At 59.5% G+C, this 57,671-nt stretch carries 57 protein-coding genes and 1 pseudogene (1 of these 58 running past the window's edge); 41 read left to right on the top strand and 17 right to left on the bottom strand.

The window, feature by feature from the left end:
* Nucleotides 1–319 (top strand): annotated as a pseudogene (locus LZ538_RS08570) (hypothetical protein); the annotation flags it as partial.
* A 270-nt stretch (nt 320–589) separates the two neighbouring features.
* Here LZ538_RS08570 and LZ538_RS08575 read toward each other — a convergent pair.
* The gene (locus LZ538_RS08575) at nt 590–877 is read right to left on the bottom strand and encodes a hypothetical protein (RefSeq protein WP_249831608.1); all 288 of its coding nucleotides are present in this window, start codon (nt 875–877) and stop codon (nt 590–592) included.
* 206 nt (nt 878–1,083) lie between these two features.
* Between LZ538_RS08575 and LZ538_RS08580 the strand changes: the two genes are divergently transcribed.
* Entirely contained in the window at nt 1,084–1,269 is a 186-nt protein-coding gene (locus tag LZ538_RS08580) for a hypothetical protein (protein ID WP_249831609.1), read from the top strand.
* A 1,478-nt stretch (nt 1,270–2,747) separates the two neighbouring features.
* Here LZ538_RS08580 and LZ538_RS08585 read toward each other — a convergent pair.
* Nucleotides 2,748–3,368, bottom strand: coding sequence for a PEPxxWA-CTERM sorting domain-containing protein (locus tag LZ538_RS08585; RefSeq protein WP_249831610.1), 621 nt, complete (start codon nt 3,366–3,368; stop codon nt 2,748–2,750).
* A 322-nt stretch (nt 3,369–3,690) separates the two neighbouring features.
* Complete coding sequence (locus tag LZ538_RS13425) at nt 3,691–3,969, bottom strand: PilZ domain-containing protein (protein WP_430741964.1); 279 nt, start codon at nt 3,967–3,969, stop codon at nt 3,691–3,693.
* Nucleotides 3,970–4,321: 352 nt separating this feature from the next.
* Here LZ538_RS13425 and LZ538_RS08590 point away from each other — a divergent pair, with 352 nt between their 5' ends.
* The 7 genes from LZ538_RS08590 to LZ538_RS08620 all read left to right on the top strand — a co-directional run bounded on the left by LZ538_RS08590 (nt 4,322) and on the right by LZ538_RS08620 (nt 11,423).
* Entirely contained in the window at nt 4,322–4,972 is a 651-nt protein-coding gene (locus LZ538_RS08590; RefSeq protein ID WP_249831611.1) for a polysaccharide biosynthesis/export family protein, read from the top strand.
* 187 nt (nt 4,973–5,159) lie between these two features.
* On the top strand, nt 5,160–6,116 hold the full coding sequence (locus LZ538_RS08595) for a hypothetical protein (RefSeq protein ID WP_249831612.1): 957 nt from the start codon (nt 5,160–5,162) through the stop codon (nt 6,114–6,116).
* A gap of 2 nt (nt 6,117–6,118) precedes the next feature.
* Complete coding sequence (locus tag LZ538_RS08600) at nt 6,119–7,573, top strand: GumC family protein (protein WP_249831613.1); 1,455 nt, start codon at nt 6,119–6,121, stop codon at nt 7,571–7,573.
* Complete coding sequence (locus LZ538_RS08605) at nt 7,546–8,325, top strand: CpsD/CapB family tyrosine-protein kinase (protein ID WP_249831614.1); 780 nt, start codon at nt 7,546–7,548, stop codon at nt 8,323–8,325. Before LZ538_RS08600 ends, LZ538_RS08605 begins: the two co-directional genes overlap by 28 nt.
* Before the next feature lie 923 nt (nt 8,326–9,248).
* Nucleotides 9,249–10,019 carry a PEPxxWA-CTERM sorting domain-containing protein gene (locus LZ538_RS08610; RefSeq protein ID WP_249831615.1) on the top strand — a complete coding sequence of 257 codons (771 nt, stop codon included), beginning with the start codon at nt 9,249–9,251 and terminating at the stop codon, nt 10,017–10,019.
* 75 nt (nt 10,020–10,094) lie between these two features.
* Complete coding sequence (locus LZ538_RS08615) at nt 10,095–10,736, top strand: choice-of-anchor C family protein (protein WP_430741965.1); 642 nt, start codon at nt 10,095–10,097, stop codon at nt 10,734–10,736.
* A gap of 75 nt (nt 10,737–10,811) precedes the next feature.
* On the top strand, nt 10,812–11,423 hold the full coding sequence (locus LZ538_RS08620; protein WP_249831617.1) for a PEPxxWA-CTERM sorting domain-containing protein: 612 nt from the start codon (nt 10,812–10,814) through the stop codon (nt 11,421–11,423).
* Nucleotides 11,424–11,569: 146 nt separating this feature from the next.
* Here LZ538_RS08620 and LZ538_RS08625 read toward each other — a convergent pair whose 3' ends face one another.
* On the bottom strand, nt 11,570–12,403 hold the full coding sequence (locus LZ538_RS08625; RefSeq protein ID WP_347402757.1) for a SurA N-terminal domain-containing protein: 834 nt from the start codon (nt 12,401–12,403) through the stop codon (nt 11,570–11,572).
* Between the two features lie 111 nt (nt 12,404–12,514).
* On the opposite strand from LZ538_RS08625, the gene LZ538_RS08630 reads away from it, so the two are divergent.
* Complete coding sequence (locus LZ538_RS08630) at nt 12,515–12,760, top strand: XrtV sorting system accessory protein (RefSeq protein ID WP_249831618.1); 246 nt, start codon at nt 12,515–12,517, stop codon at nt 12,758–12,760.
* Between the two features lies 1 nt (nt 12,761).
* Here LZ538_RS08630 and LZ538_RS08635 read toward each other — a convergent pair whose 3' ends face one another.
* Both LZ538_RS08635 and xrtV read right to left on the bottom strand, forming a co-directional pair.
* On the bottom strand, nt 12,762–13,391 hold the full coding sequence (locus LZ538_RS08635; protein WP_249831619.1) for an exosortase C-terminal domain/associated protein EpsI: 630 nt from the start codon (nt 13,389–13,391) through the stop codon (nt 12,762–12,764).
* A 53-nt stretch (nt 13,392–13,444) separates the two neighbouring features.
* Entirely contained in the window at nt 13,445–14,368 is a 924-nt protein-coding gene (gene xrtV, locus LZ538_RS08640; RefSeq protein WP_347402758.1) for an exosortase V, read from the bottom strand.
* A gap of 197 nt (nt 14,369–14,565) precedes the next feature.
* Here xrtV and LZ538_RS08645 point away from each other — a divergent pair, with 197 nt between their 5' ends.
* The 5 genes from LZ538_RS08645 (at nt 14,566) to LZ538_RS08665 (ending at nt 19,659) form a co-directional block, all read left to right on the top strand.
* Nucleotides 14,566–16,038 (top strand): undecaprenyl-phosphate glucose phosphotransferase, encoded by a 1,473-nt coding sequence (locus LZ538_RS08645; protein WP_249831620.1) that lies wholly within the window; start codon nt 14,566–14,568, stop codon nt 16,036–16,038.
* Nucleotides 16,039–16,103: 65 nt separating this feature from the next.
* Nucleotides 16,104–16,820, top strand: a complete 717-nt coding sequence (locus LZ538_RS08650) for an FkbM family methyltransferase (RefSeq protein ID WP_249831621.1) — start codon at nt 16,104–16,106, stop codon at nt 16,818–16,820.
* A gap of 70 nt (nt 16,821–16,890) precedes the next feature.
* Complete coding sequence (locus LZ538_RS08655) at nt 16,891–17,541, top strand: hypothetical protein (RefSeq protein ID WP_249831622.1); 651 nt, start codon at nt 16,891–16,893, stop codon at nt 17,539–17,541.
* Nucleotides 17,542–17,590: 49 nt separating this feature from the next.
* Nucleotides 17,591–18,523, top strand: coding sequence for a sulfotransferase family protein (locus LZ538_RS08660; protein WP_249831623.1), 933 nt, complete (start codon nt 17,591–17,593; stop codon nt 18,521–18,523).
* A 62-nt stretch (nt 18,524–18,585) separates the two neighbouring features.
* Entirely contained in the window at nt 18,586–19,659 is a 1,074-nt protein-coding gene (locus tag LZ538_RS08665) for a glycosyltransferase 61 family protein (protein ID WP_249831624.1), read from the top strand.
* A 12-nt stretch (nt 19,660–19,671) separates the two neighbouring features.
* Here the strand turns inward: LZ538_RS08665 and LZ538_RS08670 are convergent, their stop codons facing one another.
* Both LZ538_RS08670 and LZ538_RS08675 read right to left on the bottom strand, forming a co-directional pair.
* The gene (locus LZ538_RS08670; protein WP_249831625.1) at nt 19,672–21,180 is read right to left on the bottom strand and encodes an O-antigen ligase family protein; all 1,509 of its coding nucleotides are present in this window, start codon (nt 21,178–21,180) and stop codon (nt 19,672–19,674) included.
* Nucleotides 21,177–22,277, bottom strand: coding sequence for a glycosyltransferase family 4 protein (locus LZ538_RS08675; protein ID WP_249831626.1), 1,101 nt, complete (start codon nt 22,275–22,277; stop codon nt 21,177–21,179). Before LZ538_RS08675 ends, LZ538_RS08670 begins: the two co-directional genes overlap by 4 nt.
* Before the next feature lie 107 nt (nt 22,278–22,384).
* Between LZ538_RS08675 and LZ538_RS08680 the strand changes: the two genes are divergently transcribed.
* From LZ538_RS08680 to LZ538_RS13285, 4 genes are all read left to right on the top strand, one after another.
* On the top strand, nt 22,385–23,833 hold the full coding sequence (locus LZ538_RS08680; RefSeq protein ID WP_249831627.1) for an oligosaccharide flippase family protein: 1,449 nt from the start codon (nt 22,385–22,387) through the stop codon (nt 23,831–23,833).
* 4 nt (nt 23,834–23,837) lie between these two features.
* On the top strand, nt 23,838–25,043 hold the full coding sequence (locus LZ538_RS08685) for a glycosyltransferase (RefSeq protein WP_249831628.1): 1,206 nt from the start codon (nt 23,838–23,840) through the stop codon (nt 25,041–25,043).
* Nucleotides 25,040–26,197, top strand: a complete 1,158-nt coding sequence (locus LZ538_RS08690; protein WP_249831629.1) for a glycosyltransferase family 2 protein — start codon at nt 25,040–25,042, stop codon at nt 26,195–26,197. Before LZ538_RS08685 ends, LZ538_RS08690 begins: the two co-directional genes overlap by 4 nt.
* 152 nt (nt 26,198–26,349) lie before the next feature.
* Complete coding sequence (locus LZ538_RS13285) at nt 26,350–26,730, top strand: serine O-acetyltransferase (protein WP_283937743.1); 381 nt, start codon at nt 26,350–26,352, stop codon at nt 26,728–26,730.
* Here LZ538_RS13285 and LZ538_RS08700 read toward each other — a convergent pair.
* From LZ538_RS08700 to LZ538_RS08720, 5 genes are all read right to left on the bottom strand, one after another.
* On the bottom strand, nt 26,717–27,292 hold the full coding sequence (locus LZ538_RS08700) for a serine O-acetyltransferase (RefSeq protein WP_249831630.1): 576 nt from the start codon (nt 27,290–27,292) through the stop codon (nt 26,717–26,719). The genes LZ538_RS13285 and LZ538_RS08700 overlap by 14 nt on opposite strands.
* Nucleotides 27,289–28,203: a glycosyltransferase family 2 protein gene (locus LZ538_RS08705; protein WP_249831631.1), complete on the bottom strand. Its 915-nt coding sequence runs from the start codon at nt 28,201–28,203 to the stop codon at nt 27,289–27,291. The genes LZ538_RS08700 and LZ538_RS08705 overlap by 4 nt, the downstream gene beginning before the upstream one ends.
* Nucleotides 28,196–29,233 carry a glycosyltransferase family 2 protein gene (locus tag LZ538_RS08710; RefSeq protein WP_249831632.1) on the bottom strand — a complete coding sequence of 346 codons (1,038 nt, stop codon included), beginning with the start codon at nt 29,231–29,233 and terminating at the stop codon, nt 28,196–28,198. The genes LZ538_RS08705 and LZ538_RS08710 overlap by 8 nt, the downstream gene beginning before the upstream one ends.
* Nucleotides 29,234–29,306: 73 nt before the next feature.
* On the bottom strand, nt 29,307–30,047 hold the full coding sequence (locus LZ538_RS08715) for a WecB/TagA/CpsF family glycosyltransferase (protein WP_488349802.1): 741 nt from the start codon (nt 30,045–30,047) through the stop codon (nt 29,307–29,309).
* A 15-nt stretch (nt 30,048–30,062) separates the two neighbouring features.
* A complete protein-coding gene (locus LZ538_RS08720; RefSeq protein ID WP_249831634.1) occupies nt 30,063–31,853 on the bottom strand; it encodes a hypothetical protein in 1,791 nt (596 codons plus the stop codon).
* Nucleotides 31,854–32,268: 415 nt separating this feature from the next.
* On the opposite strand from LZ538_RS08720, the gene LZ538_RS08725 reads away from it, so the two are divergent.
* The 21 genes from LZ538_RS08725 (at nt 32,269) to LZ538_RS08815 (ending at nt 51,689) form a co-directional block, all read left to right on the top strand.
* The gene (locus LZ538_RS08725; protein ID WP_249831635.1) at nt 32,269–33,162 is read left to right on the top strand and encodes a YqaJ viral recombinase family protein; all 894 of its coding nucleotides are present in this window, start codon (nt 32,269–32,271) and stop codon (nt 33,160–33,162) included.
* Nucleotides 33,162–33,890, top strand: coding sequence for an ERF family protein (locus LZ538_RS08730; protein WP_249831636.1), 729 nt, complete (start codon nt 33,162–33,164; stop codon nt 33,888–33,890). Before LZ538_RS08725 ends, LZ538_RS08730 begins: the two co-directional genes overlap by 1 nt.
* Nucleotides 33,883–34,218: a DUF968 domain-containing protein gene (locus tag LZ538_RS13450; protein ID WP_488349803.1), complete on the top strand. Its 336-nt coding sequence runs from the start codon at nt 33,883–33,885 to the stop codon at nt 34,216–34,218. Before LZ538_RS08730 ends, LZ538_RS13450 begins: the two co-directional genes overlap by 8 nt.
* Before the next feature lie 58 nt (nt 34,219–34,276).
* Nucleotides 34,277–35,422 carry a nucleotidyltransferase family protein gene (locus LZ538_RS08735; protein ID WP_249831637.1) on the top strand — a complete coding sequence of 382 codons (1,146 nt, stop codon included), beginning with the start codon at nt 34,277–34,279 and terminating at the stop codon, nt 35,420–35,422.
* Entirely contained in the window at nt 35,419–37,098 is a 1,680-nt protein-coding gene (locus LZ538_RS08740) for an ABC transporter ATP-binding protein (protein WP_249831638.1), read from the top strand. The genes LZ538_RS08735 and LZ538_RS08740 overlap by 4 nt, the downstream gene beginning before the upstream one ends.
* Nucleotides 37,095–38,993 (top strand): asparagine synthase-related protein, encoded by a 1,899-nt coding sequence (locus tag LZ538_RS08745; protein ID WP_249831639.1) that lies wholly within the window; start codon nt 37,095–37,097, stop codon nt 38,991–38,993. Before LZ538_RS08740 ends, LZ538_RS08745 begins: the two co-directional genes overlap by 4 nt.
* A 25-nt stretch (nt 38,994–39,018) precedes the next feature.
* Nucleotides 39,019–39,159: a hypothetical protein gene (locus tag LZ538_RS08750; protein WP_249831640.1), complete on the top strand. Its 141-nt coding sequence runs from the start codon at nt 39,019–39,021 to the stop codon at nt 39,157–39,159.
* 393 nt (nt 39,160–39,552) lie between these two features.
* Entirely contained in the window at nt 39,553–40,080 is a 528-nt protein-coding gene (locus LZ538_RS08755) for a phosphoenolpyruvate carboxykinase (ATP) (RefSeq protein ID WP_249831641.1), read from the top strand.
* 46 nt (nt 40,081–40,126) lie between these two features.
* Nucleotides 40,127–40,405, top strand: a complete 279-nt coding sequence (locus tag LZ538_RS08760) for a PqqD family protein (protein WP_249831642.1) — start codon at nt 40,127–40,129, stop codon at nt 40,403–40,405.
* A complete protein-coding gene (locus LZ538_RS13430) occupies nt 40,383–40,838 on the top strand; it encodes a lasso peptide biosynthesis B2 protein (RefSeq protein WP_430741966.1) in 456 nt (151 codons plus the stop codon). The genes LZ538_RS08760 and LZ538_RS13430 overlap by 23 nt, the downstream gene beginning before the upstream one ends.
* A gap of 12 nt (nt 40,839–40,850) precedes the next feature.
* Nucleotides 40,851–41,981, top strand: a complete 1,131-nt coding sequence (locus LZ538_RS08765) for a glycosyltransferase family 4 protein (RefSeq protein ID WP_249831643.1) — start codon at nt 40,851–40,853, stop codon at nt 41,979–41,981.
* Between the two features lie 56 nt (nt 41,982–42,037).
* Nucleotides 42,038–43,081 (top strand): EpsG family protein, encoded by a 1,044-nt coding sequence (locus LZ538_RS08770; protein ID WP_249831644.1) that lies wholly within the window; start codon nt 42,038–42,040, stop codon nt 43,079–43,081.
* Between the two features lie 24 nt (nt 43,082–43,105).
* A complete protein-coding gene (rfbA, locus tag LZ538_RS08775; RefSeq protein WP_249831645.1) occupies nt 43,106–43,987 on the top strand; it encodes a glucose-1-phosphate thymidylyltransferase RfbA in 882 nt (293 codons plus the stop codon).
* On the top strand, nt 43,974–44,531 hold the full coding sequence (gene rfbC, locus LZ538_RS08780) for a dTDP-4-dehydrorhamnose 3,5-epimerase (protein ID WP_249831646.1): 558 nt from the start codon (nt 43,974–43,976) through the stop codon (nt 44,529–44,531). Before rfbA ends, rfbC begins: the two co-directional genes overlap by 14 nt.
* A 2-nt stretch (nt 44,532–44,533) precedes the next feature.
* Nucleotides 44,534–45,601 carry a dTDP-glucose 4,6-dehydratase gene (gene rfbB, locus LZ538_RS08785; protein ID WP_249831647.1) on the top strand — a complete coding sequence of 356 codons (1,068 nt, stop codon included), beginning with the start codon at nt 44,534–44,536 and terminating at the stop codon, nt 45,599–45,601.
* A complete protein-coding gene (rfbD, locus tag LZ538_RS08790) occupies nt 45,598–46,467 on the top strand; it encodes a dTDP-4-dehydrorhamnose reductase (protein WP_249831648.1) in 870 nt (289 codons plus the stop codon). The genes rfbB and rfbD overlap by 4 nt, the downstream gene beginning before the upstream one ends.
* Nucleotides 46,464–47,675, top strand: coding sequence for a glycosyltransferase (locus tag LZ538_RS08795; RefSeq protein ID WP_249831649.1), 1,212 nt, complete (start codon nt 46,464–46,466; stop codon nt 47,673–47,675). Before rfbD ends, LZ538_RS08795 begins: the two co-directional genes overlap by 4 nt.
* Nucleotides 47,672–48,520, top strand: coding sequence for a class I SAM-dependent methyltransferase (locus tag LZ538_RS08800; protein WP_249831650.1), 849 nt, complete (start codon nt 47,672–47,674; stop codon nt 48,518–48,520). Before LZ538_RS08795 ends, LZ538_RS08800 begins: the two co-directional genes overlap by 4 nt.
* Nucleotides 48,490–49,605 (top strand): glycosyltransferase family 4 protein, encoded by a 1,116-nt coding sequence (locus LZ538_RS08805; RefSeq protein WP_249831651.1) that lies wholly within the window; start codon nt 48,490–48,492, stop codon nt 49,603–49,605. Before LZ538_RS08800 ends, LZ538_RS08805 begins: the two co-directional genes overlap by 31 nt.
* Entirely contained in the window at nt 49,606–50,577 is a 972-nt protein-coding gene (locus tag LZ538_RS08810; RefSeq protein WP_249831652.1) for a class I SAM-dependent methyltransferase, read from the top strand.
* Entirely contained in the window at nt 50,577–51,689 is a 1,113-nt protein-coding gene (locus LZ538_RS08815; protein WP_249831653.1) for a glycosyltransferase, read from the top strand. The genes LZ538_RS08810 and LZ538_RS08815 overlap by 1 nt, the downstream gene beginning before the upstream one ends.
* Here LZ538_RS08815 and LZ538_RS08820 read toward each other — a convergent pair.
* The 4 genes from LZ538_RS08820 to LZ538_RS08835 are packed head-to-tail and all read right to left on the bottom strand — an operon-like array spanning nt 51,646 to nt 55,756.
* A complete protein-coding gene (locus LZ538_RS08820; protein ID WP_249831654.1) occupies nt 51,646–52,584 on the bottom strand; it encodes a glycosyltransferase in 939 nt (312 codons plus the stop codon). The two genes, LZ538_RS08815 and LZ538_RS08820, sit on opposite strands and share 44 nt — an antisense overlap.
* A gap of 17 nt (nt 52,585–52,601) precedes the next feature.
* Nucleotides 52,602–53,750: a class I SAM-dependent methyltransferase gene (locus LZ538_RS08825; protein ID WP_347402759.1), complete on the bottom strand. Its 1,149-nt coding sequence runs from the start codon at nt 53,748–53,750 to the stop codon at nt 52,602–52,604.
* Complete coding sequence (locus tag LZ538_RS08830) at nt 53,648–54,247, bottom strand: CatB-related O-acetyltransferase (protein ID WP_249831656.1); 600 nt, start codon at nt 54,245–54,247, stop codon at nt 53,648–53,650. Before LZ538_RS08830 ends, LZ538_RS08825 begins: the two co-directional genes overlap by 103 nt.
* Before the next feature lie 21 nt (nt 54,248–54,268).
* Nucleotides 54,269–55,756: a flippase gene (locus LZ538_RS08835; protein ID WP_249831657.1), complete on the bottom strand. Its 1,488-nt coding sequence runs from the start codon at nt 55,754–55,756 to the stop codon at nt 54,269–54,271.
* Between LZ538_RS08835 and asnB the strand changes: the two genes are divergently transcribed.
* Nucleotides 55,739–57,671: the 5' portion of an asparagine synthase (glutamine-hydrolyzing) gene (asnB, locus tag LZ538_RS08840; RefSeq protein WP_249831658.1), read on the top strand. The gene runs 161 nt beyond the window's last position; only the first 1,933 of its 2,094 coding nucleotides appear in the window; its start codon is at nt 55,739–55,741; the stop codon falls past the right edge of the window. The genes LZ538_RS08835 and asnB overlap by 18 nt on opposite strands.

Here is a 57,671-nt window from a genome sequence, read left to right on the forward strand (position 1 = left end):
TATCGTGTCGTCGAGCGAGAAGCGCGGAACCCTCCTCGCCGGCCTGAGCGTCGGCGGAAAGGTCGGACCGGTCGATCTGCGGCTTGGTTACGAGGGCGAATTCGCCAGCGATGTCCACAGCCATGCGGGCAACTTCCGCATCGTGGTGCCGCTGGGTGGCCACGCGGCTCCGCCGCCGCCGCCGCCTCCTCCGCCGCCACCGCCGCCGCCGGCTACGCAGACCTGCGCTGACGGCTCGGTGATCCTGGCGACGGACACCTGCCCGGCACCGCCGCCTCCGCCTCCGCCGCCGCCACCGGCGCCAGAGCGCGGCAAGTAAGCCACGATGGAATGGTGGGCGCCGCAAGGTGCCCACCAAATCCTCCTAACAGAACAAGGTTTTCGACCGACTTGCACCCCTGTGAGGCGGTCGAAGCGGGAGATCCCTTTCTCCCACATTAGAAGGCTCGTCCTCGGCCGGGGGCGGGCCTTCACTCCACCAGATACAAGCTCGTGAAACGTCGTTGGGGATGACGATGATTGCGGCCAACAGGCATTCGTGACGTCCGTTTTCGACCCATTGCAGACGTTCGGCAGTCTCCAGGTTTGTTCAGTGCCTTATCCGCTGATCGAGCCACGCGGCAGCGATCAGCCGCAGCTCCTCGCGGGCATGGGACGCACGAGCCGGGTCACACAGGGAGGCCGCACATTCGAGATGATGCAACTGGAGGGAGATACATTCGGCGTGCGCGATCATATGACCCGGCGCGGAGGCCGCACGAAGATCGTCGATGATCGAGTGAATGGTCGCCTTGGCCCCCGGGGGCGCGACCTTCGCGCTAATCACCGCGTCGAGCACCTGATAGACTGCAACGTGAATGTCTGGTGCGTAAGCCACTGAGCACCTCCGATCTCACGTAGAATTGAACGAAAGTGGTTAACAACTCTCTTCGACTATCCGCTCAAAAAAAGGCGGCCCGTCCAGTAGGAAAACCGGGGCCGCCAGTACGCAACTAAGCTTATGATTATCCGAGCATTGTCCCGCCTTGGCGTGAACAAAACATAAAACTTGGAGCGGACCTCGTTCGTTGTAAGGCGGTGAATATGCGCGAACACGCTGCCGCGATCCGCACCAGAGCGGAACTGGCCCGTCGCCTTGCCGGCGAAATCAAGGAGCCTCGTGCGTCAGCAGCGCTACGCGAAATCGCGGATGGGCTGGATGCCGATGCTGACATGCTGGAGCGTAACGTCATTCAAATAAAGGACGCGGCCCGTCGCAACGAGGAGTGAGAGACGCCAGCGCTGTAGGAACCCTGTTAGCCAGCCCTCGTTTGATTGGCATCGCGTGTTGCCTTCTGCCTCGACCTGGGCAGCTAACACGCACGAAGCGGTCCGGCTAAGGTCTCCGGGCCGCTTCGTTTATGTCTGCTTTCCATTCGCTGCGGAAATTCGTGCCCGGATTAGACCGCGGCGTCGAGTTCGGTGCAGAGCGGGAGTTCATCGTAGGGCGGCTTGTAGCCGTGGCGATCGATAAGTGGCATTCCGTCAGGCATAGACCGAAGAAGTTCGGCGGATAGGCGTCCGATCGCAAACCAATCGGCGTCGTAGCCGCGCTCCTCGCGATAGCTGAAGCTGTAGCCAAGAAGGCGGTCCAGGACGGAAGGGCGACCCGCGTTGAAATCAGGACCCAGACCGGCGAGCTAGTCTTTCATCGCCCGGCCTAGAGTACGCGCTCCCACATTGAACGAAGCGGCCCAGCCCTCGGTAAGCTGGACCGCTTCTATGGACTAGCCTGGAGCGCTTCAAGATGGCCGGGGGGCCGGAATACGCCACAGGTGAGACCCGCCAGTACTTGAGACTAGGCTGAGCGCCTGGAAATCTGGCGAGTCTCGGGCGCACCTTATCTAAAGTTAGTATGCAGAAGCAATCCTAAAGATTTGCGCTAGTGTCGCCAAAAGAGACGCATAGTATCTGGAAAGTGTCGGGTAGTCGACATAACCAGTGATCGTCCGTGTTAGCGCTTATCAAGGTCTAAAAAATAGCAGGAATATTACAGCAGCGCCGAGCAATCCCACGAACGCAGCGGCGAAGCTCCACTTACGGAGTAAGTGCCGAAGTCGGCGGTTCACCCGCTCTGTTTCGCCTAAACGGGGCCAAAAAAGAAGGCTCGGCTGCTTACGGGAGACAAAGGATGTGACCTACCGTCAGCTTTCCACCCAAATCGGACATTGGCTCAGCCAACTTTGATTGCGAGGCGCTCGCCGGTACGCACCAACGGCGCTAGCCCCATATCGGGACAAGCGCCAAATGCCTCGCTTCCCTGCACCCTATAGTAGCTAAGGTGACGCGGGGTCCGCTCGCGGCACGACGGACCCCGAGTAGGGCGGCTCGGTCTGCGTATCCCCTAGCCGAGCCGCTTTTACGCGCGGCCCAGTATGCGGGCATAGTTACCTTAGGATAACGCCGTCCGTTCATGTCTTGGAAAAGCTTAGCCAAGCATCCCTGCCGGACGCCCAATCGACCAGGGCCTCGACCGACTCTCGACCCGGAAGGGTAAGCCGAGGACGGCTGCCCACACGCAAGGACATCCGACCAGACTTGGCAGCCGTCTGAACCCACGGCTTTCACCAGAACGATTCGCTCACCGAACTCAGCGCATCGGATCAAAGCGGTCCAGTGTACGCGTCGGCGTGAGTGATGAGGCGGCCCGTGAATCGTCACGTTCGGCTCAAATTGTGGGATTATAAGTCACGTTAGAAATTGGGCGACTAAGCGAGTGCTTGAGCGAGTCTCCGCCGCTTGCGGCGCATCGCAAATCCGATCGCCCCGAAACCAACCAGCATCATCGCCCACGTCGAAGGTTCCGGCACCGACCCGATAAGTAGATTGTCGATTCCGGTACCGTTCGCGTTCGGCGATATCGTCACAGACAGCGCGTTCGCAAATGACATCGAGTAGCTAATAGGTGCGCAAAGCGGCGTGCAGTTTTGGCCAAACGTTTGGGTCGCAAGCAGCGTCCCGGTGCCATTCGCACCCGACCAGACATTTATGACGTTGCCGGTACCAAAGAAGAATGCATCGAACGCAATGCTTGTGAACGCGGTGTCCGCCGTGAACACCAGTGGCGAGTTGAGCATATAGGCGATCGAAGAAGTGATGCCGTACTGCGGCTGCGTGAATTGCGACGTGCTGTCGAAATTTGCGTTCGTGAAACTGATACCGAAGTCCGTACCCGACGTGCCGCCGGAGTCAGTTCCACCGTTATAGAATTCGTTGATTGCAACGGCCGTGCTGCCTGGGGGAGCGCTGTCGCTGCTGCCCTCAAAATCCAGAACGATAGCGGCGTTAGCAGCGCCAGAAATGGAGGCAGCGCAAACTGCCGCCAGCAACTTCGAACACCTTACCATAAACGCACCCCTGACTCGCTCGAACCCGTTTCACACAGCTCGAATCGGGCTCAAACGTACGGTAAACAATAGGTAAATCAAGTGCCTGTCCCGAACGAGCGTCAGACTCTTTGGATCACGGTCCGCTGGTGACCGCAGATTGCGCATTTGCCTCTACTTCGAACGAAATCACCGGTTGTTCCCAACGCGGTTGTAATTGGCGTGGCTCGGGCCTGACGGGAGAGGAAAAGTGCTTGTGCGATGCAAGGATCGCAAACCTGGTCGGGGCGCTTCTCACTTATGAATTTGTGGACGCGCTCAGCCACTAACATGTGAAGCCCTCCTCCGGCGTGTCGAGAAATATTCCGCCCGCCTCATCAGTCGTAATCCAGCGGATCTGAGCTCGAGTTCGAGTTCCCCGGTGCGAAACGAGCGTCACCACCTCCCAGGGATCAAGGTATTCGCCACGATGCTGGATACGGAAACCGTCAAGAGAAATGTCTTTGAGCACCACGGCGAACGAATGGCCATCGGACGTTAGAAGCGTAACCGGCTGTTCCAAATCGATCCTTTTGGACCGCTCATCTCGCCGTTCTCCTTGCACTTCCGATCATTCCTCACAAAGCTCGGAAGAGCGGCCCAGCGCTCGGGGTGCTGGGCCGCTCGATTACACCTGCGGCGGACCAGCTGAGGGTCGGATCACGCAACAGGTGAAGTTCGCCTCAATGGCTCGGGGGAGCCCGCAAACTTAGCGATGACGTAAAGCAAAAATAAAAAGTCACCGAGTCCGCCAGCCGACACTTCGATTTTTTTTCTGGGACAGGGCCGTCGGATCCATAAAGTACGCTCGGGCCGTGGTATAGTTGGTCCAGGGGATTGATTGGACGAGATTTTTACTCGAATATAATGCGTTGTGTTCGCGGAACGTATCGCCGCGGCGTTGTCGGGGGCAGTACATGAGTCGTGTTGAGTCGGGCTTCACCTCAGCCTGGCGTTTTGGGATCGGTAGTCGCGGCCTGTTGCCGCTGATCACCTTCATTTTGACCTTTGGTTTGTCGCCTGCAGCTTTTGCTCAGGCGCAACCACAGCAGGCTCGCGCCGAATATCGGTTGAACGCCGGTGACACGCTTGACGTCTTCGTCTGGGGCGAGGAGCGGATGCAGCGCGAGGTCCGCGTGCTTCCGGACGGTACGTTCGCATTCCCGTTGGCTGGTACCATCCAGGCCGAAGGCCGCACGGCGCGCGAAGTTGGAACGGAGATCCAGAGCCGCATCCAGAGTTACTTTCGGGCGGGCACACCCGAGGTGACAGTGTCGGTCAAGGACACGTCGGGCCTTCGTTTCTATGTCGTTGGCAAAGTGCGCGCGCCCGGCAGTTACTCAGTCGGCCGAACGATAAACGCCCTGCAGGCTCTGAGCCTCGCTGGTGGTCCGTCGGAGTTTGCCAACGTCGACCAGGCGGTGATTTTGCGTGAGACGCGCAATGGTCAGACGGCCGAACGCGTAAGCCTCTCGGACGTCCTGCGAGGAGCGCGCGGTATCGAGCCAGGTGAGCAGGCGCGACCGATTCCAACGCTGCGCAGCGGCGACGTGCTCGTCATCCCCTAGAATGGATTCCCGTTATCGGCTTGGCGTCTTAGCCCTGATCGCGTCATCGGCGCTGGTTCCCGACGCGCATGCGGCGGAACGTCGCGCGAGTATCACGGCGACGGGGGGCGTTAGCGCGTCTGACAATCCTTTCCTGTCAACGACTGGCAACGCAGAGGCGCTGCTTTCTGAACTTACGATTCATCCAGTGCTGACAAGCCGTACCGAAACATCCTCGGTTGAGCTGTCCGGAACAGCCAGTCACCGACGCTATAGCCGTCAATATGGCTCTTATGTCTACGGCACCGGCGTCCTATCGGGGTCGATACAAGAGAGCGAAGAACTCGAGCTGAGTGCATCCGCTCACTACCGTCACGAGATTAATGCGGACGTCGTCGATGATGTTGCGGCCGCAATCGATCCGAAAAGCGTCAGGCAATCGTTCGGAGCCGACGCGGCGGCGACCTGGCGCGCGTCGGAGCGCAGTGTTTTTACGCCAAGTATGAGCGTGGAGCGTGTCTCGTTCGAGGATAGCAACCGTTTGCAGTCGTATGACAGGGTCGGCGGATCGCTGGGCTACAATCGGCAATTGAACGAATACACGAGTGCCGGAGCAAACTTTGGCACGGAACTGTATCGGCATCAGAACGCAGCCGATGCCAACGTGCTTTCGGCGACCGCGACCATCCAACACAAGCTATCGCCCACGATGGAAATTGAAGGTGCGCTTGGAGTTGAGAGCGTCGGCGGGAACCATGAGGGTCAACTGAGCGATAGCTCGGACAGGCAGGTGTTTCTTACGGGTAATGGCAGTCTCTGCCGTCGCGGCGAGTGGACCAATCTGTGCCTGACGAGCGCAATCTCATCTCAACCGAGCGGAGTAGGATCGCTGGAGCGACGGCTGTCAGGTGGAGTGAGCTATTCTCTCCGCATGGGGGAATCCTCCAATCTGGGCCTCTCGGCGAACTACCAGCGGTCATCGAGCGTCAACGACCTGATCGATGAGCCGCTGACCTACATGCATGCGCGCGCAGCGTTCGACAGGAAGCTGTCCGACGCTCTGACCGTAGACACGTTTCTTGATTATCGCAGACGCGCAGGCATCGCTTCTGCCGGGGCAGCGTCTGCCGGCATAAACCTGCGCTGGAAGACGGGGCGGAACTGACAATGGAAGAAAACGAAAGCGGGTTATCGCTCGCCGAAATGGCATCAGCGCTGATGCGGCGTAAGTATTGGCTCATTGCGCCCGCGGTGATCGGTACGTGCGTCGCCGGGGTCGTCGCGATGGTGATGGATCCTGTCTATCAATCTTCCGCAACGATCCTGATCGAGTCCCAGCAAATTCCAACGAGCCTGGTCGCATCGCCTGTGACAAGTTACGCGGACGAGCGCATCGCCAAGATTCGCCAGCAAATCCTAAGCCGGGAAAATCTGGTTGAGCTGATCAACAAGAACAAGCTCTATCCCGATGAGCGCGGAACCAAGCAGCTCGTCGACATCATCGAGATGATGAAGAACGCCATTAAGGTCGATCTCGTCAGTGCCAATGTCGGATCGAACAACTCTCAGGGGAAGGCGACCATCGCGTTCACTTTGGCCTTCGATTACTCCGACGCAAACCTCACGCAGAGCGTAACACAGCAGCTGACGAGCATGTTCATCGACGCTGACGTTCGACGGCGGACAGAGCAGGCATCCGGAACTGCAGCGTTTCTCTCCAGGCGAGCTGATGAACTGCGCGATCGCCTTCAAAAATTAGAAGGCCAAATCACCGCGGTCCGTGCCCGTTACAGCGGGGCGCTTCCTGATCAGGTCCTTGCCAGTTCACAGAATAGCGCCTCGTTGAGAAGCGAAATCGCGCGCATCGATATCGAGGCCCAGGGCGTGATGGCGAGCAATGCGCAGCTCGCTACTCGCATGCAGGACAACAGCTCAGACCCAGCCCGCAACGAGCTGGCTCAAGCCGAGGCCAATCTCAGCAAGCTCGAAGCAACTTACGCCGATAACCACCCCGACGTCATGGCGGCGCGCGAGTTGGTGAGGCGTTTGCGGGAGGGCGACCAGTACGTGAGCCCGCAAGCCATTCGTCCAGCTCTGGTACAGGAGCTTAATTCAGGTCGGTCGCGTCTTGCGTTGTTGGATCGTCGTCGTGCGGAACTTGAGTCCGAAGTTGCGAAGGCTGACCGGCTCGTGGGCTTGTCTCCACAGGCGGCTTACGAGGTCAACAATCTCCAACGCGAGTACGACAACCTGGATGAGCAATACCAGAAAATCAGAGACCGGCAGATGGAAGCGCAGGTGGCTGCCAACCTGGAGGCCGAAGAGAAAGGCGAGCGCTTCACGCTCGTCGACGCTCCTCAACTTCCGGAAGACCCGATCAAGCCAAACCGCCCGATGATTGTCTTTCTTGGGCTCCTGGGCGGCCTTGGGTTTGGCTTCGCCCTTCTGGTTTTACTGGAGCTGGTAACGAAACCAATTCACGGGCGGGCCGGAATCGCCAGACTAACGGGCCACACCCCGCTGGGGGCCGTGCCTCTTAGTCGCCACGGTGCAATCGCCAATGACCAGCCATCACTGAAAACAAGGATCCTGCATTGGCTACCCAGAAAGGCGCACTCGTGACCGTGTCAGGGAACGAGGAGCGAGACGTCGCGGGCACGGTGGCAGGGAATCAAGGCGATGACTGGCGCCGCAATTCCCGCAACATCGTTCCCAAAGGTGATCACCTGTTGGAGCATGGGATTTACGCGCTGCATCACAAGGATCCGCGCGCGAAACCATTCCTCCTGCTACGATCGCAGGTGCTCAATGCGCTTGGTCACCTCAAGGGCAGCGTGCTTGCGGTCACATCGGCCTCTGCACTCAATGGAAAGTCACACGTCGCCGCGAATCTCGCGTGCGCCATCAGCCGCGTCAGGGAGACGAGGTTGGTCGATTTGCATCTGCGCCGGCCTGTTATCGGCGACCGCTTCGGCCTGCCTCAAGTCGAGGGCATTAGTTCCTACCTGGAGGGGAGCAACGATCTCGGGCAACTGAGCTTTCGGATCCAGGACGAACAGCTCGCAATTCACGCCGCAGGACGGCCGACTGAAGACTCGTCCGATCTCCTATTATCGCCTCGGCTGGGCAAGCTGATGTCGAAGTGGCAAGATGGGCCCGACGAGCCGATATGTATCGTCGACACGCCGCCCGTCCTCGAGAACGACGACATGCTTCTAATATCCAAGCAAGTCGACGGGATCCTTTTCGTGGTCGAAGAGGGGCGGACGACACGCCACGAGATGATGGAGTCCTTCCGGCTGCTGAACGGAACGCCGGTGATTGGGACAATCTTGAACAAATCGATTGCTCCCTTGGCTGCCCTACACGGCTAGCCTGAATGAGGTACGTATTTCTAACGGCGGTACTCGCTATAGTGTTTTTGGCGAGCTGCGATCGCACTGAGCGTGCAACGGCCGAGTCATCTGATCTGCACGTTAATGCAGCTGCGATCACTAAGAGCGAGATTCCTCCGCTCACCTGGGGCGCGAAGCTGTTAGCAGTTATCCCGGACCGCGGCGATGATAGTCTACCAACGATGGCTTCCGTCAGGAGCGCGTTCGGCGACTGCCGACTGATTGACGGTCCAGCGGTGCACGGCCGGTGTCCTCTTGAAACTGGTAACAATGATGCACTTGGCGCTTCAACGGTTGAAATCCGAGTAGACCATGCCGGTGATCGCGCGCGGGCCATCCGTTTGAGAGCTTGCTGCTCAACAGACGACGCGTTCTTCCAACCCATCGCGCGCGAGTCCGTCATTCGATCGGAGCTAATATGTCCGGAGCTCACGATAGTCGCGTCTGAATCGGCGCAGGCCTTCAGAGTATCGGCGCCTGGCAAGCGCGATTTTGTCTACATGAAGTCGGCCCAAAACTCTTCGGATGGTCGCTCAATCAGTCTCACCGTGCTGTTAAATCCCGTTTCGCCTGGGAATGAGTGCGCGGCGCTCGGCCAAGTCCAATGATAACTACGGTTTTTAAAGCCAAGCGATGATCGGCTTATTCGCGGAGGCGCGGGTCGACTAGAAAATGGCTTTTGTCCCAAAACGATACGGACTCTTAACTTTTTGTTAAAATCGGTTGACTCGATTTTGCGTCGTGGCATGTTCCAAACCTAATAGGGGCGATTCTCGGGAGTCTTCCTGCATTGATGAACGTCGTCGCGTTATGCGTGGCGGCGAACGTGTAACTGCGCCGACTCTCGAGTTTGAGCTAAGTCGCGCCGTGTAGGGGCTAGTGCGTTGAGTAAGCGAGTTTGTGTGATCGCTGGATTCCTCGCGCTCGCCGCGACGCCCGCAAGTGCGGAGACCTTCAATTTCGCGACCGGTCCCAACAGCGGTACCACAGCTTCTTCGCTGAACTTCACGTCGGGTGGCCACTCCGTCAGCCTTAACGGATACACGTTCGCCAATAGCCTCAGCCCCGGAGCGCTCGACGGTCTCAACCTCTATTCAACCACCTTCCACAGCGGAGCCACGCTGAGCTACAGCAATCGCGGCGTCGGGATCTGCTCGAGCACGGAGACAGGCGGGACTACAGGAAACAGCGCAGGTTGTCCTGAAATCGACAGTGCTGACGAGCAGGGACGCAACCGGGTCAATGTAAACGAGGCGCTGCTCCTGTCCTTTACTGGAACTCCGGCAGTCGATCTCCTGAGCGCAGTTCTGAACATCGTAGATGACAACGATACGCTCGGAATTTACGGCGTCAGCGCAACCGGCACTCTCGATTTCCTCGGCTTTACGGGCACGATCTTGAATCCGACTGGCGGGTTTACGGTTACGCCGATTCAGACCAACACGAATGCCGAGTATCAGCTGACGTTCACGCCCGCATTGGGCAGTTTCTCCGCATATCTCTTCACGACCATGACCAACGGCACAACGCCGACCACTGGTGATGGGTATCGGCTGCGGTCGCTCACGATCGCTGCGGTGCCGGAGCCTGCCACGTGGGCGCTGATGCTTGTCGGATTTGGTCTCGTTGGATTTCAGATGCGCCGAAGGCGGCGCGTGATTTTGGCAGCGTAATGGGAGTTCTCGGCCATTCGCTGTTTCGGGCCTGCTTGCCCAGTTTCGCGGCAAGCAGAAGTAAGGAGAACAGGGATGATTAGGCGATGCATTTTAGGAATGGCGGCGGCGCTGGCGATCACTGCATCGCCGGCCAATGCCGCAACTATTATCAACGGGAGTTTCGAGGACGGTCCTGACCCTGGAAGTTTCACTGAACACGTGGCCGGCGATACGAGTATCACTGGCTGGACCGTGAGCAGTGGGACGATCGATTATATCGGCAGTTACTGGGAGACGCCGTTCGGCGAAAACAGCATTGACTTGGCCGGGTCTTCTCTTGGGTCGATTACCCAGGAACTCACTGGCCTCAATATCGGGCAAGGATATACGATCACCTTCTGGGCCTCAAAGAACCCTGATGGCGGCTCCGATCCACGTACGGGCCTCGTGTCGGTCGGTGGTCAAACCGGTGCCTTTGCCTATTCGGCTTTCAATTCCCTCGCAGATATGCAGTGGGCTCCGTACAGCTTCTACTTCGTGGCGGACGCGACGAGCATGTTCCTGACGTTTGCCGCGGACGCAAGCGCTGGCTGCTGTTTTGGGCCGGCGCTTGATAACGTGGGCATCATTGATGCCGTGCCCGAGCCTGAGGTTTGGGCAATGCTGCTTCTCGGTTTCTTCGGAATCGGCGTGCAGATGCGTCGCCGTGGGGTGCTGCGAACTGTCACGGCTTGACCAGTTTTGGGGTGTTCGCTGAGTTCGAGGTCCGGCGAACACCTCAATAAATTTTGTTGAGTAGGGAGGATGATCATGTCCAGACTACTTCTTGTCGGCGCTGCAGCTTTAGCAGTAATTAGTGCTTCGCCTGCATCGGCTGCGACGATCATTAACGAGACGTTCGAAAGCGGTTACGGCGTGTTCACGCCCAGCGGACGGGTCGATATCCTCACTGGCAACGATTATGTTCCGTGCTGCGGAACGTTCGGGTCCGCCGCCAGCATGGCGAACCACTTTGTGTCTTTTGGCAGCGGAAACGAGCCGAGCGGCACGATCATGAGCACCAGTTTCAATACCGTGCTAGGCTCCCTCTATACGTTGTCCTTCGATTTCGCTGCACTCGGCAGCGGTACGGAATCCCTCATTTTCCAGGTGGCGGGTCAAACGTTTACGGTGAACCCCATCGCGAACAATAATCTCGACACGACCTTCGCCAATACGTCGTTCAACTTCGCGGGCACTGGTGGTTTGACGACGCTAACGATCTTCAGCGGCGGCATCGCTAACGTCGATGCAATCGTCGACAACATCTCGGTCGTGGATGCCGTGCCTGAGCCTGGAATTTGGGCCATGCTTTTGCTCGGCTTTGGGGCAATTGGCTGGCAACTGCGGCGTCGTGGTCGTCCACAAATCCTAACTGCGTAAACTGCTGACTGTTCTTCGTCCCGTAAACGAGGAGCTTGTGAGCAGTCCGGCGCCGGCGCTTCCCGAGGAGCGCCGGCGCCGCTCTATGTAAACCACGTCAGGCATGAGCGTGCTCAGCGTGAGATTGGGCCTCTCACTATGCCACGTTACTTCTTCTTAGGTTCGTAGCCTGGCTGGTACGTGATTTTCGCGCTCTTCTTGAGGCCCGCGACTTGAGACTCAATACTCTTTGCGAACCGCTGCTGTTGGAGCAGTTGGCTCGCATACTGAATCCGCGCTTCTTCGGGTATCGCTGCCGGCTGCTTCTCGCGGATGACATTCGCGAGGACCATCTGGCCGTTTGATATGATGAAAACCTCACCCGGCGGCAGATTGTCGATGCGGTCTGCGAGCGTCCGACTGACGCTTGTGGTGTCGAACACCGTCGGCACCCGCTCAAATCGAATGGCGGCCTGCTTCAACAAATCAGCCACCTCATCCAGAGATTTCGCCTGCTCAATGAATTTCACATCATTGGCGTTCGACGGCTGAAGAAAGCGGATCTGCTCCAGGATCATGAGCTTTCGATTGTTGAAGATGCCGGGATTCTGCTTGATGAAATTCTCCGCCTCCTGCCGGGTAGGCGGCTTTACTTTGCTCATCATGTGACGTTGTGCGAGGCCGGCAAGGTCATTCTCTTCGCTTCGTTGGCGGGAAAGAATGTACTCGCTCGATTTATCCAGGCCTTCGTCTTGAGCCGCTTTCACCAGAAGCTTGCGCGCAATCAGACGTTCAACGATGGTTTGCTTAACGGCGGGGTCCTCGGCCTTTTTGCCGAGCTTGTTCGCAAGCAGCTCCGCGTTAAGTTCGGAAAGGGTAATCTCTTCCCCGTTCACCCGCGCTATGACTTGTCCAGTCGGTGAGCTGTCTGATTTGCCGCAGCCCGAAACGCCCACGCATACCGCAAGCGCTACTGACGCTCGCAACCATGAAATTTTCACAAAACGCCCCCTCGGTACAACAACGCTTGACGCAGGCGCGCCACCGGTGTGAGCTTAGTCACCCGGCGGTAATCGTCAAAGCTTTTCTGTTACTTAAACGAGGGTGTCGCGATGCACACTGTGTATGATTGGGTCACGATCGCGATATTCGCCGGCCTCTTGGTTCTGTTCCTGCATAGGTCGTCGGATGAGGCGCCTCGCGACAAGCTGGTCCACTATCTCATCGCGGGAGCCGGATGCGCGACGGTCAATTATCTCGGCAATGAGGGGATGCACTTACTCGCCGTCCTCGGACTAGCCGGCGTGCTGGCATTCATACAGCTGACACTCCGCCCCCTTGGAGCCAACGCGCGCTAAGTCAGGAGCGTCCAAGAAGCGCGAGCCGGCCTACGGAAGTGGATCCAACACTGAGCTGTCCCAGAAAGCTCGACAGCAGGTCCCTCGACTGAACCGGATTCCCGTCGAGCATCGAAGCCCGGACCAGAATTCCGTCCGGAATAATGCCGCGAACGCTGTCAGTCAGCCGCGCAATATGCTGCTGCAGCCACGAGTTTGGAAAAGAATCACCTAGCCGGACCCAATAGAGCACCTGTTCAATACGCTCATCCCGGGATGCGGTGAAAAAGGTCGCAGGTACCGAAGTGGCCCCGGTAATTGGTACGCCAATGGATTGGACGTCGCGAATGGCAAAGCCTGCCGCCGGATAGCAAAACTCCGGGCGGTGGACTTGGAGAGTGTCGCTCTGGGTCGTTCCGTATGCGATGAGCAGCATAATGCCGGCGCTTCCATCCGACAGATACACCCGGCTGATTTCCTGGTCGTACCTATTCTTCTTTCCGGCTTCGGCAGGACGGACAACATCGGCAGTGTCAGCGGCTATCCAGTGACCTACGCGGTCAGGGATTTCGTCGTTGAGTGGTCGATTGATGGGGGTGACCGCGCGTGTCCGAATCTGAAGGCCCGTTGCGGCTGCTGACGCGCCGATCATGAGTCCTCCCAGCAGAAGGTTCCTCCGTGATAGCCGCGAATCTAGGGGATTAATCATCCTGCGCCGAGCCGTTGGCGAATGGGCCTGAGTAGATGGTCGATAGTGAAGATCATCAGCACCGCGAGGGCAAAAGTCATCATACCCGCCAGGTCGTGCAGAAAGCTTTGTGCCACTTCGTCGCCAGCATAATAGTTCAATAAGATCAGGACCACGACGCGCACGAAATTGGCGAAGATGGCGCAAGGCACGACAAAGAAGAGAAGAAAGAGTGCGTAACGCCAGCTGGAGCTGTGCATCAGGTAAACGTAAAAAAGGCCAATCGCTGAAAGGCTGATGATCGCGTTCAAGCCGGAGCAGGCAGCAGCGACCAGCAATTGATACGGTCCAACCTGGAGCGTTACGCCGGTATTTGCGACGGGATAACCAAGGCCATGGAGAAGGGCGGTTGCAGCTTCCGAGATTCCCAGCTTCATAGGTTGGGTAAGGATTGCGACCACCGTGTCTGGCAGAGGTATCAAGAACGCGAGATAGACTAGCGGAAACCATAGAACGCGAACCGCTGGCGCGCCGCCCAGAGCAAAGATCAAGCCGTACAGGCTGGCCATCAGCCCGAAAACCTCAATGCCCAACACGCCGACAAGGCGTCCGAAGACGTAGACGAAAAGAGCAGGGGCCATCCAAGCCAGTGCATGCTTCAATGCTGGCGGCCGGGCGACGAGAAGCATCCGCGGCCAGAGTCTCGCCAAAAGCCATATGCCTGAGGCCAGGACGATCGGTCCGTGAGCGCCGTCCTCAGTCGACCAAATTTCACTTGCCACCGAGACGATCGTCGGGATCGCGAGTGCGGCAATCCCCAGAATTAGCGGCCAGTACTCCTTGAAGCGCTGGCTGAAGACGCGCCACAGGTCATTTGTTTGGGGCGTTGGCGAGGGGGGCGCGACGGACGACATCAGCCGACGGTCACCTGGCAGAAGCATTCACGCACTCACATACCCCCGCCAATACGCATACAGCGCTGTACTGAAGCGACACAATAATAAGTATCCGCTTGTGTTAAAGCGATTTTTAAGCACGATGCCGCCGTCTCGGCAATGAGTCGAATCTGCGGCTGTAGTCGAGCTTGAGTAGAGCAATCGGGCTTGGTGTGACCGTCCGGTTTGCAGGGGTGGCGTACATGGGGGTTGCGGTAGTGGCGGGGCGTGTTGTTCAGGGTTCATCGGCGCAGGCGAAGAGCGGTTTTCGTCTGCACCTCAGCCTGGCGGCTACCAGTTGGGCATGTCGCGTGCTTGAGCTAGCAGCGGTCTGCCTTGCGAGCATCGGGACTACTTGGTTCTACGAGCTCCGCGTACCCGCCGATTTGGCTGCCAACTACGGCCGCCTGACGCTGCTTTCAGGCGTCCTTTACCTCATCATTTCAGAGTCTCTCGGGGCCAACGAGGTCGAGGCTCAGTTGTCCTTGCGCAATGCGCTAGGACGAGTGCTGACGTCTTGGGCGGTGACCGCTGGTTCTCTTTTGTTGGTTGGATTCCTTCTGAAGGTCACTGAGGACTTCTCGCGGATTTGGGTGGTCGCATTCCTCACGTCCGGTGCAGTGGCCTTGATGCTGACCAGGGGTGCAGTCACTCCGCTAACGCGCCATATGAAGGGCCAGGGCGTCTTCAATCAACGCGTGGCGATTTACGGCGCGGGCCCCCAAGGATCGCGGCTCGCGTCTTACATATTGGGTCACGAAAAATTGACCCTCACAATAAATGGATTCTACGATGATCGCGTGCCGTCAAAGCTGGAAACCCATGGGCTACCGCTCTTGGGTGGCTCGCAGCAATTGATCGACGACGTTCGCCGGGACCTTGTTGATCAAGTTATCGTCGCGTTACCTTGGTCTGCAGAAAAACGGCTACGCGAAATCGTAGAGAAGATTGCCCTGACGCCTGTCCGCATTCGGCTTGCGCCTGACGTTGCAGGCCTCGTGTTCGCGCAGCGCTCAGTCGTGCTGCTCGGTGAAGTGCCCGTTGTTACAGTATTTGAACGACCGATTTCCGGCGTCGACCAGGCGTTGAAGTGGCTCGAGGATCATGTCCTGGGGATGTTCATCCTCTTGCTCGCGGCGCCGGCGATGGCGGTGATCGCGCTGGCCATCAAGCTGGACTCACCTGGCCCGGTGTTCTTCCGTCAGCAGCGCGAGGGCTTCAACAGCCGGCCATTCATGGTCTGGAAGTTCCGCAGCATGTACGTGGATCGCTGCCAGGGTGATGCAATCGATCAGGCCCAGCGCAACGATCCGCGGATCACCCGTGTCGGGGCATTCCTGCGTAAGACAAGCCTTGATGAGCTCCCTCAACTGTTCAATGTGCTCCTCGGGCATATGTCGCTGGTCGGTCCGCGACCGCATGCGCCGTCGACGCGCGCTGGCGGCAGGGTCTTCTCGGAGGTCATCGCCCGGTACGCGGCTCGCCATAATGTCAAGCCGGGGATGACAGGCTGGGCACAAGTCTGCGGATGGCGAGGCGAAACGCACACCGAAGAGCAGTTGCAGAAACGTTTCGAGCACGACCTGTTTTACATTGAAAATTGGTCGCTGTGGTTCGACCTCTACATCCTCATGCGCACTGCCGGTACGGTGGTGATGCGGCGGGGCGCGTATTGATGGGAATAAAGTCGCTTGTCCTCTCGAGCCTGGGCAGACTTCCTGAACGGGCGCGCAGAGCGATCGTGAACGTCGGATTCAATATCCACCGTCAGCACTTCGACAAGCTCGCCTACGATCACGCGTTTGCTCCAAACATGGAGCACGGACTGCGCTATCTGAAATCGATGGGCTTCGACCCCCGCGGCATCCTTGACGTCGGTGCTTTCGAGGGAAATTGGACGAAACTCGCGCGCAGCATTTGGCCCCGTGCGCGGATTACGATGATCGAGGGGAACGACCAAAAACTTGAGCTTCTCAAAAAAGTGGGCTTGTCGGCGGAGGCTCATCTCGAGCTCGTTCTGCTTGGGGCAGACGACGATCAGGAAGTCCAGTTCTCAGTCATGGAATCCGGCTCTTCAGTATACGCGGAGCATAGCCCGGTCGAAAGAAAGTCTGTGGTCAAAAAGACGAAGAGATTGGACAGTGTGATAGATGGCGGCGAGCCGATCGACCTGATCAAGATCGACGTTCAGGGGTATGAGCTGGAGGTTTTGCGTGGAGGTCCCGCCATTCTTGAACGTACCGAGGCAGTTCTGATCGAGATTTCGCTAATCGAGATCAATGAGGGTGCACCTTTGTTGCATGAAGTCGTACAATTCATGGCCGATAACGGGTTTCTGACGTTCGATGTCCTGGAACTGCATCGTCGTCCCTTGGACGGTGCGATGAACCAGCTCGACATATTATTCCTGAAGGAAACGTCTGCCTTGCGCTCCGACAAGCGGCACTGGGCGAATTGATGGCGACCGCGGCGGGTGAAAGCTTGATGCCAAGCAGCGAGCACGCCGATGGCGGGACAGGCAAATATTAATGCTTCGCGATGCTGCCAAATTGCTAACCCCCAAGCGCGCGAGCGAGCTGGCGCGATTCTTCTATTACCAGCGCGTCGAGGGATTTGACCCGCCGACCAAACCACATTTCGATAAGGAAACAAGCGTTTTCTTTGAGGAACAAGTCGCAAAGGCGCGGCAATATTTGGAATATGGATCGGGCGGCAGCACCCTGGTTGCAGATCGGCTTGGCGTGCCGACCGTGAGCGTGGAGGGCGATCGCTTCTATGCAGAAATCGTTCGCTCCGTCCTTAGAACCGATACCCTCGTGAAGATCGTGATTCCCCGCATCGGATTGACTGGCGAGTGGAGCACGCCCGTGTTCAAGTCTGTGGCGAAAGCCCGCCGCTATATCGACGCGCCCTTTTCCAGCGCGGGCAAGTTTCCGGACCTCGTGCTAGTGGACGGGCGCTACAGGGTCGCGTGCGCTCTCGAGGTGGCGCGACGAGCAAATCTCGGGGCGCATAGATCAATGATCATTTTTGACGATTATTTCGATCGGCCGCAATATCGTGCGGCGGAGGAACGCCTGGGCAGTCCCCAGCGGATCGGTCGAGCGGCTGTTTTTCACGTCGGGCAGCAAGAAATCGCCGACCGCGACCTCCAGTCCCATCTGTACCATCCGCTGTAGATGGCGTTTAGATTGAAATCACCAATGACCCGTTGGGAGCGCGCAAGACGTGGTTGATCGTCCCGTGTTCTTGGTGGGAGCAGAGCGGTCCGGAACGACCATGTTGCGCCTCATGCTGGACAGCCACCCCGATATCGCCTTCCAGGGCGAGTTCAACTTCCTGGTCGATTGTGTGGGCGCAAATGGGGAGCTGCCCGAGGTTCAAACTTTCGAGTCAGTCGTCACCAAGGACCGCATTTTTCGGCTGTGGGATTTGGCCGTTCCGCCCGGACTGACCTTCGCCGAGCTCGCAAATTATTTTCTAGAGCAAAAAGACGCCTCCAAGCGCGCGAATGTCTTAGGCGCGACCGTTCATCGTTACTTTGACAGGTTGCTTCACATCTGGCCCGCAGCCCGCTTCATCCACCTCGTTCGCGATCCGAGAGCTGTGGCGCTCTCAAGGGTCAGGATGGGATGGGCGGGGAACATCTACACGGGCATCCGCGAGTGGGCCGACGTCGAGCAACTCTGGGCGGAGTTTGTGAGCCGTATACCGGCAGACCGGCACATATCCGTTCACTATGAACGCCTTGTAGAGCAGCCTGCAGCTGAACTGGCGCGCATCTGCGGCTTCCTAGGCCTGAATTACGACGAGGACATGATGCGCTACGACAGGCATTCGACTTATTCGCTGCCGAATGCGCAGGGAGCCGCCAAATGGCGCCAGCTTTCTCCGGTCGTCCTAGCGGCGGCTGAGTTTGAAGTCAGCCCTTGGTTGGAACTTGCGGGCTATCAGCCTTCGCAGCCCAGCAAGCGGCCATCCAGCTTGCAGCGGATCGCCTTCGCGGTCCAAAGTCGGATCGCCGTCGTTCAGTTTCGCGCGCGCCGCTATGGCGGCCGCTTGTGGCTGGAGGATGTGCTGTCGCGGCGCGTGGGCAGCAATCGTTGGCGCGACCGGGTTCGACAGAGGGTCCACGCGATCGATAACAAGCATCTCAAATGAATGTGCTCCGCTGCCCGGTTGTGCGAGCCCCTCCTTGCATTGAACCTGCGGCTGCTTGATCCATGCTCATCTCTAGGGACCTGCGCATTCGCATGACAGCGGCGGCGGCCCGCGTTAGGCACAAATCCGCGCGACTGCTCGGCGGCGGCCGGCTCGTCGAGCTTCGCGATCTTCCTCACGAAATCCTCTATCCGGCCCGCACCGTACATGCGCCCGTGCCGGTCGTGTTGCCGGGTGAGCTGGATAAAATTGAAAAGCTGGGCTTTCGCGGGTTGGTTCGCGACGAAATCGAATCGATCGCGACCGGAACGCGTAAAATCGGCCCGACGCTCCGCGTCGTCCTGAAAAATGCCTGCATCGGTTATGGACACGTCTACACTGGTGCTATCGCTCATTGGATGTCGTCGACGCAGGCGCCGAGTGAGCCCATCGTCGGCGAATTCACGTCGGCCGCCTGCCGCAGCTCGCGCGTCGGCTGCCACTATTTTGGCCACTGGCTACGCGACGATGCGGCGACGCACATTATGGCGTCCGCCGAACATGCGCCGATCGGGCTGCGGTCCCCAGGTTGGCCTGACAAGGGCCACTACAAGCATTTGTTCGGCCAACAGTTTACTGAATTTGATTTCGCTTACGTCGGCGAATTGATCATTTACGACGACATCAGCCAAAATGCCCACAAGGCCGAGCGGCTGGCGCAGCTCCGAGTCGCGGCACGGAGGAAGGTCGCGGGACAAGCCAAGGGCCACGTCTGTTATCTCCAACGGGGTGCTGGCGGCAAGGCTCGCAGCTACGGCAACGAGCAGGAGGTGCTGGATCGGCTGCGGGCGGAGGGCGTCACCGTCGTCCAAGCCGAATCCCGGGATGCGGCGCAAGTTCTTGGCGAGCTTATGGGCGCGCGGCTGGTCGTCAGCGTCGAAGGCAGCCAGCTGTCCCACGCATTGCTCGCGCTAGATGAAGGGGGGGGCGTGCTAACCATCCAGCCTCCTGACCGCTTCTGGAACTCGCACTTTGACTGGGCCTGCGCTCTCGGGATGGGATATGGGATCGTAGTCCTCGACAAGACCGATAGAGGCCCTGTCGTTAATGTAGACCGGCTGCTGGCGACCATCGACGAAATGCTCAGGGGGCGGTAACGCTCGTCTAGGTCAGCAGACCGGCGCGGATACTATCCGGCCATCCGGCCGAACTGCCTGCGCTCGCTCGGCCACGCGGGCCACGCGAAATCGGTGCAGGGTTCCGAATGAGAGCCCGAGAAGTAGGAACAGGATCAGGCCGTTGCGGCCCTGCATGTTGGTGGTGAACAGGGCCGCGTTACAGGCCAGCAGCGCCGAGAAGCAAAGGCCGGCGAAGTCGCGCCGCTCGTGATCCTTGTCCGAGCGCAATCTCCACAGCCCGGCGAGGGCCACGAGCGACGGTAATAAGAAAATCATGAGACCCGGAATTCCGGCGTGGAGTCCAGCGGATAAAGGCGCGTTGACAATGTCGACGATGCCTTGACCCTGCACCTGGTCGGACATCTCGATCGGGACCTGCTCGCGGCGGATGCCGGTCAATGGATGCTGGGCAATCAGCTCGATCATGCGGCGCGCCAGGGTCTGACGGTATTGGACGGTGCCGGCCGCGGCTTCGCCGAACCCGAATGCCGCCGAAATCACCCTTGAGTCTGAGGCCAGCAAGGCGAGGACCTCATAGGCCAGAGGAATGCCGAGCCCGGCTGCAGCTGCAAGAACGAATTTCCGGTTGAACGCCAGCGTCGCCATCGCGCCGACGAACACGGTGAGGAGCCCGATCCTCGAGAAAGTCATGAGGACGCCCGCGGATAAAAGCACGCCAATCGCCCAAGCGCCGCTTGCGCGGGTGAAGCGTCGTCGCATTGCATAAAGCATCACCAGCGCCAAGCTGAGGAACAGCGAGAGCGCCGTAGGGCCATCGAACGTTGCATTGGGCCGAATGAACCCGCCACGCCCTCCAGCGTAGGCGTTCATGGTGAATAGGTTCTGCAGCCCTGCATCCATCCGTTCGTAGATCAGCCAGCGGCGGGTCACTTCGAAGACCGCGACCGCGGACAGGGCGCAGGCGCAATAAATGAGCGACTGAACAAGGTTGGCCGGATCCCTAGCGAACCCCGTCGAGCGGCTGGCGATATAGTAAGGAAGGCCACCAATGAAGGCGACCTGGAGAGCCTCGCGAAGCATGTTGGTGAAGCTTGTCCCGCGCGCGGCGATGAACCAAAGCATAGAGCAGAAGAGCAGGACCAGCAGGTCCGCCGAGGCCGCCTTCCAGCGCTGGTTGCGGCGAAGCCGTATCACGGCGGGCAACGCGGCGATGCCGACAAGCATGGAGTAGCGGACAATGATCAATTTGTTGATCGGCGCGGGCGCCCAAATCTCGAAACCAACGGGAGGCAACAGCCAAAGCGCGAAGAAATACAGGCGGGCGCGGTGCTCATTGTCTCCTCCGGCCGCGAACAACAGTATCAGGGCAATTCCCGCGAAGACGAAATAATTGGGGCTCAGCACCGCAACGAGCGGCAGAAGGATTGCGAGTGCAAGCTCTCGCAAGCCGATCAGCTGTCCCGAGGCCCGGTCGAGAAGGTACTTCAAGCCGAGCAGTACCGCCACCCAGAGCGCCCAGATTACGATGAGCTCTTTCAAGCGACCGCGGTCACTTTCGTCTCAGCCGCGTCGACCGCGCGCCGGAGTGCCTCCTCGAACAGATTGGTCGCGTCATCCCACGAATAGCTGTGGGCCGTACGATAGGCGGCTTCCGACATTGCCCGCCACTGCGCCTCGTCAGTTTCGGCCATGCGCATTAGCCCGTCGGCAATCGCTGGTGCGTCGTAACCATCGACGATCCAGCCGTTGATCCCGTCGCTGATTAGGTCAGCCGCCGCCCCCGCTTTGGTGGCAATAACGGGTGTGCGGCAGGCCATTGCTTCAAGGATGGGAAGCCCGAAACCCTCCCGACGGCTTGGCCAAAGCCAGGCATCGCAAGCCGCATAGATATCGCAAAGCCGTTGCTGACTGACCTGGCCAAACGAGCGACACCACGATGGTATTTGGTCTGCTGTTCCCAAAGGATCGATCAACAGGAGCTGGAGATCCGGGACCGCATCTCGAACAGCGGAGGTGGCCTCAAATCCGGTTGGGCAATTCTTATCAGCCAGCGGCGAAAGCAGCATGCCAAGGGTTGGACGAGGCAGGCGTTCTCGTGGCGGGGCGTTGAACAGGATAGTGTCGACGCTGTTCGGGACTAGGTGCACGTCGTGGACGCCGAGCCGCCCGGTCAGGACCGACTTGAGCCACCCCGATATGGTTATTTTGGGGAATGGTAACCGTAAGGCGGCATGGACACGCTTCTCGTCGGTGTAAGGGAAAACCTCGTAGCCCTGTACAAAATGCACCTTGGTCCCTTTGCGGGCGGGCAGCGCGGAGACCCATTCCGCAGTCTCCCACCAGGTTGCGATGACGACGTCGGAATCTGGAACGTCGTCGGCGCGAATCGGCCGGTGCCGTTCGATCATGTGAAGAGCGTAGGTTTCGGCTGAAAAATGCGTTGGTCGCGACGATGCGGCGAGCCTAGCCCCCGGCCTTGAAAACCGCTTGAGCCGTTGCCGCAGCGTCGGCCGTGCTGGCGGACGACAAATGAGGTGCACGTCGTGCCCGCGCTTCGCGAGCCGGTCAGCATGCGTGTGGATCACCCTTGCGCCGCCGGAAAGGTCGGCTGCCGCCATGACAAAGCTGATACGCACTGGGCCACTTCCCCTTGGCTCACGCAACTGGACGTTCGTTTACGATTCAACTAGTCTTCAACGTTAATCAACTCCCATCTTTTTGCAACGAATCCAAGGCACTGGCGGTGAAACGAATTCTGGACCGGTCCGGCCCTGCTGCCCGCTTGCGGCTGACCGCTGCCGCGCGTCCCGAGCTGTCGGCCTTCATGGACCGTTGGTCGGCGCTTGGAACGACGCAGCGGCTGGCCCTTTCCGGCACGATCTGGACGTTGACCGCTTTCGGCGGAGCGCAGCTGTTGAGGTTCGCCGGCAGCCTCGTCACCACCAGGCTCCTCTTTCCCGAGCTGTTTGGACTGATGGCGATCGTCCAGTCCGTTCTCATGGCGATCGCGATGTTCTCCGACGTGGGTCTTTCGGACAATGTCGTTCGCGGTGACCGCGGCGACGATCGGAAGTTCCTCGCCAACGTGTTTGCCGTACAGGCAATGCGCGGGGTGGCGCTGTGGCTAGTTTGCGTTGCGGCCGCGCCATTCGTAGCGAGCTTCTACGGGGACGCACGGATCGCCTGGGTCCTTCCCGTCACCGGCCTTTCCGCAACCATCGCCGGCTTTCAGTCGACCTCCGTCATGCTGATGCGCAAACGCATGGAGGTGCGGCGGCTGGCGCTGCTGGAGCTGATGGCGCAGGCGATCGGCTTGGCCGTTGTCATTCTCTGGGCGCTCGCCGATCCTTCGATTTGGGCACTTGTGGCCGGGGGGCTTTCCTCGTCGATTGCCAAGGTGGCCGGGAGCCACGTCCTCAACTGCCCGAACCGGGATCGATTCGGCTTTGACCGGGCGGTACTGAGAGAGCTTTTCTCGTGGGGACGCTGGATTTTCATCTCGACGATGTTCACTTTTCTTGCCGGGCAGACCGACCGGCTGATTCTAGGCAAGCTGTTTTCGCTCGACTTTCTCGGCATTTACAACATTGCGTTCATGCTGTCCGACGTGCCTCGGGCGATAATGATCGCGCTGTCATCCCGGGTAATCCTGCCGACTTTCGCAATGTCGAAACACCTTCCGCGGGTTGAGGCTCGCGAGAAGATTAGGTCGCGCCGGCGCTGGTTGCTCGCTTTTGCGGCGCTGGCGCTTGGCAGCTTGGTCGGAGCCGGCGACGTTCTAGTGGTCGTGCTCTACGATCCGCGTTGGTCTGACGCCGGATGGATACTCCAGATCTTGGCAATCGGCGTCTGGCCGCTGATCCTCGCCTGGAGCATGGACCCCATGTTGTTTGTTCTCGGGAAGGTGCACTACCCGGCTCTAGGCAATGCTCTGCGGTTCGTGCTGCTTTGTCTTCTGAGCGTCACTGGAGCATGGCTCGGAGGCGAAGTCGGCGCGGTGGTCGGAGTGGCGGTGAGCGTCCTTCCCGTGCTCGTCGTCAGCAAGATTGGTTTATGGCGCGAAGGCTATGCCTATGTCCGGCAAGACCTTATCGGGACCGGCCTATTCGTCGCGACCGCTGCACTCACCTACGGCGCTTGCGAGCTAATCAAAAGTTACTCGGCGTCCCAGCCGCTCGGGATCGCTGGCTGAGCCCATGCACATAGCCTATCTTACCAATGCCTATCCAAAGGTGAGCCACAGTTTCATTCGCCGCGAGATAGCGGCGCTGGAGCAGCGGGGCGTTGAGATCACGCGAATTTCAATTCGCCGTACGAAGGAGCAGCTACCCGATCCCGCGGACGCAGAGGAGCTTGCCCGGACGCTGGTCTTGCTTGATGGATTGGGTAGCGCGCTTTCTCTCCTAGGGGCGGTTCTGCTTGCGGCGATCAGCCACCCGCTGCGCTTCCTCAAGGCGCTCGGCATTGCACATGAGATGAATCGCGCCGGCGGTATTGGCCTGGTTCGGCACTTGGCCTATCTCGCGGAAGCTTGCGCGCTGGCACGCATTTTGGCGCAGCGAGGGATCGAGCACATTCACGCGCACTTCGGTACCAACCCGGCGGCGGTTGCTCGGCTCGCGCGCGTGATTTCCGGTACCAGCTACAGTATGACGGTGCACGGCCCCGACGAGTTTGATGCTCCTCGCGCTTACTGCCTCGAGGGTAAGATTGCGGATGCTCGTTTCACGGCCGCCGTTTCGAGCTTCGGACGCAGTCAATTGATGCGTTGGGCACGCTTGGCCGATTGGCCCCGCATTGAAGTGGTTCGCTGTGGCGTCGACCGAGGCTTTCTCGACATGGAACCAGGCCCGCCTACAGCGGCGCGGCGGCTCGTCTGCGTCTCCCGGCTCAGTGCGCAAAAAGGCTTGCCGCTGCTGCTTGAGGCGGCAAGGCTGCTCGTTGAAGAGGAGAATGAGTTCGAACTGCGCCTCGTCGGGGACGGCGAGCTGCGGGGCACCCTTGAGGAAAAAATTCGCACGCTCGGCATCGAGCACAGGGTCAAAGTCCTTGGCTGGTGCAGCAACGCGGAGGTGCGAGCCGAGCTTAGCGCTAGCCGTGCGATGGTTTTGCCCAGCTTCGCTGAGGGGCTACCGGTGGTGATCATGGAATCTCTGGCACTCGGTCGCCCGGTTATTGCGACCGCTGTGGCAGGCATCTCGGAACTGGTAGACACGCGATGTGGCTGGATCATCCCCGCCGGCTCAACAGAGGCGCTGACTGAGGCGATGCGCCAAGCGCTCGAGGCCGCTCCCGAACAGCTTGTCAACCTTGGCCAGGAAGGCCGTCGACGTGTTGCCGCATTGCATGATGCTGACGCGAACGCGGGCATCCTGCTCGACCGTTTCGCCGTGCCAGCATGATATTCGCGGTCATCTGCGCAGCTTTTTTGGCACTCCCCGCCTTGATGTTCACGGTCGAGTGCCTGCTTGGGCTGAGACCCTTGCGAGGTTTGGTGACCGAGCCAGCGCCGCCGTTTGCCGTGCTCGTCCCGGCGCATGACGAAGCCCTTGGCATCGAAGAGACCGTGGCGGCGATACGCGCCGAACTCAGGCCAGACGATCACCTGCTGGTCGTCGCAGACAATTGTTCCGATGATACCGCGAATCTGGCTCGACGGAGCGGCGCCTGTGTGGTCGAACGCGATGACGCGAACCATAGAGGGAAGGGCTTCGCGCTGGCGTTCGGACGTGACGAGCTCGCCGACGTCCAGCCAGCCGTGGTGATCGTAATTGACGCCGACTGTCGGCCTGCGGCTGGAACGCTCAAGACTCTAGCGTCCGTTGCCGCGTCGCGGCAGGCGGCTACGCAATGCTTGAACCTCATTGAACGAACAGTTGGCTCATCGCCCCTCGTGGCCATCTCGTCGTTCGCATTTCTGGTGAAGAACCTCGTGCGACAGCGGGGGCTAGCGCGACTTGGCGCTCCGGGGATTCTTCAGGGAACTGGGATGGCTTTCCCTTGGCCACTGTTCGCTTCGGTTCCCCTCGCAACCGGTGACATTGTGGAGGATCTCAACATGGGTCAGGCGTTGCTGCGCGAAGGAAAGGACATCGTCTGGACCGAGGCAGGCCAAGTCACCAGTATGCCAGCGAGCCAGAAGGCCACGATGACGCAACGTACACGTTGGGAGCATGGCTTTCTTAGTTCTGCGATTGTTAACGCTCCGGCGCTACTTCGGGCAGCTGTAGAGCAAAGGCGCCTCGCCTTGGTCATTTCAGCACTCGATCTGTTTGTGCCGCCGATCGCGCTGCTCGTCATGGTCCTGATTATCGGCAGCGCGGCTGCAGCCGCATTCGGCATCGCAGCCGGGGATTTTGCTCCGTTCGCGATCATTACCGTGTCGCTCGGCGCCATCGTATTTGCCGTTCTATTGGCCTGGTTTGCCGAGGGCCGCAAAATAGTCTCGCTTAAGGCTCTACTTGCGGCCCCGCTATATATTGTTTGGAAGTTACCTATTTACTTGAAGCTACTCGGTGCCCGCCAGAAGGGCTGGGTCCGGACCGCCCGCGAATGAACAGCTATTTTCAATCGACCACGTTGATTTCGGCGACCGATCCAGATTGGAGCCGGGAGCGAAAGTCGCGCGGCAAGTGGCACCCCTCGCGTGCCCTACTTGCGTCCCTTCGGCGTTACCAGAATCCCCGGGGGCCCGTGGCAGTGCGCTGGTTGCGGCAGCGTTCTGCCGTGCTCGCTCATCGCTTCTGGTCGGTTGTGACGGGTGCCGATATCCCGCTCAATTGCCGTATCGGTGGCGGACTCCTCATTCCCCATCCCAATGGTATTGTCATCCACCCGGACTCGGAGATTGGGCCGAATTGCCTGCTCTTCCAGCAGGTCACGATCGGTGCGGCTGGGGGCGGTATTCCACGCCTCGGTGGTCACGTAGACGTCGGAGCCGGTGCCAAGATACTAGGTGCGGTGACGATCGGCGATCATGCCGTGATTGGCGCCAATTCGGTCGTATTGTGCGACGTCCCTGCCGGTGCGACCGCTGTGGGAGTGCCGGCACGCATCGTGAAGAGACGCGGATCGATCAGCGGCGCTTGATCGCTGCCGGCACTCCCACAGCGAGCGCGCCAGCTGGCACATCGATCAACACTACGGCGTTGGCGCCGATAACGGCGTCGTCGCCAATGCGCACACGGCCTAGAACCACGGCCCCGGCTCCGACGTCCACGCGGTCACCAAGAATCGGCGCGGCCGTCGCGTCAGACTTGTTCTTGATCCCGAACGTGCAGTTCTGGCGGACTGTGCAATCGTCCCCGATCACCGTCGCGCCATGCACGACAATCCCAGATTGATGCTCAATTACCACGCGCCGACCAATCTGAGCCGAATAAGGCAATTCGATGCCGTAACGGTTTCGCACATACCGAAACAACAGGCGATAAAAGATGCTCAGCGGCGCCCGTAGTAGTTTCGGTCGGATGTCCATTCGCCATACTCCGAACCGATAAACGGCAATCGCGCGGAAGCCAGGGCGGGTCCAATCACTACCATGAGAGCGCAGGTCCTCGCGAATGAGGGCAATCAGCGGCGAGCCCCTCGGTCGTTCGGTAGCTGCCGACGCTTCGAAATCGTCCGGTTCTCGGGCGAGGTCGACCATCATTTATACTCGATAAGCGTGGGAGCACCTGAACGTCTCGAGCGACGCCAATATTCAAACTGACCGATGGCATGCGGCAGTTTTCCAGCGACGATATGGGTCGCGTAGAGAGCTCCGCGCCTGGTGTAGCAACGAAGCCAGAGAACTGGCCACAACGGCCATGCCGGCGGGAGTGACCATACGAAGTTGCTCATGACGCGCCTCCGCAGATGGGGTTCACTACGGCCTCTGCAAGCATTCGCTTCCATATCCGCATAGCCGCTACGCTTGGCACGCTGCCACCACTGGCGAAGGTGGAAAATTGCCGCGTCGTGGATTGTCATCGCCGCGTCCAGCCGAACGATCCGCCAGCCCGCCTGCCGCAGGCGAAAGCACAGGTCTGGCTCCTCACCGGCGATCAGTGTGGGTTTGAATCCGCCAACTTGCTGGAACGCGGTGGTCCTCATGAGCACATCGCCTCCGCACGACTGCACATCGCCGATGGGCGTATCCCACTCCAAGTCACAAAGCCGGTTGAACAACGAGGCTCGCGGGTAACGCTCGCGGCGCCTTCCGCAGACGGCGGCAACGTCAGAATGCGATCGAAGGTGGCTCAATCCGGTACCAAGCCAACTTGATTCAATCTCACAATCACCGTCGATGAACTGAATGAAATCTGTGGAGGGAAAAAGCCGCAAGAGCTCGGCCGCCCCTGCGTTCCTCGCACGGGCAGCTGTCAGAGGCTGGCGACGATCAAGTTCAACAACCGGCACGTCAAATGAGCGCGCCAGCTCGACGCTGCCGTCATTTGAGTCCGAATCGACGTATACAACTCGCTCGAAGTCGCGCTTGATTGATTGCAACGAGATCCGGAGGCGCTCGCCCTCGTTGCGACCGATGACTACTGCTCCCCTGATCGATGGCTCATCAGTCATGTGAGGTCATCCACATTGGCAGATGATCGCGTGTAGTGATGGATCTGATGGACGGGCTGGGGGGATCTGCACGCCACGGGAATGAATGCTGCAGCTGGTCTCGAAGCTCATGCTCGATCAACTGCAAATTCCGCGACATCCGGAGACTCCGGCGAAGCGAAAAGATGGCGTAACCAATGCCCCAGCTGAGCACCGCGGTCATTGCCGTGAAACGACCGCGCGTCAGAGAGAAAAAGCGCCGCCTGGACTCGTACCAATAGGCAGGGCGGGGCGGGAGCTTGGCGCCAGGTAGTGGTCGGCTGTGTACTCCGGTTGCCGCGCCGCCAACGTGCCGCACTCGGCTCCGTGGTTCATGACGAATCTGCCAACCTGACTTGCGCATCCGCCACATCAGCTCGATTTCTTCGTGGTACAGGAAGAAGCCGTCGTCAAAGAGGCCGCTATCGCGCAGTGCCGCGGTGCGAAGCATCACGCTTGCGCCGGTTACCCAATCCGCCTCGAAATCGTTTTGCGCCGGTGGATAGGCGGGCGGGCGAGCCCTGAGCAAACGATAGATGAGATCGGTGCGTGCAGCTCGCGCCATTTCACCCCGCAGGTTGGGAAATGGAAATGCACTCCCCGTCGGCGTTCCGTCGGGTTCCAACAACTGGCTTCCAACTGCCGCTACCGTCGGGTTATCACGAAGGTAATCCGCCAAGATCACGACCGCTTGGGGCTCAATCACCGTGTCAGGATTGAGCAGCATGATGAATTCCGGCGGGTCCCGGCGAGCCAGCAAACTGGACAGGGCAACATTGTTCGCGAACGCAAAACCCCCATTCACTTCAAGAGTTATGAGGTCGGTCCACTCGCGGAACTGGCCTTGCGACAAGAATTTTCGGAGGGTCTCGGCAGATCCGTCGTTAGAACCGCCATCAACAATGATCGCGCACATTCCGGGTAACCGGGCACGTTCAGACAACAGCGCTTGGAGGCACTTCCCTACGAGCGCTGCGGTACGAAAATTCACGATGACGACGGCAACAGACATAAAGATTCCGCAACTCGCCGCCTTGCTACGTGCGCTCAGGACGCCGTTAAGTACCTAAGAGGAAAAGAATATGTCAATCAATGAGATTTCGGCACCGGAGCAGAATAATGTGCCAAAGGAAAGTCAGGTTGCCGACGAGATATCGCCGCCATAGTCGGCGGGGCTCCAGCGCTAGGCGGAACAGCCATTCCAGCCGAAGTTTGCGCAGTATTGCTGGCGCGCGGGAGAAGCGGCCAGCGGCGAAATCGAGATACGCCCCGATGCACAGCAGCGTTGCGCCTGTGCTCACCCCGTGCCGAACTGCCCAAAGCTCCTGGCGTGGCTGACCCATGCCGACCAGAACGAGATCGGCCGCGGATTTGCGAATCTGGTCGGCGATTGGTTGATTCTGATCTTCTTGAAAGAAGCCGTGCAGGGATCCGCACAAGTTTAGGTGTGGGAACAAGGCGGAAAGGGATCTCAGAGCATCAGCCAAGACCTCGGCCGTGCTCCCCAATAGGAAAATGCGCGTCCCGGGCGCCAACTGAGACAGGATAGCAGGTGTAAGGTCCGTCCCGTTGAGGTTTTCTGGAAAACCTTGGGAGTACAGAAGCCGACCAGCAATATCGACACCCAAACCATCATTGAAAATGATCATTTGACCCAACGCTTCGGCAAACTGTGGGCATGATAGAGCCAGGTTGACCGTGTGGGCGTTGCAAAAGCCAAAGACTTCAGCCGACCCCTCTTTTACCGAGTGCAAGACCTCCGCGATTGCTCCTTTGCATGTTTGGACCCTGACTCTCACAGGACCGATCTGGCGGACAAGGCTCACAACGAAACTCGAGATCTACTTAGTGGGCCTTGCCGCAGCTGCTTGCAGCATGTCCAATAATGCCTCGTATCGCGGCGAAGTCGGCTGATCGATGGACTCGAAGATAGACCAACTACCGTATTTCGTGGGCTTTCCGATGAGCCCGTAATTCATGAACAGGCTTCCACCCGCCCGGCGGAATGCCTCGAAGTTAGCCAATTCCACCCGATAGATCTCCGGCCGCCGCTGCAAGGCAACAAGGAAGTCGGTGTAGCGTTGGTTGAGATGCTGATTAGGTGGTGTGAGCTCACCATAGCCGCTCTCATAGGTCACAAGCGCGAGCCCATATTGGCGCGATCGCTCAGCGTGATACGAATATAGTGGAGATTGTTCGAACCTGACGCCGTCGCTCAGTGACTTCAGGGCTCGGTTATAGCCGCCGTCTGGATCGCTCCACCAGTTGGTAACGGTTGCGAGTTTTTCTGCCGCCGGAATGTGGAAATTATAATAGCCGGTTATCGCGTATTCGTCGAAATAGTCCGCGGCGCGCCGATGCTTCCCTTTTCCATCAAACCAATGAGGCGTCTCCAAACCCGGAGTTTCCCGGCCTTTCCAGACGATTTGTGTACCGTAAACAACACGAACGCGATCTTTCTTGGTATCGCCAGTCGGGGGCTCACCAAAGGCCGAGTTCCAGATCGCTGCCATTTCCGCTGCTCGTTTGCCATACCATTCGATATAGCTGGCCTGCGGGCCGAAAGTTTCCTTCGCTCGTGCCTCGGCGTAGCGGGCCTGGACGTAGCCGAGGTTCCATACCTCGTTCGAGAGCTCAACGTGGATCTTTCTTCCTGGGTTTAGATTTGTGCGGACATAATTGGCGAAGCCGCGCAAATAATCATCGCTCGCGTTAATGGGCATGTTGAACCAGGGGTCAGCCCCGCTTCGGTTGGCGAGCGCGACCATGATTTCGACCGGTACGCCTCGCGTCCACAACGCCTCCGAAGGTCGGGGACGATCGCTCCAATTCAGAAGATAGGACGCAGACAGGTCGTAAGGCTCTCGACCTCGCCGGACGAGCTCCGTTCCGTCAGGGCGAATGAGCTTGTTCGTCGCCATCCAGTTCATGAAACGTATCACCTGGAAGGTCGAGGCCTTCTTTAAAAAGGTGGGATGAAAAATTTCGCCACGCTGGAAGCGAGGAAAGAGGTCTTCGCGGACGATGCGAATGTTTCGTAGATAATTCCCATTATGGTTGGGGTCGGTGGACCTAATCGAAATATGAAGCCAGCCGTTATCCGCCGCTTCGATCAGCAAGCGCTGTTTTGACTTTTCACGCTGCACAACGCGTGAGCCTTGCATTCCATCGATGACGCCTTCGCCATCATAGAGAACGACATAACGGGCGTGGGGAGGAGCCGACCCAGCGTCACCGCCACGGAGCACGACTAGGCCGGCGCTCCGGTGCCGCAGGGGTCCGTCTGTTGGCAATGAGCGCACCCATCCATTCTCGTCCAGATCGAGCTTTTCTTCCGTGCTCCAAACACCTGGGGGCGCTTGAGGGAGCCAGTCGCCCGAAGATTTCATGAGGTCCAGAAACGGTGTTGCAGTTGACCAATAGCTGAGCTGATCAACGTTTGTTCCTACCCTTGACTTCTCGTAGGCGACGGATTGGCCAGGAGGAGTTTCTGAGACGCGGCCGGAGGACAGCAATTCGTTAGCGCGGCTATAAAGCGCACCACCCATCATGGCCGAGCCGCTCGAGATGCCCCACATCGCGAGAGGAAGGAAGGCCGCGGTAACTCCAAGCAAAACACGCAGTACGCGCACTTAACAGAACCCCTCAATGCGTCCGCCTGACTCCTGCGGATTCCATTACAATTGCAGGCTGCACCAAGACTTAGTCGAACATCAATCCACAATCGATCGACCTGCAGCTAAAAGACCACGTGTCGGCCAGCGCTTCCAGTTGCATTGTTTCGAGGGGGTTAAAGTCAAGCAGAACAATCAGAATGATTGCGCCGACGAACGCTGCCGCGAAAGACCGGTCAGCCGTTTGCAACCGTGTCGACATTTCGCCCCCCGTAACAGTCATGATCGACGGCGTTGGGCCGGGCACCAAGATAGAGCCGAGCCAAGAATAATTGAGCTATCTTTCGAATAAAGCAAACTTCTAGAAGAATTTCTCTTGAATAGTCTAGAGACTAGAGCGATTCAACCTGTCTAAAGACAAACGGAGTCGTTTATGGAACAATGGACGAGTCCTTCACTCCTAGAGAAAAACTTAGAGTTCATCGCAGGTCTTGAAAGGCCAAAGCGAAGACATCATTGGCCCCACTTTAGAGAATTATCCCTCGATCAGGACGAAATGGGCGCTCGCTTACTCGGGGTTGGCGGCAGCGATGCGAACGTCATTCTTTCTGGAGATAGTAAGAAGCTGAGGTCGTTATGGGAGGAGAAGCGCTGCCTTCGGCCGAGCGAAGACCTTTCTGATGTCCTCGCGGTGAACCTCGGCAACTGGACAGAAGCCTTCAACCGCCAGTGGTACGAAAAGGTCTCAGGAAACGCGATCACGCGCATCCGAGAGTCCAGCGTGTGCTTCAATGACGCGTGGCGGCGCTGCACCATCGATGGCTTCGTTCATGAACTTGGAGCCGTCTGGGAGGCGAAACACACCAACGCTTTCTCCTCGCTGGATGACATCCTTGAACGATTCATGCCTCAGCTCCAGCACAATATGGCGGTTCTAAAAGCCGAACGTGCGGTGCTTTCAGTCATCTTCGGCAACCACAAATACGAGATCATCGAGGTGGCTTCGGACTGGCTCTACCAGCAGGATCTCCTCACAGCGGAGCGGCAGTTCTGGGATTGCGTCATACGCGGCACCGAGCCCGTGCCGGTGGAACCTCCACCGACCCCGAGGCCGCTGGGGACTCGCGAAGTCTGCTTTGAAGGCAACAATGCGTGGGCGTCCGCAGCATTTGATTGGCTCGAAAATCGTTTGGCAGCGAAGACGCATGCGAATGCGTCCGCGCAAATCAAACAGCTAATCGACGAAGATGTTACGCGGGCTTTCGGCCACGGCATCGAGGCCAAGCGAAGCAGGGCAGGGGCAATCACCATTCGAGAGTTCGTCTGATGCCTGCGCCGCTAATTTATTCGGCGATCCACGCAGTTGCCGCCGATCTCGCCGAAGCGGGCATCCCCAAAGCCCATTTTAGCCCTGAAGGAAAATACGAGTATCGCTCGATCGATGACGTTTTGGGAGGCTTGGCGCCACTGCTCGCTCAACACCGTGTGTGTTTGCTCGTTCACGCGCTGGAGCGGAGCTCTTCAGCCGTAAGTCCCAGTTCAACCTCGATGACCTCGGTGGCGGTCAAAGTCGCTTATACCTTCGTAAGCGTTGATGATGGTTCCTCACACGTCGTCGCAACCTACGGAGAAGCGTCCGACGAGACCGACAAGGCTACCGCCAAGGCAATGGCTTCAGCATTTAAGACCGCAATGGTGCAGACCTTTTGCATTCCTACCGGAGAAGCGGAAGCGGATAGTCGTGGAGCCCGTCGACCACGAGCCAAGCTTCACGGCCCTCAACCTGAGCAAGGCTGGCAGCAGTGGATTATCGACATCCGTGATCTCCTGGCTGGTTGCGAGTCCGAGGAGGCGGTCACGCTGGTACAGGATCGTAACCGAAGCCTTCTCACTGCTCTCAGTCGGGAGCACGGAGATCTCTATTCTGAGATCGGCAGCGACTTCTCATCCCGGCGAGAATACTTGAGGTCGAAACCCGCGAAGCCGAAGGTTGCTCGGGCAAGATCGTCCAAGCGCCGCTCGACCCCAGCTCCCGAAGCGCTGCAGAATGCTTAAATTCCCGAGGCGCCTTGTGCGGACCAAACCGGCGTCTCAATCGGGCCGGTGCCAAGGTCATCTGTCGTGGGTCCGCAAGCACTCGTGCTCAATTCCCGGCTGCGAACGGATCCCGGTCGAATGCGCCCACGTTCGGCGAGGAACGGGAGGAGGGATCGGGCTCAAGCCTTCTGATCGTTGGGTGATCAGCCTCTGCGCATTGCATCATCGGGAGCAACACACGATCGGTGAGGCTCGTTTCGAGCTGAAACATTCGATTGATCTGCGAGAGCTCGCTTGTGAGTTCGCTCGCAGGTCTCCGCACTGGCGAAGGCTACGGGAACTCTAGTTGATCGCTGAGATTCTAAGCATGGCCTTACACTTATGTGGTGGTTAGTGATTTGGCGATGCTGCGGGAACTCACGGGAAAGGACCAGCTGCTGGCCGACCTGATCGCTGGGCGTGGCTATCCGTCTATTCAAGATGAGCCTTGCCCCACCGCTGATCTTGTAAAAGCGGTGCGGTATCACGGCATCGCTGGCTTGCTGCACGAGCGGAGTACTGGCTCCGAAGGGCCTTCGAGCTCGTTTGAAGAGGAGCTGCGCAACATCGCTCTTTCGCAGGCCATGTGGGAGCTACGACACCGAGCCGTTCTAGGTCGTATTCTGGAAGAGTTCGACGACCGAGGGATACGTTGCCTTCTGCTCAAGGGGACGGCTCTCGCATACGATCTATATGACAACCCAGCTCAGCGAGCCCGAGGCGACACTGATCTTCTAGTCGAACAGTGCGCTCTCACCGAGGCGAGACGAGTTTTTCAAAGGCTAGGCTTTCAAGCTGAAAGCGAGGAGCCAGGCCTGCCGGAAGTCCTCCGGGGGCAGGAATCCTGGCTCTGTCGTGCGGACGACGGCTCGGTACATTCCATCGATCTACACTGGAGAGTACTGAACGCCCCGGCGCTTCATGGAGCCTTCCCATTCGAGACGTTATGGTCGGGCCGTCGCGCACTGACGAAGCTCTCACGGGCTGCGTTCGCTCCTGCTCGTTCCATCCTGCTGGCTCATGCTTGCGTTCACCGCGCCCTGCACGATTGCTCGCCCTATTATGTCGGCGCCGACGTTTATTTTGGTGGCAATCGGCTGATCTGGCTGTGGGATCTTTTATTGCTGGGACGCTCTCTCACGCCACCGGAGTGGGAGGAGGTTGTCGAGCTGGCAAAGTCGGGGGCGCTCGGTGATGTGATCGTCGACGGATTGATGGCGGCGCAAGCGCGATTCGGCTCCTTCTGCCCAGCGCATGTTCAGGAGCGGCTGAGGCGCGCGGGACCCAATCGTTACTTTCGCCGTGGCCAGCTCGGCCGGGCCGCGATGGACTGGTGGGCGGTCCGGGGTCCGCAGCGAAAGGCGCAATATGCGCTCGCGAAGCTGCTTCCCAGCCGGCAGTTCATGCAAGCCAAATATCCATCCGAGCGCGACAAGCCTCTCCCGCTGCTCTACCTTCGCCGGGTGCGGGAGCTGATCCGGCACCGTCCGACGGGAGCGAATGCCGGATGAAGGCTCGACAGCTCATCGCCTTCGCGAGGCCGTACAGCGGTCCCCTCAGCATCCTCGTTCTCCTGACTACGGCCAGTTCGATACTCATTCTGGCGGTGCCGTGGCTGGCCGGGCAGATGCTTGCCCGGATCGTTTCCGGCTCCGCTTCCGGCCAGGGACAGGTCATACCGCTGCTTCTGCTCTGCCTGGCCGGGGTTGCGCTGCTCAGCTTCGGGACTGCCTATCAGTCCGCGCGGACGACCGCGCACCTCCTGTCCGACCTCCGGCAGCGGGTATTCGACCACGTGCAGCGCCTCCCTCTCGGGTTCCACGACGGCCGCAGCAAAGGCGACACGCTCGCGCTGATGACCTTCGAGATCTCGCGCCTGAGCAATTTCCTGACGGCCACCCTGACGACCATCCCCTCGAGACTGCTCACGACTTTGGGAGCCATCGTCCTGATGTTCCGCATCGATGCCCGGCTCGCGCTGGTGGTACCGGTGCTGGTTCCGGCCTTTTACCTGATCCTGAAGATCGTCGGGCGGCGGCTCAGGGCTCTCGGCAGGGCCTGGCAGGAAGCAGAGGCGAAAGTTGTCGCGGTCGCGGAGGAAGCGCTCGAGATGCTTCCGGCGACGAAGGCGTTCACGCGCGAACGCGCCCAGAGCGAACGCTACCAGGCAGCACTCAGGCGGTCCGCCGGCCTGGCGGTGCGCGAAGGCACGATTTATGCCGCGCTCGAACCCCTCATTGGGCTTCTGGCCGCTTTCGCCGCGCTCGCGATTCTGTTGCTCGCCGGACACAATGTTCGGACCGGTCAGATGAGCGCTGCAGAGCTGTTCAGCTTCCTTTTCTATGCGGCGCTACTCACACGGCCCGTGGGCGCGCTAGCCCACCTTTACGGCCAGGTGCAGACCGCGCGCGGAACATTGACGCGGCTGCAGGGCGTCCTCGACATCGACGCCGAAAATCTGATCGATCGGCAATCGCCGGATTGGCGGGCGCGTGGAAACATCGTCTTTGAGGATGTGACGTTCGCATATCCGGGTCGCGAAACCGTGCTGCGAGGGGTCAATCTCGACATTGCCGCAGGCGAGACGGTCGCGCTGCTTGGCGCGAACGGCGCGGGCAAGACCGCCATGATCAACCTGCTCCTTCGTTATTACATGCCGCTATCTGGAAGGATTTTCATCGATGGACAGGACAGCGCAGGCCTTACCGTAGCCGACGTGCGCCGGCAGATAGGGCTCGTTCCGCAGAGCGCCTTCCTGTTCAACGGTACGATCCGCGACAACATTGCCTTTGGCGCGGAGACCCCGACCGAAGAGCGAGTCGATCGCGCGGCCCGCCTCGCTCAGGCCAGCAAGTTCATCGCTGGTCTCCCGGACGGAATGGATACTTTGATCGGCGACCGCGGTCTCCGTCTGTCGGGCGGGCAGCGGCAGCGAATCGCCCTTGCCCGCGCGCTGATCAACGACCCGCCGATCCTCCTTTTTGACGAGGCGACTTCGATGTTCGACGAGGAAGGGGAGTGTGCGTTCATCGCTGCCTGCCTTGACGCACTGAAGGGGCGCACCGTGCTCCTCGTGACTCACAGGCCGGCGACGCTCGCGCTTGCCGATCGCATCCTGACGCTGGACGATGGTCTGCTGCACGAGACGTCTCGCGGCCCCGCGAAACTGAACCAAGCTCTCGGATGAGCGGGATTTGCGGGGTTGTCGGGCTCAATGGGAGAGCGCCCGCAGCCGATGAGTTGGACCCGACCCTCGAAGTCCTGAAGGCCCGGGGACCCGACGCCTTCCGTGTCTGGCACGACCAGAACATCATTCTCGGGCACACGTTGCTCACTACGACGCGCGAAGCTGCCGTCGAGCAGCTGCCCCTTCATCACCCCGAGAGCCGCTGCACGATCACCGCGGATGCGCGCCTGGACAATCGGGACGAGCTTTTCGCCGCGCTCGGCGTCCCGCCGGGCGGGCGGACGATCGGCGACGGTGAGCTGATCCTGCGCGCCTATCTGCGATGGGGCGAAGACTGCCCGGGCCACCTGCTCGGTGATTTCGCCTTCGCCATCTGGGATGGTCGGCGCCGGCGGCTGTTCTGTGCGCGCGACCAGATGGGGATGCGGCAGCTAAGCTATGCATATTTGCCGGGCCGGGCGTTCGTGTTCGCGACCGAGCCGCGAGCGGTCGTGCATCACTCCCTCATTCCAAAGCAGCTAAATGAGGGCCGGGTCGCCGACTTCCTCGACAATCTTGAGCGCAGCACCCTGACGGAGACCTTTTACCGAGGGGTGCATCGGCTTCCGCCCGCGCACACCCTGGTTGCGGATGAATCGGGCCTTTCGGTCGAGCGCTACTGGCGGCTTTCCATGCCGGCACAGCTTCGGTTGAAGACGGACGAAGGCTATGTTGAGGCGTTTCTCGATACCTTTCGAGCGGCCGTAGGGTCCCGCCTTCGCAGCGCGAACGGCGTTGGCTCGATGTTATCCGGAGGCATGGACTCGGGCTCGGTCAGCGCGATCGCGGCCGAGATCCTAAAATCCCAGGGGCGAGGGCCTCTCGCTACCTATTCAGTCGCACTCAGTGATCCGGCGACTTCCATGGAAACGCTTGGAATCTACGAATCCTCTCAGATGCCTGGCCTCGATCCGCGGATTATCCGGGTGGAGGAAATGACGAGTTATCGCGACGAGATCATCGAGCTCACCAGGAACGAAGAGGAGCCCTTTGACTGTCACATGGGGCTGTTCCGCATGATTTACCGCGCTGCGAGCCGCGACGGAGTAAAAGTGGTCCTCGACGGAGGCGCCGGAGACCTTCTCGTGTCTGGCGCGACCTACATGACCAAGCTGGCGCGGCGCGGTAATCTGCTCACGCTGTGGCGTGAGGCGCGCGCCACAGCCAACTTCTGGAACTTGCCTCCGCCTGCACTGAGTCTTTTTGGACGTAGCCTTTGGACTGCGTGGGCGCCTTCTCCGGCAGTGGCAGGACGACGGCGGCTTGCATGGTGGCTTAATGACCTCCGCAGCAGTCGATCGGGACGGATTTCGAAGCAGCTGATCGATCGGGCTAGGCTGAACGACAGGCGGCGAAAGACGAGGCTCGACGCGGAACGGATCGGTGCCCTGGATGACGATCAGCGGGCGCAATCCATTTCACAGGCCATACTGACGGTGGGCCGCGAGCGATATGACCGCGTCGCTGCTTCCTTCGGCGTGGAGCCGCGAGACCCCTTCATGGACCTGCGCCTCATTGATTTTTGTTTGTCGCTCCCGTGGAAACAGCTCCAGTCGGGAGGCTGGCCTAAGATCCTCCTGAGGCGCGCGATGGCCGGAAAGCTGCCGGACAGCGTACGGTGGCGCCGCGGGATGGATCACCTTGGCTTTCAGGTGATGAAGGAGATCTTCGGAAGCTTTAGTTCTGACGATCTCGATCGGGAGCAAATTCGCAATGTGCTGGCCCCGCATGTCACCGATGGTCATCTTCCCATCGTCCCGCCCGATTGGTCTGAACCGCGGCATTGTAAGGAGTGGGTTGACGCACTATGCCTCAACTGGTGGCTCCAAAAGGCCCGCCGCACGTTAGAACGCTAGTTTACGTATCCAGAGGTAGTCGGTCATGAAAACTGCACCCGTAAGCGAGACGAAATATTCTCCGCCAAAGCTCATCATCTACGGCGACATGGTGAAGAAGACCGCCTCAGGATCCGTCTCCAATCCCGAGACAGCCGGTAACCAGACCACGGCCAAGCATATTTAGTCTGGCGATTCGCTCGGAATTCCCGGGCTGAGCAAAGGCTCGACAATCAAGCTTACGTCGGATCTGGGCGCCGATGGCGAGTTCTGTCTGGATGACTGGAGCGTAGTTAACGCCTCAGGTGCCTTCGCTCTCCGTGGGGCCAGCAGGTGGCGGGACGGCGACCTCTCCATTGTAACGGACCCGTCCAGCCCAACCCTTTTTCAGATCAGCTTCGAAGGCGTTGGTAGTTTCGAAGTCGATTTCTCCAGCCGAGAAATTCGAGTTCGAAAGATCGGCCACCCATCGCCAGAAACAATTCGGCACCTGATTCTGGACCAAATCTACCCGCGAATTCTCGCAAACGAAGGCCATCTCATCCTTCATGCAGCGGGAACGGCGATTGATGAGAAGGCTGTGCTCCTGGTGGGCGCCTCCGGATCCGGTAAGTCCACGCTTGCGGCCAGTATGCACAGCAATGGCTGGACCCTGCTTGGCGACGATGCCGTCCTTATCGGAACAGCAGACGGCCGCGTTACGGCGAAAGCGGTCTACCGGAGCCTTCGCTTGTTCCAGGATTCCGTCGACAAGTTGATCGCGGAGGGTTGCGAGCGGTCGCGAGTGGCCGACTATCTGGAGAAATGGAACGTCGGGGGAATGTCTGGGGACGAGCCTGCAGGGCCTTTGCCTGTCCGCGCAATCTTCTTGATTCAGTCCAGTCCGGAGGCGGACATTGCCGTTGAGCGGGCAGGTGGTTCCGCGGCTTCCATGTCATTGCTGGAGCAGACTTTCGCGCTCGATCCCACTAATCCCGACGATGCAAAACGAAGGCTTGGACAAGTGAGCATGCTCGGGGCGTCTGTGCCTTTATTCCAACTGACCTATCCCCGTGACTATTGGCGATTGGGAGAGGTTGAGGCGGCCATCAAGCAGGTAATCGGCTGACTGCTTTTGCTTGTCTTTAATTGGGAGAGCCGTAGCAAGCCGCCCCATGATGGATATCCTGTCGCAGCGTTTGACGCCGTCCCCCGATGCCTTCGCGACCGCCATGGGGAGCGAAACGGTCCTGCTGCAAGTTAAGAGTGGGATCTATTACGGCCTCGACGAGGTTGGGACGCGGATTTGGACAGGGTTGCAGGCTGGACTGAAGCCAAGCGAGATCTGCGAGAAGATTGCTGGCGAGTTCGATATACCTGTCGCGACCATCGAGGCCGATGCAAGGGCGTTTCTGGAAGAGCTGAAGGCCCATGAGATCATCATCGCGGAATAAACAGGGCAAGCTCACCCGAGCATCTAGGCTCAACGTCCGGGATTGGATCGACGTGGCGATTGCCGTGAAGGAACTGGCGATCGCCCGGGCAACGCTATCTCTAATCGATGTCGAGGAGTTGCTGACTGAGACCCACAGCAACGCCTCTCCAGCCCGCAGTCGAAGGCTAATCAAGAGAGTGGGCATGGCAATCGGGCGCGCACATCACAGGGTCCCTTGGCGCGCAGATTGCCTTGTGCAGGCCCTCGCCGCTCAGCGCTGGCTCGCTCGACACAATCTCCCGACTTCCATCTCTCTTGGTGTGAAGCGTGCCGGCGAAGGATCAATTGACGCTCATGCCTGGCTTACGTGCGGTGAACTGGTCGTAACTGGCGGCGACGTTGCGCCGTATCGCAGGTTGGAACCGGCATCACCGCCCGGTCCCCAAGACTGAGCCACAATCCCGTTGACTGCTTGCCTGGTCACCGCTGCGAATACGGCGTGGAATATCGTCAACTTTCGTGCGGGCTTGATCAGCCAGCTCAAGCATGCGGGCTTCGATGTAGTCGTAGCGGTGCCGCCTGATTCATCATACAGCGAACGAATGGCGGCGCTGGGCGTCGAGCAAATCGATGTCGAACTCGATCGCTCTGGCTTGAACCCGTTCGCGGACGTCAGCTTATTCTTCAAATATTGGAAGGTGCTGCGTCGCCTGCGGCCTGCCGCGTTCCTCAGCTTCACAATCAAGCCCAATATCTACGGTTGCCTGGCCGCGCGAATCCTCGGTATTCCGGCGATCGCTAATGTCAGCGGCCTCGGTACGGCATTCTCCGAGCGCTCCTGGCTTCGGCGTCTCGCGACGAACCTTTACCGCGTAGCTCTGAAGCGCGCCCACGTCTTCTTCCAGAACGCAGACGACATGCGTGAGTTCGTCGAAGATCGCATCGTGCTTCGCCAAAACGCGCAGGTGCTCCCTGGTTCGGGGATAGACCTGAAGGAGTTTGTCCCGGAGCCGCTGCCGGACGGCGGCCCGATATTCCTGCTCGTCGCCCGCCTTCTAGTGGGCAAGGGGGTTCGCGAATTCGTGGCAGCTGCCCAAGAGGTCAGGCGCGAATTCCCCGATGCGCGCTTCCGCCTGCTCGGGCCGGTGGACGAGGGCAATCCCACCGCGATCAAGCGTGATGAGCTCGATTCCTGGATCGCCGAAGGCGTGATCGAATATCTTGGGGTCAGGGAAGACGTCCGTGGCGAGATCGCCAAGGCTAGCGTGATGGTTCTGCCTTCCTTCTATCGTGAAGGGGTTCCGCGATCGCTGCTGGAGGGTGCAGCCATGGCTCGCCCGCTCATTTCCACTGACACGCCAGGCTGTCGCGAGCTCGTCGTCGAAACCGCCGGTGGGCTGGCCTGCGCGCCCCGCGATGTCAGCTCCCTGGTCGATGCGATGCGAAAAATCGCGCGGATGAGTGCCACTGAACGAACTCGCATGGGCTTGGCCGCCCGGAGCTTGGTGGAGGAGCGCTTTTCGGAAGAACGCGTGGTTCACGCATATCTTGCAGCCTTGGCTTCCGCAGGCGTTCGGCGACGGTCCCTTGTCTAGACTGACGGGCCACTACCGCATACGACCCGCACGCCTCTAAGCGCGAGGGTCCCGGCTTGCTCGTCTACTGGTTGCTGTTCGCGTATTTCGCCGCCGGCGCGTTGTTCGCACAAATTAGCCGCGGTCCTGAGACGGCCCCGCGGCCCATGCTCGCCATCGGCGCCATGATCGTCGCAGTGCTGATCGGCTTTCGGTACCAGGTCGGCGCCGACTGGCTCACCTACAAATTCATCTTTCAGCGGGCTGCAAGATCGGACTTGCTTGAGGTGATGAGGCTGGGTGATCCAGCGTACCAGGCTCTGAATTGGCTGGTCCAGCAATCGGGCACCGAAATCTGGCTGGTGAACGCGGTTTGCGCGGTGATTTTCGTGTGGGGGCTGTTCCGGTTCTGCATGGTTCAGCCGGTGCCCTGGGCAGCCGTCCTGCTTGCGGTCCCTTATTCGGTCATCGTGCTCGCCATGGGATACACACGGCAAGGCGTGGCAGTGGGCATCCTGATGGCTGGACTCGCTTCCTTCGTAAGGAGCGGGTCGCCGATGCGCTTTGCGGCTTATGTATTCGCCGCGGCGCTCTTCCATCGCAGCGCAGTCGTTGCCTTTCCGCTCGTTGCGTTGGCGACCAACCGGAATCGCGCGATAAATCTACTGTTGGCCATCGCGGTCAGCATCATGCTCTACGACTTCTTTCTCGGCGACGCGCTCGACGATTACATCCAGGATTACATCCGCACCCGTTACTCGTCGCAGGGCGCCGTTATTCGGCTGGCCATGAATATGGTCGCGGTTGCGGTGTTCTGGCTGCTCGGCAGGAGGCTTCGTTTCGGCGAGGTCGAGTATAGACTTTGGCGGAACTTCTGCGTCGGTTCGATCCTGCTTGTCGGCCTTTTGGTCGTTCTCCCATCGTCCACCGCCGTCGACCGGATGTCGCTCTACGTCATTCCGTTGCAGATCGCGGTGCTCGGGCGCTTGCCAATAGCCTTTCCCTCTCGGCTACCGGCGACTACTGCGATTGTCGTCTATTGCTTCGCTGTCCAATTCGTTTGGCTGAACTTTGCCCAGCACTCGAAATATTGGGTGCCGTACCAGCTGTTTCCCCTCTAACAGGTCATGGTGGCAGGAGAGCGCGTGAAAGGTATTATTCTCGCCGGCGGCAGCGGCAGCCGGTTGCTCCCGGCAACCCTTGCTGTGTCCAAGCAGCTGCTTCCTGTCTTCGACAAGCCTATGATTTACTATCCCCTCGGCGTGCTGATGCTCGCCGGCATTCGCGACATTCTGATTATCTCAACCCCGACGGATTTGCCCCGCTTCGAGGCGCTGCTGGGAGATGGCAGCAGCTACGGCCTCCGTTTCTCTTATGCGGAGCAGCAAGAGCCGCGCGGGCTCGCAGACGCTTTCATCGTCGGCCGCGATTTCGTGGGCGACAGTCCCGTGGCGCTCATTCTCGGCGACAACATCTTTTACGGCGCCGGGCTGATCGACCTTGTTCGAACGGCTGCCGAGCCCAAGGCGGGGGCCACGGTCTTCGCTTATCCCGTCGACGACCCCGAACGCTATGGCGTGATCGAATTCGATGCCGCAAACGGGCGCGGAATCTCGATTGAGGAGAAGCCTGAGTACCCCAAATCGAGCTGGGCGGTGACCGGGCTTTACTTCTACGACAACGATGTCCTGGACATCGCGGCGGGTCTGGCGCCTTCTGCGCGCGGCGAGCTCGAAATCACGGATGTGAACCGTGCCTACCTCGTGCGGGGCGATCTTCACGTCGCCCGGCTCGGTCGCGGGTTCGCCTGGCTCGACACGGGCACGCATGACAGCCTTCACGACGCCGCCTCGTTCGTCCGAACGATCGAGAAGCGCCAGGGACTGAAGGTCATGTGCCTCGAAGAGATCGCGCTCGAGCTCGGATATCTGACCGCGGCGGACCTCCGCGAGCGGGCCGATAAGCTCGGGCGCACCGACTATGCCGATTATCTCCGCCGCCGCGCAAACGAGCATGAGCGTGCTTGATAGCCGGCCGCTCGAGCTCGACGGCCTCGTCGAGCTTACGCCCCATCGCTTCGCCGACGAGCGCGGCTTCTTCTCGGAGGTGTGGAGGGAAGATGCGTTCGCCGCGGCTGGCGTTCACGCGCACTTCGTTCAGGACAACCTGTCGCTCTCGAAGCGCAAAGGGGTGATCCGCGGGCTGCACTACCAGAGCCCGCCGGCGGCTCAGGCCAAGCTGGTGCGTGTCTCGCGCGGCGCCATATTCGATGTAGCGGTCGACATCAGGCCAGGCTCGGCAACTTACGGCCGCTGGGCCGGGGTCATTCTTTCGGCGGAGAAATGGAACCAATTGTTCATCCCAGAGGGGTTCGCCCACGGCTTCGCGACGCTCGAGGACGATACCGAGGTCAGCTACAAGGTTACGGCGCCCTACAGCCCAGATCACGACCGCGCGATCCGCTTCGACGATCCCGACATCGGCATCGACTGGCCGCTGGACGCTGAGCCTCTGCTGTCCCCCAAGGACGCCGCAGCGCCCCTGCTTCGTGACTCGAATACTGGCTTCTGAGCATGAGCGACATCGCTTCGGTTCTTGTCACTGGGGGAGCTGGGTTCATCGGCGGCGCCGTTTGCCGACGGCTCGTCCGCCGCGGCTATCGCGTGGTCAACCTCGACAAGCTCACCTACGCCGCGGACTTGAATGCTCTTCGCGGACTCGATGGCGAGGCCAATTACCGCTTCCATCAGGCGGACATTTGTGACGGCCCAAAGGTCGCGTCGATACTCGCGGACGAGCAGGTGCACGCGATCATGCATCTCGCGGCCGAGACGCACGTCGACCGGTCGATCGACGGCCCGGACGTCTTCGTGCAGACGAATGTCGTCGGAACGGTTGCGCTACTCAATGCGGCGCTGGATTATTGGCGAACCCTTGATGGCCGTCGCCGGGATGCTTTCCGTTTCCATCACGTGTCGACGGACGAGGTTTTCGGGGACCTGGACCTGGACGAAGGCGTCTTCACCGAGGAAACGCCTTATGCGCCTTCCTCTCCTTACTCGGCCTCCAAGGCCGCCTCGGATCATTTCGTGCGCGCCTGGCACGAGACCTACGGACTGCCGGTCGTGCTATCCAATTGCTCGAACAATTATGGGCCGTTCCACTTTCCCGAAAAGCTGATCCCGTTGATCATCCTCAACGCATTGGAGGGCAAGGAGCTGCCGGTCTACGGCGACGGCCGTAACGTCCGCGACTGGCTCTATGTCGACGATCACGCCGCCGCGCTGGAGCTTGTGCTGACGAAGGGCGAGCTTGGCCAAAACTACAACATCGGAGGGCGGGCGGAGCGTTCCAACATCGGGGTCGTCGAGACGATTTGCGACCTTCTCGATGCGAAGGTGCCGCTTGCGAGCGGAGAGGCACGCCGGTCGCTCATACGCTTCGTTACTGATCGGCCAGGCCATGATCGGCGCTATGCCATCGACCCGACCAAGGCGGAGCAGGACCTGGGCTGGCACGCGGAAGAAAGCTTCGAGACGGGTCTCGAGAAGACCGTCGACTGGTTCCTGCAAAACGACTGGTGGTGGCGCCCCATCCGGGAGCAACGATATTCGGGGGCGCGCCTGGGCACCGGCGCATGAAGATCCTGGTGACAGGGACGGACGGACAGGTTGCGCGTTCGCTGCGGGAACGTGGAGCCCAGTTTCCCGATTGCGAGATCAACTTCGTTGGACGCCCGGAGCTCGACCTCGCCCGGCCGGGAAGCGCTGCGGCTGCTATCGAAAGGTTGCGACCGGATCTTGTCGTCAACGCGGCGGCCTACACGGCGGTCGATCTTGCGGAGACCGAGCCTGAGGCGGCTTTCCGCATAAATGGCGATGCGGCCGGCGAAGTAGCTCGCGCCGCGCATGAGGTGGGCGCCGCAATTATCCAGCTATCGACCGATTACGTCTTCGACGGGACCGCAACGGCTCCCTATCGCGAGGACGATAAGACTGCGCCAATCAATGTCTACGGCCGCTCGAAGGTCGCGGGCGAAGAACAGGTGCGGTCCGCCAATCCCGAGCATCTCATAATCCGTACTTCCTGGGTCCATAGTCCCTTTGGCCGCAACTTCGTGAAGACGATGCTGCGGCTTGCGGAGGATCGTGACGAGGTCCGCATTGTCGCTGACCAGGTCGGCTGTCCGACGAATGCCCTGGACATCGCAGAAGGCATCCTGACCGCCGCGACAAGCGGAAAGGGAAGCGGAGGCACCTATCACTTCGCAGCGGGCGGACAGTGCAGCTGGGCCGAATTCGCAGCGGAGATATTCGCGGTGAGCTCGGGTCTCGGCGGGCCGACAGCGGATGTTACCCCCATCTCGACGGCTGGTTTCCCGACAGCCGCCCCCCGGCCGCGTTACAGCGTTCTGGACTCGAGCCGTTTCCAGCAGGAATTCGGCTTCGTTATTCCTCGCTGGCAGGAGAGCGTGGCAGAGGTCGTTCGACGTCTCGTTTCCGAATGAGCGCGTCCCTTCTCTACATAAGCTATGACGGCATGCTCGAGCCCCTCGGGCAAAGTCAGGTGCTGGCCTACCTGGAGCGCCTGGCTCCCGGCCGCGACATTCACCTGATCAGCTTCGAGAAACCGCAGGACTGGGCCGACACGGTGCGGCGGGAGAGGATCTCGCGGCGTATCGGCCAGGCTGCCATCCACTGGCATCCGTTGCGCTATCACAAGAAACCGTCAGCTCTTGCAACGGCTTATGACATTGCCCTGGGTTCGGCGCGCGCGATCGCCATTGCGCGGCGTCATAAGGTCGGCGTCGTTCACTGCCGGAGCTACGTGGCGGGTTTGATGGGCCTCGCAGTGAAACGGGCAACAAAAGCGCGATTCCTGTTCGATATGCGTGGGTTCTGGGCAGACGAGCGCGTGGAAGGCCGCCTATGGCCGGCCGGAGGAAGGCTGTTCCAGGCGGCGAAGCGCGCCGAGCGATCCCTGCTCCTGGCGAGCGATCATATCGTGACCCTGACGCGTGCTTCGGAGCGCGAATTGCAGACCTGGCCGTTTCTGCAAGGACGTATGCCGCCCATCAGCGTCATTCCGACTTGCGCCGATCTCGACCGCTTCACGATCCAGGGCCCGCCGCAGCGCAAACCGTTCGTCCTCGGTTACGTTGGATCGGTCGGTACCTGGTATTTGTTGGACGAGATGCTTCGCTGCTTCAAGCTGCTGCAGCAGATAGAAGCAGATGCTCGCTTTCTTATAATCAATCGCGGCGAGCATAAGCTGATTCAGGAGCGTGCCGCGGCGCACTCCATACCCACCGGGAATATTGAGCTGATCGGTGCCGACCACCACGCCGTTCCTTCGTATATTCCGCGAATGTCGGCAGGCCTGGCTCTCTATCGGCCTTCCAGCTCGCGCGTGGCATGTGCGCCCACCAAGCTGGCGGAGTATCTGGCCTGTGGAGTGCCCTGTTTGGGGAGCTCGGGCGTTGGAGACATGTCTGAGATCCTCGACGAGGAACAGGTCGGCGTTGTGCTTGACGATCTCGATGACGATAGCCTGCGCAAGACGTTGTTGCGCCTCATCGAACTCAGTCGGAGCGCAAACATTCAGGATCGCTGCCGGAGCGTCGCTATGAAGTTGTTCTCGCTCGATGTGGGTGTTGCGGCTTACGCCGACATATACGAGCAGCTAGACGATCGGCATTCGAAAGTTCAACGGTGACTAGAGTGCAGCGGTCCGGCAATCTCGACAGGCCAACAGTGTCAGGTTTCGGTGCGGAATGGGCCGCTTTCGATCAGAGCCTCCTGCCGCCCGACGACCTCAAAGACCAATTCGGCGATTACTTCGGGATCTTTCCGTTCGAGACCTTGCCCGCCGAGGCGGAGGGCTTTGACCTGGGCTGCGGATCGGGCCGCTGGGCATCTCAGGTGGCGCCGCGAGTTGGGCTTTTGCATTGCATAGATCCCGCTGAGGAAGCGCTTGCGGTCGCCCAACGGCAGCTCGCTCTTTTCGACAATGCGCGCTTTCATCTTGCATCCGTGGATTCGATTCCGTTGCCCGACGAAAGCCAGGATTTCGGCTACTGCCTGGGGGTGCTCCATCACGTTCCGGACACGGCGGCCGGCATGCGGGATGCGGTGCGCAAGCTCAAGAAGGGCGCCCCCTTCCTCGTCTATATCTATTATGCGCTCGACGACCGCCCAATCTGGTTTCGAGCATTGTGGCGGACGAGCAATGCAGGCCGGAAACTGATTTCAAGACTCCCATTCGTTGCGAAGAAGGCAGTCAGTGAGCTGATCGCCGCGGGCGTCTATTGGCCTTTGGCCCGTGGTGCGGCGCTCTTCGAGCGCTGGGGCGCGAACGTCCACAACTGGCCACTCAACTGGTATCGCCACGGCAGTTACTACCGCATGCGTACCGATGCGCTCGATCGCTTCGGAACGCGGCTTGAGCAGCGCTTCACCCGACAGGAAATCGAGCAGATGATGCGGTCGGCCGGGCTCGATGGGATACGTTTCAGCGAGCGAGCGCCATTTTGGGTAGCCTGCGGCCGCAGGTTCGCCTGAGCGGCTACCGGGCATCGATGCGCATCCTCGCACTGACAAGATATGGCCCTCGCGCCGCGAGCACGCGGCAGCGTTTCCTGCAATATAGACCTGCATTTTCAGAAGCCGGAATTGAGCTCGATATCGCGCCGTTTCTCGGCGATCGGCATGTCGCTAGTTTAAGCGGGAGCCCGCGGCCATCACTCGCTTACTACGCGGAAGCTTACCTTCACCGCGCGGCATCGCTGATCGACGCGCGGCGCTACGATGTCGTTTGGATCCATTGTGAGCTTTTCCCCTACCTGCCGGGATGGGTAGAGGCTCTTGGCACACGTATTGCCGCGATCCCGGCCGTGTTCGATTACGACGACGCCATCTTTCACATGTACGAAGGGCGATCGTCCGCGGCTGCTCGTGCGCTGCTCTCCCGGAAGCTTGAGCCGCTGCTTCGAAGGGTCGCCGCCGCGACCTGCGGCAACGAGTACTTGCGCGAATATGCGTCTCGCTTTTGCCCCAACAGTCTCGTCGTTCCGACGGTCGTCGACACGGATCAGTATCGACCGGCTTCCCGGTCGTCTGGCGTGCCGGTGATAGGGTGGATCGGATCGCCCTCGTCTTGGGTCAACGTGCGGCCGATCCTCCCAATTTTGCAGGAAGTCTGCGCAACGGGCGCCGCGTCTTTCCGCGCCGTTGGGGCGGGATTGGAGGCTGAAGCCGATCGTTTTCCGGGCATGGAGTTGGTGCAGTGGACCGAAGCGCAGGAAGTGAAAGAGGTGCAAAGCTTCGATGTCGGCATCATGCCCTTGCTGGATGAGCCCTTCCAGCGCGGCAAGAGCGGCTATAAGCTGATCCAGTACATGGCTTGCGGATTGCCGGCCGTGGTCTCTCCCGTCGGAGTCAATCGGGAGATCGTCGATAACAATGAAACGGGCTTTCTTGCAGCTGACCCTGAAAGCTGGAGGCGAGCCCTTTCAAGCCTTGCCAAAGATGCCAAGCCGAGGCGGCGGATGGGTGCGAAGGGTCGTGCAAAGGTTGAGCAAACCTACTCGCTTCGGACTCAGGCGCCTCGGCTCGTCGAGCTGTTTCGTGAGATCGCCCACCACTAGATGACTCGGGACGAGCCCTATTTGTTCGTCGAGCGGGACCGATGTCCTGCCTGCCTCTCGCAGGACGTCGAGGTGGTCTATGAGAGCCGCTTCAATGAGGGACCCGTCGCGATCTTCGTTCGTGACTATTACGGAATCGACCCGGGCGTCTTGGGTCACGCGCGATTTTCGCTAAGGCGTTGCTCCAACTGCTCCTTGCTCTACCAGGCATGGGTCGGGGATGAGCGGCTTTTGGCCGAGCTATACGGGGAATGGATCAACGAATCCGGCGATCCCGCGCACGACCCGGTTTACACCGCCGTAATGGCGCATCCGCTCGAATCCCGCGATGCGCATGAAATGTTGAGCGCTGCCGCGTTTCTCGGGAAAGAGCCTTGCGAGCTTTGCACTCTGGATCACGGCATGGGCTGGGCGATGTGGGCTCGAGTCGCCCGGGCCCTCGGCTGCCGATCGTACGGTACTGAGCTGTCGCCATCACGGGAGGAATTTGCGCGCGCGCATGGGATTGCTGTGGTGCCGGCGAACGTGCTGCCGCAACAACAGTTCGATTTCATCAATACCGAGCAGGTAATGGAGCACCTGCCTCAACTGCGCGAAACGGCCGAACGCCTTCGGGATGCGTTGCGACCTGGGGGGGTATTGAAGATCTCCGTCCCCTCCGCGGACCATGTCGCAAGCGTCATCCAGAAGCTGAGCGGCGGACATGCTGCTCTCAGCTGCGAAGAATTGATGCCGGTGCAGCCACTCGAGCATGTGAACTCCTTCACAAGCCAATCCATTCTAACGCTCGCGGCATCGCTCGGCTTGAATGTCGTTCGGCCGAGCATTCCGGATCGCTACGCCTTTCTGAGCCGGCCTGGCACCTTGTCTGCCCGTCGGTTCAGCAACTCGGTGAAGGAGCTCGTGAGGCCATTCTACACGTACCGGAACCGTTCAAACCTCTACTTCTGGCTCCAGAAAGGGCCGGCTTGATGGCGCGACTTGCGTTTGTTTTGCCGAGCCTTGCAGGAGGGGGCGCTGAGCGCGTCGCGCTGACCCTGGTCAACGCTTTCGCCGGAGCGGGTCATGATATCGATTTGGTCCTGGCGAGTGCCGAAGGTGAACTCCTCAGGCTCGTGCCCTCTGACGTCCGGGTATTTGACTTGCGCGCGAAGCGCTTTCGCAACGCTTTGTGGCCGCTCGTGCGATATTTGAGACAGGCGCGCCCTGATGCCGTTCAGGTCTCGATGTGGCCACTGACGATCTTGGCGATCTTGGCGCGCTTACTTTCGGGTGTTCGAACGCGGCTGGTTGTTAGCGACCATGGGATACTTTCCCACCAGTATGGAGATGTGGTCACGAAGAGATGGCTGCGATGGAGTGTCCGGCGATTATATCCGATCGCGAACGCTCGAATTGCTGTCTCGACCGCCGCTGTCCATGACCTCGCGAAGCTTTCAGGCATGCCAGAGAAGTCGTTTACGGTTGTTCACAATCCCATCCTTTCGGCGCCCGCGACGCCAGCGGAGAAGAAACGCGCGGAACAACTTTGGCCGGAAGGTAAAAAACGAATCTTGTCCGTGGGCAGCTTCGTTCCGGTTAAGAATCACGCATTGCTGATCGACGCACTCGCCAATGTCCATTCTGCTTGCGGGGCTTCGTTGATGATTCTTGGTGAGGGCGATTGCCGTCAGGCCCTCCAGGAGATGGTTAGGGCGCGCGGGATTGCCGATCGGGTTGCGATGCCCGGCTTCGCGATCAATCCGACAGCGTATTTCGAAAACGCTGACCTGTTCGTCCTGTCCTCTAACCACGAGGCCTACTCGCTGGTTCTTGTTGAAGCTATGGCGGCAGGACTTCCAGTGGTCAGCACCGATTGCGGCGGACCGCGTGAGATTTTGGACCACGGAAGATTCGGCCGTCTCGTTCCAGTAGGCGACGCACCAGCGCTTGCGCAGGCTATTGCTGACACGCTCCGGGAGAACATCGATCCCGAGCGTCAGAAGGCGCGAGCACGTGAGTTAGCAAAGGATGCTCTAGCGCGTTACGAGGCACTCTTGCTCAAGCCCGAAGCCAGTCCCGTGCCGCGCTCGCTAAACCGTTAAATTCATCATAAAGACCGTGCCGCCAGGCGCGGATTATGGCGTTACCGCGCATCGTCCGCGGCTCCTCCAGAATGGTGAGTCGTTGCCGAAGCGCACGAACCCGCTGAGCGTTCGACAGGATCGCTGCGTCAATCTTGCAGTCGGGGATCACCTTATGCAGGGACGAGCACGCACTTGCGAAGCGGTCCGTGAGTATATCGCGCCAAGCGATCTCTGCTTTCCATGCGGGGCGCGGGTCGCGACCGGCATATTTCCGGATCTCAGCCCATCGGGATGCGGATTGGACCACATCCGGATCAGTTGTATTACCGCCATGTCGGCGATAAATCTGCATTGGTTCCTCGAGTAGTCTTTTCGCACCGAGAAGGTCAGCCGCCCAACCAATCCAGCTGTCGTAAGGGATGACCTCTGGGACCGGCAGCAACAGTTCAAGAAGTGGGCGCGCGATCGCAGTGCAGGAACCAGCGATCAAATAATTGTCCGGGAAGCCAGCCTTGCGCATCTTACCGAACACGGTCTCACCCCCGCTTGCACCATCGGCATCAACTATTAGCTGATCATTGACGCATGCAAGTGCGCTCGGGTCGTCCCTCAATACGGCGCTTACGCGATCAATCTTGTGCGGATACCATACGTCATCTTGATCCGCGATAAAGACGAGGTCACCCGTCGTTCGCGACATCGCTTTTGAAAAGTTGCGAGAATAGCCGAGGTTTTTGGCGTTGCGGTGCACGTGGACGGGGAAGGGCGCGGTCCGGGCGAAATCCTCTGTGATCGCGACTGTGCGATCGATGGAGGCGTCGTCGCAAATCACGAGCTCATCGGGGTGTTTAGTCTGCGCGGCTAAGCTTTGTAGCTGCTGTCCGATGAAGCGCTCGCCATTGAAGGAAGCCATGGCGATTGAGATGCGCCTCAAGACGGCGCCCGCCGACCTGTAACGGTCAGAAATTCCGTGTGCTTCTTCGAAAAGGTTGCTTCTAGAAGTTCACTAGCCGTGAATTTGGGAGCTCGGCAGGCTGGTGCTGCATCCGAGAAAGGATCAATTCCCGACGCAATCAGCCGACTTTGCAACTGCATGCCACTAAGCGGATAGAATCTGCGACGGAAGCGTATGTCGACGAATCCACTCGCTTCGAGCGCCCGGTGAAGGCCCTCGCGGTTGAACAGAACTAAATGACGGGGAGGCTCGAGCCCACGCCAGTTTTTTCCATATATACGGTGACCGACCGAATCTAAGTTAGGCGTGTCGATGAAGATCGTTGCTCCAGGAATGAGCAATTCATGGCAGGTCTGTAGCGTCGAGAGCGGGTCATGAACATGCTCAATTACATGACTGAGAGTGAGCGCGTTGAACGCTTCGTTCGAGAAGTCGCTGAGGGATGGTCGAATATCGAATCCTCGATCTGACCCTGCTCGGCGGGCGTTTTCATCCGGTTCAACCCCGGCAACCTGCCAGCCTGCTTGTTTTGGAAAAGCAAGCCAATCGCCGTTCCCGCAACCAATATCGAGCACCCGCGAACCGGGTTTGCTTCTCGGTAGATAGCGGAATGCGACATCCGCAGGCCAGCGGAGGGGCGGGACGAGAGCCGCAAGGATTGGTCCAGCTTTGGACGAAGGTCGAAGTTGCGTTCCATACAAGGCATTTCGATAGCCGTTTCCCAGCTTTGTGCGCCAACGTCCGATCCATGAGTGATCGGCGATGGGGCGTTGCTGTTCGTGCGTATAGTAACGTTCATATGCGCGACCTATTGAACGCTCATCCGGTCGAGGATCGAGGTAACCGCTTCCACACCCGCCACATCGCCACATTGACCATCTACCGGGAGCAACGCCGAAAACGTTGTCTGTCAGATCGGAGTGAAGGAGCATGCGGATCGTGGAGTTGCAGATTGGACAATTCTCGACCCACTCCAGCTGATCCTCGGGCCAGACCTGAATTCGCATCTTGCGTCTGTTCATCACAACTGACCGGAGCGCACTAGTGCTAGAAACTCGTGGATGCGATCGCTCTGCAAAAAAGGTACGGCACGTAGGATTCGATCCTCGGGCCAATCCCACCATTGGATCTGGCTGAGTTGCTCGATCACCTCGTTGCTAAAGCGATATCGAACCAGTTTTGCAGGATTTCCTGCCGCGATTGCATACGGTGGTACGTTCTTGGTCACCACCGCGAAGGCGCCAATAACAGCCCCGTCCCCGATGTGTACGCCCGATAGAATTGCCGCCCCTTGGCCGACCCAGACGTCGTTGCCAATTTCTACGTCGCCCTTGGAATGAGGATGACCCTCTAGAGCTTTGAAGCGAGGATTGAGAACATTAAAAGGGTAAGTCGTAACCCAGTCCGTGCGATGCTCGCCGCCTAGAAAAACCGTTACGTCGGCTGCAAATGAGCAGAAAGAGCCAATCTTCAACTGATGCGCGGAATCCCACTTCAGGATCGTTAAGTCACCGTAACTCCCGTGACCGATCGACTCGCTTGGGTATTTTTTGGCAAGGTAGATCGATCCCGGATCTCTCCCCAATAGAAGTCGTCGCGTCCGATTGAGCAAACCTTGCATCAATTTTCGCATTGCGGGCCATCAAAAATCACGAGAGCTGCTCCTCGCGTCTTTCAAGAACGGAACCAGCAACCTTATTCGCTTGAGGAGCTGATCAACTTGACGTGGTCTGCTTGTCCACACGATGATTACTGCGACCCCTAGCAAAACAGCTCCGACTAGGAATCGAAAAGGACTCCAATTGGGAACTGCGAGCGAAGCGATAACGCCCAAGATCATTAAGACTGATTGGCCGAGCAGTGGCATGCACTCCCTGATGGAGGTTCGGTCAATAACGAAAAGGGCGATGCTATCCACTGCGCAACGTACCGACCATGCTAGTGCCGCACCGGGCAAACCCAGCAAGCGCACCAGAAGGTAAAACATTGCCGCGTAAGGAATTATCTCAGAAATCATCAGCAACGCTGTAAGTTTTGGCTCGCCGCGAGCCAGTATGTGCCCATGCGGCACGCGAGCGAAGCTGTTGATCCAGACACCTAATAACAGGATGCATGCGATGGGCGCAGTTTTTAAGCCCAGCTCGGGGCCGAGCCAAATCGTGAGAAAGGGCGGAGCGGCAAATATCATCAATAGCGTTGAAGGTGTCATGGCGAAGGCAAGCGCAGAAATCGCTTGCGACGCGAGGCGCCTGGACTCACGCAATTCAGCAGAAGCAAGTCTTGGAAAAAGCGCCGACATTATCGCGCCAGGAACAATGAGGACCTGCCACACAAGGTTGAAAGGGACGACGTACACTGCGACAGCCGTTGAACCGAGGATGGCGCCAATCGCAAAGCGATCCCAGAAAACCATCAAAGGCCCGACGACATTGGAAACTGTTGTCCACCCGCCGAAACCTAAAAGTCGTCCAGTCTCTCTTGAGCTGGCCATTTGAAATCGTTCTACAGGGATTGCTTGAACGCACGCGGGGACGAGCAGCAGGAAGACGAACGAACGCGCTACGAGCGAGGCAGCGAGCAAGTTCGGCAAATCTGGTCCCGACCAGATCGCCACCATGAGCGGCAAGACCGAAGTGGCAATGGTGCCTGCACTCGAAATTAGGTTGATTGTGAGAAATTTTTGACGCCCTTCTAAGGCGCCAACGAGCACACTCTGAGCAATCCCGAAAGGCAGTGCGGCCACCAGGAAAGGAAGGGCACTTCCGACTTCCTCTTGTAGACCCAGTTCATGTGGGTCCAGCCTCATCAGGCCCAATCCGAACTTGGCCAACGGGGCGAATGCAAGAATGGCCATTAATGACAGGACCAGCGACATCAATGCGCTCGTCCAGAATATGCTACTACGCTCGCGGCTGGATGCATCTGCTAATCTTGCAATCTTTTGCGCCGTCGCGCGGCCCAAACCAAAGTCAAACAGACCGAAGTATCCGACCAAGAGCCAACATATAGCTAGCAAGCCATATCTGCCCGTGCCGATCACCTTGATATAGAGCGGAACGGTGACAATCGAGACTGCCAGCGGAATGAGCGCTCCGGCAACGTTGTAGCTCGTGTGCCGGACGACGCTCATGCGGCTCTCTTCCTCGGTGAAGTCGCGACATGCAAGGTCTCGCTAGAATTCGACAACCTGTCGTGCCAAGGCGGGCTGATGTGCGGCATTGCCGGAGTGATTGGCGAAGCGGCCCGCGATGCTGGCCTGCTGTCGCGCATGGCGCAGACCATCGCGCATCGCGGACCGGACGACGAAGGCATCTGGAACGACGCCGAGGCTCTGATCGCGCTGGTCAATCGGAGGCTGGCGATCATCGACCTGTCTCCGCACGGCCACCAGCCGATGCTGTCCGCGGACGGCAGGTTCGTGCTCACCTTCAACGGCGAGATCTACAATCACGCGGAGCTGCGCGACGAGCTGGAGGCGAGAGGGGCCGTACCATCTGGAGGATGGCGCGGACATTCGGACACCGAGACCCTGCTCCAGGCCATTGCTTCGCTCCGGCTTGAGCCCGCGCTCGAACGATGCGTCGGCATGTATGCCTTCGCTCTGTGGGACCGGCAGGAGCGGACGCTCCGGCTGGTGCGCGACAGGTTCGGTGAGAAGCCGCTCTATTATGGCTGGGTGGCCAAGGACTTCATGTTCGCCTCCGAGCTCAAGGCCATTCGCGCGCACCCGCGCTTCGAAGGCGAGATCGATCGCCGGGCGCTCGCGCTATATGCGTCGCGGACCTACATCCCCGCGCCGCTGTCGATCTATCGGCGCATCTTCAAGCTGGAGCCGGGGTGCATCCTCGACGTGCCGCTGGATGCTGCCGGGAAGCCGCTCGAAGAACCGCCGTCCACCGACAGTCCGGCGTCCGGGCTCTCCGTCACCCGCTACTGGTCTTACCGGGACGTATTGCTCAGCGGCCTGCGGGATCCGATCCGCGACGAAGACGAAGTGCTTTTCCAGCTCGAGTTCGTGCTTGCCCGCGCCGTTCAAAGCCAGTCGATAGCGGACGTTCCCGTGGGCGCGTTCCTGTCGGGCGGGATAGATTCCTCGGCGATCGTCGCGCTCTACCAGAAATATTCGTCGCAGCCGGTGCGAACGTTCACGATCGGCTTCCGCGAAGAAGCGTTCAACGAGGCAGATCATGCGCGGGCCGTCGCCCGTCATCTGGGTACCGAGCATAATGAGCGCGTCGTAACGGCGCGCGAGGCGCAGGAGGTCATCCCGCAGCTGCCGCGGATCTACGACGAGCCTTTCGCGGATTCGTCGCAAATCCCGACCTTTCTCGTGAGCCGCTTCGCGCGCGAGCAGGTCACTGTGGCGCTGTCGGGCGATGGAGGCGATGAGCTGTTCGGTGGGTACAATCGTTATTTCGGCACCGGACGCTTCTGGTCGAAGCTGAAGCTGTTGCCGGCTCCAGTGCGTGCGGCGTTGGCGGCACCTCTCGGGCGAGTCCCTCCGTCCGCCTGGGACCTTGTCGGGAAGGGCGTCCTGGGAAAGCGCCGCCCGCCCTATTTCGGCGCGAAGGTCCGCAAGACGATGCGCTCAATCGCCGGAGCGAGGAGCCTCGACGGTGTCTTCGCTACGTTCCTGGACGAGTGGGCAGGGGAGCCTTCACCGGTGCTGGGCGCCGACGTGGACCCGAAGCTCTGCGCGTTCGACCTCAATCTACCCGGCGCTCCAGACGCAATGCGGATGATGTACTGCGATGCGGTCAGCTACCTGCCGGACGACATCCTGTGCAAGGTCGACCGCGCGACAATGGCCGCTAGTCTCGAAGGGCACGCGCCCTATCTGGATCACAGGGTAGCGGCATTGGCCGCGCGCATCCCGAATGGAATGAAAATCAGGGGTGGCAGCGGAAAACACATCCTGCGAAAGCTGTTGTATCGGGAGGCGCCGCGCGAACTTTTCGAACGCCCCAAGGCCGGCTTCGGCATACCGGTGGGCGAATGGATCAAGGGCCCGTTGCGGGATTGGGCTGAGGGTCTCCTCGACTCAT

Origin of the sequence: Sphingomonas hankyongi (assembly GCF_023516575.1) — a bacterium.
Lineage (GTDB): Bacteria > Pseudomonadota > Alphaproteobacteria > Sphingomonadales > Sphingomonadaceae > Sphingomicrobium > Sphingomicrobium hankyongi.

Coding starts and splice junctions, on each gene's coding strand:
- LZ538_RS08580 (WP_249831609.1), top strand. CDS start 1,084: ATGCGCGAACACGCTGCCGCGATCCGCACCAGAGCGGAACTGGCCCGT.
- LZ538_RS08590 (WP_249831611.1), top strand. CDS start 4,322: ATGAGTCGTGTTGAGTCGGGCTTCACCTCAGCCTGGCGTTTTGGGATC.
- LZ538_RS08600 (WP_249831613.1), top strand. CDS start 6,119: ATGGAAGAAAACGAAAGCGGGTTATCGCTCGCCGAAATGGCATCAGCG.
- LZ538_RS08615 (WP_430741965.1), top strand. CDS start 10,095: ATGATTAGGCGATGCATTTTAGGAATGGCGGCGGCGCTGGCGATCACT.
- LZ538_RS08620 (WP_249831617.1), top strand. CDS start 10,812: ATGTCCAGACTACTTCTTGTCGGCGCTGCAGCTTTAGCAGTAATTAGT.
- LZ538_RS08630 (WP_249831618.1), top strand. CDS start 12,515: ATGCACACTGTGTATGATTGGGTCACGATCGCGATATTCGCCGGCCTC.
- LZ538_RS08635 (WP_249831619.1), bottom strand. CDS start 13,391: ATGATCGGCGCGTCAGCAGCCGCAACGGGCCTTCAGATTCGGACACGC.
- xrtV (WP_347402758.1), bottom strand. CDS start 14,368: ATGCTTCTGCCAGGTGACCGTCGGCTGATGTCGTCCGTCGCGCCCCCC.
- LZ538_RS08645 (WP_249831620.1), top strand. CDS start 14,566: ATGGGGGTTGCGGTAGTGGCGGGGCGTGTTGTTCAGGGTTCATCGGCG.
- LZ538_RS08655 (WP_249831622.1), top strand. CDS start 16,891: ATGCTTCGCGATGCTGCCAAATTGCTAACCCCCAAGCGCGCGAGCGAG.
- LZ538_RS08665 (WP_249831624.1), top strand. CDS start 18,586: ATGCTCATCTCTAGGGACCTGCGCATTCGCATGACAGCGGCGGCGGCC.
- LZ538_RS08685 (WP_249831628.1), top strand. CDS start 23,838: ATGCACATAGCCTATCTTACCAATGCCTATCCAAAGGTGAGCCACAGT.
- LZ538_RS08690 (WP_249831629.1), top strand. CDS start 25,040: ATGATATTCGCGGTCATCTGCGCAGCTTTTTTGGCACTCCCCGCCTTG.
- LZ538_RS08700 (WP_249831630.1), bottom strand. CDS start 27,292: ATGATGGTCGACCTCGCCCGAGAACCGGACGATTTCGAAGCGTCGGCA.
- LZ538_RS08705 (WP_249831631.1), bottom strand. CDS start 28,203: ATGACTGATGAGCCATCGATCAGGGGAGCAGTAGTCATCGGTCGCAAC.
- LZ538_RS08710 (WP_249831632.1), bottom strand. CDS start 29,233: ATGTCTGTTGCCGTCGTCATCGTGAATTTTCGTACCGCAGCGCTCGTA.
- LZ538_RS08725 (WP_249831635.1), top strand. CDS start 32,269: ATGGAACAATGGACGAGTCCTTCACTCCTAGAGAAAAACTTAGAGTTC.
- LZ538_RS08730 (WP_249831636.1), top strand. CDS start 33,162: ATGCCTGCGCCGCTAATTTATTCGGCGATCCACGCAGTTGCCGCCGAT.
- LZ538_RS13450 (WP_488349803.1), top strand. CDS start 33,883: ATGCTTAAATTCCCGAGGCGCCTTGTGCGGACCAAACCGGCGTCTCAA.
- LZ538_RS08735 (WP_249831637.1), top strand. CDS start 34,277: ATGCTGCGGGAACTCACGGGAAAGGACCAGCTGCTGGCCGACCTGATC.
- LZ538_RS08740 (WP_249831638.1), top strand. CDS start 35,419: ATGAAGGCTCGACAGCTCATCGCCTTCGCGAGGCCGTACAGCGGTCCC.
- LZ538_RS08745 (WP_249831639.1), top strand. CDS start 37,095: ATGAGCGGGATTTGCGGGGTTGTCGGGCTCAATGGGAGAGCGCCCGCA.
- LZ538_RS08750 (WP_249831640.1), top strand. CDS start 39,019: ATGAAAACTGCACCCGTAAGCGAGACGAAATATTCTCCGCCAAAGCTC.
- LZ538_RS08760 (WP_249831642.1), top strand. CDS start 40,127: ATGATGGATATCCTGTCGCAGCGTTTGACGCCGTCCCCCGATGCCTTC.
- LZ538_RS13430 (WP_430741966.1), top strand. CDS start 40,383: ATGAGATCATCATCGCGGAATAAACAGGGCAAGCTCACCCGAGCATCT.
- rfbC (WP_249831646.1), top strand. CDS start 43,974: ATGAGCGTGCTTGATAGCCGGCCGCTCGAGCTCGACGGCCTCGTCGAG.
- rfbB (WP_249831647.1), top strand. CDS start 44,534: ATGAGCGACATCGCTTCGGTTCTTGTCACTGGGGGAGCTGGGTTCATC.
- rfbD (WP_249831648.1), top strand. CDS start 45,598: ATGAAGATCCTGGTGACAGGGACGGACGGACAGGTTGCGCGTTCGCTG.
- LZ538_RS08795 (WP_249831649.1), top strand. CDS start 46,464: ATGAGCGCGTCCCTTCTCTACATAAGCTATGACGGCATGCTCGAGCCC.
- LZ538_RS08810 (WP_249831652.1), top strand. CDS start 49,606: ATGACTCGGGACGAGCCCTATTTGTTCGTCGAGCGGGACCGATGTCCT.
- LZ538_RS08815 (WP_249831653.1), top strand. CDS start 50,577: ATGGCGCGACTTGCGTTTGTTTTGCCGAGCCTTGCAGGAGGGGGCGCT.
- LZ538_RS08820 (WP_249831654.1), bottom strand. CDS start 52,584: ATGGCTTCCTTCAATGGCGAGCGCTTCATCGGACAGCAGCTACAAAGC.
- LZ538_RS08825 (WP_347402759.1), bottom strand. CDS start 53,750: ATGGTGGGATTGGCCCGAGGATCGAATCCTACGTGCCGTACCTTTTTT.
- LZ538_RS08830 (WP_249831656.1), bottom strand. CDS start 54,247: ATGCAAGGTTTGCTCAATCGGACGCGACGACTTCTATTGGGGAGAGAT.
- LZ538_RS08835 (WP_249831657.1), bottom strand. CDS start 55,756: ATGAGCGTCGTCCGGCACACGAGCTACAACGTTGCCGGAGCGCTCATT.